Origin of the sequence: Bacillus cereus group sp. BfR-BA-01381 (assembly GCF_022663555.1) — a bacterium.
Classification (GTDB): domain Bacteria; phylum Bacillota; class Bacilli; order Bacillales; family Bacillaceae_G; genus Bacillus_A; species Bacillus_A pacificus.
The window spans coordinates 1-43,850 of record NZ_JAKUFR010000042.1 but is presented as its reverse complement, the minus strand read 5'-3'; the positions used below and the strand labels follow the sequence as shown (position 1 = coordinate 43,850).

Below are 43,850 nucleotides of genomic sequence, written 5' to 3'. Positions count from 1 at the left end.
ATTGACACTCGTACATATAAGTAACTATACTGGTTACACGAGCTTGGTAAACATATCAAATAGTCCCTTATTATAAGTGTATGTCTATAGATTTTTTTCGAAATAATAGTTTAAATTAACTAATTATTATTTACCTGTATTATAGTGAATTTGCCAACCTACTCTATTGTTTAAACTAAGTCATATTACTTATAAGATTCACTATAAATGATAAATTTACTAAGCTGTAATATTATTTTAGGAGTGTTACATTTTGAAATACAAATTAATTGCTACAGGAATTCTTGCTGGAAGTCTACTATCCTATTCTTCTGGTATTTTTGCAGATACTCATAAATTCCCAGATGTTCCTGCATGGGCTGACAAATCCGTTAATTATTTAGTTGATAAACAGGTATTGAATGGTTATCCAGATGGAACTTTTGGTTCTAGCGATACATTAGATAGAGCTTCTGCAGCAACCATTATGACAAAAGTTCTAGGTATACAAGTTGATACAAGTGCAAAACCTTCTTTTACAGATTCTCAAAATCATTGGGCAAGCCCTTATATTGCGGCTGCTGAAAAAGCAGGAATTATAAAAGGTGAAGGGAATGGATTATTTAATCCTTCTGGAAAAGTTACTCGTGCTGCAATGGCAACAATGTTAGTAAATGCATATAAGCTACAAGATAGAACAAATAGTAATGGGCAAAGTAAATTTGATGATTTAAAAGGACATTGGGGTGAAAAATTCGCCAATATTTTAATTGATTTAAAGATTTCTGTTGGTACTGATAATGGTTGGCAACCAAATAAATTCATAACACGTGCAGAAGCTGCACAACTTACTGCCAAAACAGATACCCTTCAATCCAGTCCGAAAAACCCTTTAGAAAGTAAAACAATCATTATTGATCCTGGACATGGTGGTGCAGATCCTGGAAAGCCCACAAAAGGATTGTCAGAAAGTAAAATCGTATTAGATACTTCTTTACGCCTACAACAATTGCTTGAAAAGCATACACCATTTACAGTTTTACTAACACGTGAATCTGATACTAGGCCTGGACATGACCAAAAAAGCTCTTTACAGGAACGTGTTAAATTTGCTAAGCAAAATGAGGGTGATATCTTTATAAGCATTCATGCAAATGCTTTTAATGGTAATGCAAAGGGGACAGAAACATACTACTATAATTCTTCTGAATCCGAAAAAACAAATCCTCATGTAGAAGAAAGCCGTGTTTTAGCGGAAAAAATTCAAACACGTTTAGTAGAGGCTCTTCAAACGCGTGATAGAGGCGTTAAACATGGAGATCTTCATGTTATAAGAGAAAACGATATGCCAGCTGTGTTAACGGAATTGGCTTTTATAGATAATGGTATCGATTACAGTAAACTATCTACAGCAAACGGCAGACAGATTGCAGCAGAAGCTATTTATGAAGGGGTTTTAGATTATTACGAATGGAAAGGAAATAATGTATCTGAATATAGATTATGATAAGCAAAAGAAGATTTAGCAATTCTAGTAATAAGTAATTTATAAATTGCTAAAGTATAGTTTTGTTATTTGTAATGATTTTTAGTTTTATAGTGTATACTGGCGCCGACTTATTAAGAATTATAAATAAGTCGGTGTTTTAGTTAGAGTCCTTCATGAGTCTATAAAAAGTTATGGACAAAAAAAGATGAATAGTTCGACTAACAATAAGTTATTTTGAAAGAAATCTTTTGAAATGGACATAATAGAAATAATAATTAGAAACAAATTTAATAAAAAATGATGAAAGACTTAAGAAGGTGAATATATTGCGTAAACATTCACATGTGCATTTTTATGTATTGATATTGGCTCTAATAGCTTATTTAAGCTTTTGCTTTATATTTTTATTTGTTTTTCCGAATCAGTATTTTGTATCAGATTTTAATATACGATTATCATCTTTAGTTGTTGAAACTATTGTACTTATTTCATTACTCTATTCTATAGTATCCAGAAAAGTTAAGTTAGGAGTGTTTTGGGCTAGTATTACTATTGCAATAGGGTGTTTCTTGATAGGGAATTTTATATCTGCTTTTCAAGTATTTAATGTAGAATTACCAATACAAAATTTTAATATCTCTGATGTATTTTTGTTGTTTTTCTTATTCTTCTTTCTCTTTGCGTTCTTTTATAAAATCATGATGGAATGTAACAAATGGGAGAAAGCGTATTTAATTTGTGATTTATGTATTGTTGTTACTGCTATTTTCACCTTAGAGTGGTACCTATTTAATAAACCTTCTGCAAATATTTTATTCTTATCAATTGGAGATGTTTTTCTTTCATTTATTTTCCCGATTATAGATCTATTGCTTCTTTTACTAGGAGTTAGCCTTATCTTTCGACCAGCAATTTTTAATGCGAAAAGTAAATTATTTATTTTCATCTTAGTATTAACTGGATTGTCTATTACGGACTATTTATATTTCTATTTACAAGATGATTTATCACATCGTTCACTCATATTATTAAGGTGTTTGTATAGAGTTTCTCTATTATTTATTGCCATTGCCGCTACTATCCCAAGGAATGCATCTTCTAGAAGAAATTATTTTATTATTAATCCGACATTTGGAAAGAAACTTCTTGTCATATTTCCTTATCTTGCAGTTGCAATCTTAATTGGTTTTACTTTAAAAGAGCAAACTTCTTCAGCTACACTGATTACGGGCAATTGTATTGCCTTTGTATTTGTACTGATTCGTCATACAATTGTACGAATGCAAAACAAAGATTTAACCGAAACATTAAAAGTGTTTAATAATCAATTAGAGCAAAAAGTATCTCAAAGAACAGCGGATTTAATAAAAAAATCTAATGATTTGGTGAAAAATCAAGAGAGGTTTAAGTCCTTATATGAGTACCACCCAGATCCTATTTTAACGATTGATTCAAATGGTACCATTTTAAATATAAACCAGTCTGGAAGTGTATTATTAGGGAAAGACAGTGCTGCATTAATAGGAAAAGAGTGCTTCTCTATTTTTTTTGATGAAGATAAATCTGAATTGGAATCGGCTATAAAGAAAGGGAAACGATGTAGTTCATCTTCGTTACAGTTACGTGTGAAAAATAACAATGAGAAGGATATACTTTTTTGGTATGTCACTATAGTTCCTATTATGATAGAAGGACAACCCTTTGGGAGCTATGTAATGGTAAAAGACATAACGAGGATGAAACAACAACAGGAAGAGATAAATTATCTTGCATTCCATGATACGGTGACGGAGATTGGAAATCGTATATTCTTTCAACAAGAATTAGATAGATCCATTAAGCGTGCACAAAAAACAATGGATAAGTTTGGCCTCTTGTATATAGATTTAAATCGTTTTAAGACTATTAATGATACACTGGGTCATTCGATTGGTGACAGGGTTTTAAAAGAAGTTGCTAAACGTTTTAGGACATGTCTGTCACCGCCTATTCCTCTAGCAAGAATAGGTGGTGATGAGTTTGCAATCATTGTCCATAACCACACGGAACAGCAGCTATTGGATTTGTGTAAAAATCTATTTCGTATAACTGATGAACCATTTGTAGTAAATTATCATAGTTTTTACTTATCTCTTAGTATAGGAATAGCAGTGTATCCGTTTGGAGGAATAAATACTACTACACTTTTACAACACGCTGATATCGCTATGTATAGTGCAAAGGAAAAAGGTAATAATGCTGTTTGTATGTATGACGAGACATTATCTCAAAAAGTAACTCGTCGATTACGATTAGAACAGGATTTACCAAATGCAATTGAAAATAATGAATTGTTTTTATTGTATCAACCACAAATTGATAGTAAGGAAGGAAAGGTTATTGGTGCAGAGGCTTTAATACGTTGGCAACATCCAGAGCTTGGGCTGATTTCTCCTTTTGAGTTTATACCTATAGCAGAAGAAACGTCGCAGATTATTTCAATTGGGAAGTGGACGTTACAGAAAGCGTGTCAACAACTGAAAGAATGGCATTCTATGGGCTTTTCAAATCTAAAGATGGGGATAAATTTATCAGCTATAGAGTTTGAACAGAAAGATTTTGTTCAAACGATTATTTCTACTATAGAAGAAATAGGAGTACCAGCTAACTTGATTGATTTGGAATTAACAGAGCGAATTGCCATGGTAGATGAGAAAGAAACTTTATCGAAGTTAAAAGCCTTAAAATCATATGGTGTACATTTATCAATTGATGATTTTGGTACAGGATATTCTTCATTAGCGTATCTACCTTTGTATCCAATTGATACTTTGAAAATTCCAAGAGAATTTGTGAATAGAATTGGAACTTCAAATGATGGAGATGAAATTATTCAAACAATTATTTCGTTAGCCCATACTTTAAATATGAAAGTAATAGCAGAAGGGGTAGAAACGAAGGAGCAATTAACAGTGTTACAACAAAATGCATGTTATCTAATTCAAGGTTATTACTACAGTAAGCCTGTAAATGAAGATGAATTTATTAATTTTTTAAATACGACACAAAATATATAAGTCCCAAAAAATATATGAATTAAAGTGAGAAGACGTTCTACTCATATGGAGTAGAACGTTTTTCTTATGTTTACTTTCAGAAGGTATGCAGTTAAGTTTCTGTTTTTGAGAGTAAATTTAGTATCCATATTCTCATTATTAGATTTGTTTTGAACTACACGCTTATTTAAGTGAATAAAAGTTAGAATAGTTAAGGAAAAGGATAATTTTGTTCTCAATTAACATAATTTTCAAAAATAAAATCTGCGGATGTTAAGATTTGTTATATAATATAGTTGTCAAAGTACTACCCCTGTAGTTTCTATGATGAATTGGTAAGATAGTTTGTTTGTCCCATATATTCACGTGATATAAAAAAACTTGTAGAGATTCCTGCAAGTTCTTTTTTTAAGGATTAAATGTGAATCTGAAATAAAGTAACGAGTTTTTGAGGGGAGAAAAGTAAATGTTTATAAAAGCAGAAAGATTACTAATACGAAAATTTGAATTCAAGGATTGGGAAGCTGTTCATGAGTATACATCAGATAGCGATGTTATGAAATACATACCTGAAGGGGTTTTTACTGAAGAAGATACAAGAAATTTTGTAAATAAAAATATGGGGGAAAATGCTAAGAGCTTTCCTGTGATACTAATAGGTGAAAATATCCTGATTGGTCATATTGTTTTTCATAAATATTTTGGTGAACATACTTATGAGATTGGGTGGGTATTCAATCCTAAATATTTCAATAAAGGATATGCTTCTGAAGCAGCACAAGCTACATTGAAATATGGGTTTAAGGAAATGAAATTACATAGAATTATAGCTACATGTCAGCCAGAAAATACCCCATCATATCGAGTGATGGAGAAAATTGGAATGAAGAGAGAAGGCTATTTCAAGAAGTGTATACCCCATGGAAATGAATGGTGGGATGAATATTATTACGCCATTTTAGAAGAAGAGTAGTGTCTCAGAACGTATTATTAAAATCAAAATCATAATTAAAATTGTGCTATCATTTTTTGAGAATTGCTTGGTCTATAAAATAATTAAAATGTGGGTGGTGCTCTATGCCTATCAAGCTAACATTATACAAGTTTAATTTCATGTAAGATTTTTTCTTTTTTCTAAAGATCCAGTGTAAGTTCTTTAAAAATTTGCATACTAAATAAATCCTATCGGGCTTCAATTTTTTTGATTACGCTACCTGATTGTGGGACATAGAAAAATTATATACGATGCCTAAGATATCAATGACTGTTTTCTTCTTATACCTATCGGATTTTCGTCCGTTTTTCTGTAAGAGATTAAACAGATGAAACAATATCTTTGTTAATTCTTGGGTTTCTTTTGTAAAGATTGATAAAGAAGTGAAAAATATTCTTTTATGATATAAATCGCTTTATATTCGCTTAATTTTCGTTTCTTTTTGCTGAAGAGTAATTGGTGCATTTTGAAACATGGTGGAGGAATAAAAAAAGGTGCTAATTAATTGTCCATATAAATGACATTTAAGTCGTCCTTAATTGATGTACACCCCAAATGTTAGACACGAACAACAATTGGAGTGTACTTTTTTATGGTTAAATTTACACGAGAGGAAAAAGTAAAGATAGTAAGAAGGTTAGATAAACATGATGGAGTGAAGAGATTTGTAAAATCTATAAAGGTTCATCCAAGAGTGAATTAAAAGATATAAAGCAGTGCGGTATTTCAAAACAGTTTATTCCGCAAAATACATATGGATTGATGCTGTTATCCATTCCAATCTTTGTAATAATCTGATGTAGACGTTAGCGCAAAAAAGTCCGCAATCTATTATTAGTAATTCATGAAGATGAGAATAATAAAAAAATATTTCTTAATTTTAATATTTAAAACTTATGTATACGTGTTACAATGAAATCCTCCAATTTATTTTATTCTTCTATTTAGAATTTATGGTTTAATATCTGATAAAACAAAAGTGACTGTAGTAAATAGATAAATGAATGAAGTGAAACGGTCAGAGTGGTTTAAAGGCTGTTAAGCATAGTTATTCAAAAAATAAATTCACTTAGTTAAGTTGAAGAAAATTTAGTATGGTAAGGGTTTCATTCAATGTGAATCGTTCTAAATTAAACTTTTGATTCAATTAAAGCTAAAAATTATCTTTTAAATGAAGTCTATGTTTCCTCCAGTTAATTTAGAAGAATTCGTAGTCCTAACATTACTTACTGTGAACTACTCGCCACTTAGCAAAGCTTGAAGTGGGAGCTTCTCAGTTCCACGACGAAAGTAACCTTTCGTCTCCCTGAGCGTTACTTCGGGGTGTTCCACCCCTAGATGTCCAACGCATGGATGCTCTTTTGGTACGGTTGATATTTTACGCAGGAATCGAACGGCTTGGTTTTCGCACTCTATTTTCTTCCTGCAACCTTCTATATTAAGTTATCAAAGAACTTCATATAGCTAGTTCATCAAAAGTTTTTGGCTATGCCAAACCGAAATTCATCTCCCACCTATCGTTGGGCTACGCTCTTCACACGCTTGAGGAAGGAGAATTCTTTCGGGGAATACGATAATAAAATACATATTTGAAAGGGGGATAGATACAACTTCACTTGTAAAAAAACGAATCACTATATGAGAATATGAAGGCAAAGAGATGTAATGGTAATTTCATTTCGAATAATACCATAAATGAATGTAGAAAAAATAAAGGAGCAAACAATTAAATAAACTATATCAGTTGTAAGAATGAAAGGGAGAAGTAGATAGTGTTTAAAATAAAAGAAAGATTGGAACAAATGAAGCTTAAAACGAAGTTGTCTATGGCATTTATTGCAATATTAATTATACCAAGTCTTATCGTAGGAGCATCATCTTATGATAAAGCAAAATCAGATCTTAATGAAACAATTCTACAAACTGCGAAAGATAATGTAAGTATTTTAAATAAGATAGTTGATGATGAATTAGAAAATAAATATGGAGATGTAACTCATTTTGCAAAGATACTTACTCAAGGGGATTATAATGCTGACCAATTGCAAAATGTACAAAGTAAATTTGATCAATACATACAGTTACATCCAGAGATAGAAACAATTTATACTACATCTAGTAATAATCAATTTATTCATGCCCCCGTTGGAAAAGTACCAGAAGGATTTAATCCGTTAGAAAGTAGTTGGTATAAGGATGCAGTAAAAGCTAATGGAGAGATTATTGTTTCGTCTCCCTATAAATCAAAGGCTACAGGAAATATGGTAATAGCAATTGCAAAGCAAAATGCTGATAAAAGTGGTGTCATTGGTGTGGACTTGAATATTGATGATATCGTAAAAACTTCTAAAATGATAAAAATAGGAAAACAAGGCTTTGTATCTATAGTAAGTCAAGATAAGACTATAGTTGTTCATCCTACACTTAAGCCAGGTGAGAAATTAGAGAAATCATTAGCAGATGAACTATACAAGAAAGAAGATGGAGTAATTACTTATACTCTTAATGGCGAGGATCGAAACATAAGCTTTAAGACAAACAAAAAAACAGGTTGGAAAATAGCTGGCGTAATGCCTACGAAAGAAATTGAAGAGGCTACCAATCCTATTTTTTATAAAACGCTCACTATAATAGGGGCTTCATTGTTGTTAGGTGGAATTGTAATTTTCTTCATTCTTAAATCTATTATTAATCCATTAAGACAATTAGTTATTTCAGCTCAAAGAATTAGTCAGGGGGATTTAACTGAGAAAATAGATATTCGTTCAAAGGATGAACTGGGTCAATTAGGTGGTAGTTTCAACACAATGGCAGAGTCGTTACGTAATATAATTTCTCGAATTAATACATCTGCAGGACATGTGGCAGCTTCATCTGAGGAACTAACCGCTAGCGTAGAGCAAGCAAGTGTTGCGACAGAACAAATTACAAAAGAAATGGAAGAAATATCAAATAGTGCAGAAGTTCAAAATAATGAAGTTGCGTCGGGAGCGAAATTAATTGGTGAGGTAACACGAAACATTCAATGCGTGGCAGATAATGCTTCTGAAGTATCGGCCTCATCCTTATACACAAAACAAAAAGCCAATGAGGGTGAACAATTAGTAGAACAAACTGTAACGCAAATGCAGTCTATACATCATTCTGTTTCTCAATCCGATAATGTAATTAAATTATTAGATAAGAAATCGCAGCAAATTGGAAGTATATTAGAAGCAATTCAAACTATTGCAGAACAAACAAATTTATTAGCATTGAATGCAGCAATTGAAGCGGCTAGAGCAGGAGAACAGGGGCGTGGATTTGCAATTGTTGCCGATGAAGTCAGGAAGTTAGCGGAGCAATCATCCGAATCTTCAATGGAAATTGGAAGTTTAATTAATGAAATACAAGCAGATGTACATGAGACTGTAAAAGCTATGAATGAAGTAGGCGTTGAAGTGCAGTCGGGAATTCAAGTTGCGAATGATACAAAACAAAGTTTTTATGAAATTTCAAAATCTGCAAATGATATTGTGTCAAAAGTACATGGTATGGTGGAATTATCAAATAAAATGACAAGTGATGCAATGAAAGTCGATACATCAATTAATCAAATATCTATGGCTGTGAAAGAGAATTCTTCAAGTATGCAAGCGATAGCTGGTTCATCTGAAGAACAACATGCTTCGATGGAAGAGATAAATTCTTCGGCAATACAATTAGCACAGATGGCCGAAGAACTTCAAGAATTAATTGGTGGATTTAAGATTTAAATTCAGATTCTAGGATAGGATCCTAGATAGTGTGTTTAAGGATAGAAGTTAAAAATCTTATAACGATAAAAGGAGCAATTTAATTTGCTCCTTTTTCACTTGAATTCTACATGAAATTTAGTATCAATGATTCCAAAAGCAACTACTGAGGATCTAATCAGAAGAAAAAGAACCCTATTGGGTTCTTTTTCAAGGCATATTAACAGTAAGGAGAATCATGAAATGCTACTTCAAATCTTTATTAGGGGAAAGATTTTGAAAAAGCTCAACATATATCTATTTTTACATAAATGTAATATATAGTAAATTGATAATCTTTATACTTACTATTACTAATATTCAATTAAGATAGTTAACGCTATGTGTATAGTGTTAACTAATGTTTAGTGTAGTATACATTCAGAAATCTAGTATTAGATTACAATTTTCAAAAAAGCTAATGAAAGTAAATAAAATAAACAAAGATCCTGTAAAAAAGTACAGGGTCGATTTCTCTAGTAATAAAATACGAGGCTATTTTTTATTTAGTTTGCTCATTTGTAGAAGAAATTTTACAACAAAAGAATTACAAGCACTTGATATTGGTTACGGTTATACAGCTGATGGGGGTAAAACATTCCCGTTTCGTGGAAAAGGGATTAATCTTATGCCAACACTTGATGAAGTACTTACCCATTTTCCAGACCGTTCTTTTCTTATTCATATTAAAAGTGATGATGAAAATGAAGGAATCCAATTGGCTACTCACCTCAAGAAATTACCAGCGAAGCGCCTTAATCAACTAACTGTATATGGTGGCGATAAACCAATTGCTGCGATAAAAGAGCGCATCCCTAGTTTACGAACAATATCAAAAGCGACCATGAAAAAAGATCTTATTACTTATATGGCATTAGGATGGACTGGCTACATACCTTCAAGCCTGAAGCATGGAGAATTACATATACCAGACAAAGTAGCTCCTTAGCTTTGGGGATGGCCAAATCGTTTTCTTAATCGAATGGATAAAGCAGATACTCGAGTTATCATTGTAGGAGGAAATGGGTCTGGGTTTTCAAGTGGATTTGACTCATCTGAAGATATAAAACGTCTTCCTGAAGATTATACAGGTGGAATTTGGAAAAATTGCATTGATAAAATAGCACCTATATATAAGAAATAAGGGATAATATAACAGTCGAAGTTTTTTCATCTGTTTAACCATTTATATTTTAATAGAAGACTTATTAATAATTTTAAAGGTTTATATACCGATAAACACCCCTAATTTCCTATGAATAATGGAAATCAGGGGTGTTTTTTAGATGAATGGAACTTATTTTATAAGATGGTTATCATTCAATAGCTGACATTACGGCGAAGTTTTCTGTTAATTCTGGAACGATTAAAAGCTTGGAAAAAGGAGAGAAAGATAGATTTGAGCGTAGAGAGAAATTGTAATTAAAGTAAGATAGGAAGAAGACTAGCATTGAGAAATATAAAAGATGGAAGTAACATAGGGGATTTACGCATAAAGTAATATTGACAGTTAAATTAACGAAATTTTCAATTTAATAGATTAAATACATGGTGTTTTTAAATTATAATAATGTTATTACGATGAAAATAAGGCTACTAAATAGTTATTTTAAAAATCAATTTTAGATAGGAAGAGGATAATGAAGACCAGAGATAGTTATAAAATTATTGTAATTGGTGCTGGGACTGCAGGAATATCTTCTACTGCACATTTGTTACGAAATGTACCCCTATTGAAAGAAAGTATAGCAATTATTGAACCATCAAAAAAACATTATTTCCAACCACTATGGAGTTTAGTGGGGGGAGGAATTGTTTCAAAGGAAAGTACGATGCGTAATCAAGAATTGCTTATTCCAAAAGGGGCAACGTGGATTCCTAAAAGTGTCGTTAAGTTGTTTCCGGAAGAAAATAAGCTACTTTTAAATGATGGAATGCTGCTTGAGTATGAAATTCTTATTGTAGCAGCTGGTATACAAATAAATTGGGACGGCATTAAAGGCTTAAAGGAGTCTATTGGGACTAATGGGGTGTGTAGCAATTACTCTTATACATATGTTGATTCTACTTGGAAAGAAATTGAAAAATTTAAAGGAGGAAATGCGGTTTTTACCCACCCCAATACTCCTATTAAATGCGGCGGTGCTCCACAAAAGATTATGTATTTAGCAGAAGAGTATTTTTCTAATAGCGGTGTAAGAAACAAAAGTGAAGTGATGTTTTATACCGCGAACGCAAACATATTTCAGGTTCCACGATATGCTAATACATTAGAACAAGTACTAGAAAGAAAGAAAATTATAACAAATTATAATAAAAACTTAGTAGAAATTATTGCCGAAAAGAGAGAAGCAATTTTTGAAGATACGCAAACGCTGAAAAGAGAAACGGTACCCTACAGTATGATTCATGTTGTTCCACCAATGGGACCACCTAATTTTATTAAAGAGAGTGAAATAAGTGATTCTCAGGGGTGGGTAGATATAAACCCATATACTTTACAACATGTACAGTATAAGAATATTTTCGGACTTGGAGATTGTACCAATTTACCCACCTCTAAAACTGGAGCGGCAATTCGAAAACAAATACCTATCTTAAAACAAAATATTATGGACGTACTTAACGGAAGAGACTTGCAGGCTAAATATGATGGGTATACATCTTGTCCGATTATTACTGGTTATAAAAGTCTGATACTCGCTGAATTTAACTATAAATATGAGCCTCAAGAAACGTTTCCATTTAATCAAGCGAAAGAACGGTATAGTATGTTTTTACTTAAAAGATATATGTTGCCCTATATGTATTGGAATTTTATGTTGAAAGGGATCCTATAAGAGAAAAGAGAAAGTGGTTATAAAAATTAAAATTGAAAAGCAAATTGAAATAACTATTTGGAGGGAATAGCTATGCTTTTAAAATATTTTTATGATGAAAAATTAGCACATGCTTCTTATTTAGTAGGTTGTCAGAAGGAAGGCGTAGCAATTGTAATTGATCCAGGTCGCTATATAGAACAATATATAGAATTTGCTAAGAAAGAGGGGATGGAAGTAGTTGCTGCGGCTGAAACTCACATTCATGCAGATTTTCTTTCTGGGTCTAGGGAACTTGCTAATCTTTATCATGCAAATTTATATGTATCTGATGAAGGAGATTGTGATTGGAAGTATCAATATCTTAACGAAGGTCGATACAATTTGGTTAGAGAGGGCACAGAGTTTAAAGTAGGTCATATAAAATTTAATGTAATTCACACACCAGGGCATACGCCTGAAAGTATTTCTTTTTTAGTAACTGATACAAGTCAAAATAACTATACGAATAATAAGCCAATAGGAATATTCACAGGCGATTGTATATTTGTAGGAGATATAGGAAGACCCGATTTATTAGAAACCGCTATAGGTATGAAAGATACTGCTAAAATAGGAGCGAAACAATTATTTGATTCTATACAAAAAATAAAAATACTCCCTGATTATTTGCAAATATGGCCATCACATGGTGCAGGAAGCGCATGTGGAAAAGCATTAGGAGCAATTCCGACTTCTACATTAGGTTATGAAAAGATGTTCAATTGGGCATTTCAGTGTAATGAAGAAAGTGATTTTGTATCGACTTTATTGACGGGACAGCCAGAGCCTCCAAAATATTTTTCATTAATGAAGGATTTAAATAAGTACGGTCCACCAATTCGTAAGAAGAGAGAAGTTTTTGCTATTAAAACAGTAAAAGAACTTCAAGAAGTTATGAGGAGTGTTCAGCAAATAGTTGATATAAGGGATGTAGAGAGTTTTGCTTCTGGTCACATCGAGAAATCAATTAACATACCGTATAACAATTCCTTTACAACCTGGTGTGGATGGTTACTAGATTATAAAACAGAAACGATAATCATTCTAGATGAGGAAAAAGTTAGAGTTGAGGAGGTTATTAGAGACTTTGAATCTATTGGGTTAGATAATATTATTGCTTTTGCACCCTTACAAGTTATACAAAGACTTGATAGGTTTGAAAGTTACAAAGAAAAAACATCAATTGAATTATATCCACATATAAAAGATGGAAGCGTTAAGGTAATCGACGTGCGTAGTAAAAAAGAGTGGGAGGAAGGACATCTTTATGATGCAATACATATCCCTTTAGGAAATCTATTTAAGCAGCTAGATTGTATACCAAAGGATTGCTCAATCGTTTTACAATGTCGAACCGGATTGCGTTCCGCTATAGCAGCTAGTATTTTACAAAGAGCTGGTATAAAGGAAGTGGTTAATCTAAAGGGAGGATTTCTTGCATGGAAAAAAGAAGAGCTTCCTTATACAACTTGTAATCTCAATGTGTAGGGAAATAATTTTTTTAATTTATCCGATAAGGAAAATTACGGATTACATAGGAGTATATCTATAAATAGGAGAACCACATTAAAATAGGAGAAATAGATAATTTATTCTATAGACCTAAATTTATTCAGAATTATGCTGATGAGCAAATAGATATAGTTTTATCAGGACACGCTCAGGGTGGACAATTTAGTTACTATTTATCAGCAAATTAGTGGCTCCAAATCAAGGTGTTTTACCTAAATATACAGTCGGTTTATATAAAAAACAAAATAAGTCTATGGTAGTGAGTATAGGATTAGGTAATAGTATCATTCCGCAAAGAATTTTTAATAGGCCAGAACTTGTAGTCGTACAGTTAAATTGAACTGTACGACTTTTCTATACAGAAAAAATAGGACATATGCATTTTATACAAGTTAACATTACAATTTTGTTAAAAATTTTCTACGTTACATAAAGTAACAAAATTTGACCCGAAGAGTTTGTTATAGTGTAAATAATCAAAAAAATCAAAAATTAGTCGAGTGAAAATTGTGATAAGTAATTCATGTAAAAAACTTAAAGGGGTGTACACATGCATAAAGAATACGAAATTGAAGAGTATACGGCGATTGAGGAACAAATACATTATTATTGTAAATGTTTATTAGTAACTCATCCTGATCAAATTATAAAGTATTTAGAAAAAAGATTAGAAAAATATGCAGAAACATTACAATATGCACATTTATATCCCGACACAGTTATATTACCGTTACAGCAATTAGTTATCGAATATTCTTTAGATGTTGCTAGAATTAGGAAGTATATGAATTTAAAAACGTAAAGTAAAATTTATAGTTTAAATGAAACAGAGTCGACTTTAGGAAATAAAATTCTAATGTCGACTCTGTTTCATTGTTTAATATCGTCGAGTGAAAATACATACTAATCAATGAAGTTTGACATATAATTACGCAAGAGTAAAATAAAAGTGAGTACTCACTCATTTTAGGGAAGGGGGAAGAATACGTGAAGCAACCTGCCATTATTTTACGGACTGTATCAAAAAGTTTTGGGAAAAAAGAAGTTTTACACAATCTTTCATTACAAGTTGAAAAAGCAGAGATATTTGGTTTAGTTGGCCCTTCAGGTTCTGGGAAAACGACTCTTATTAAATTGATTGCAGGTATTAACGAAGCAACGGAAGGTGAAGTGCTTGTTTACAACACGAACATGCCTAATTTAAATGAAATGAAAAGAATTGGTTATATGGCTCAAGCTGATGCATTATACGAAGAACTATCAGCATATGAAAATGCAGATTTTATGGCAACGATGTACGGATTAAAGGGAAAGCATAAAAAAGAAAGAATTGAAGAAGTTTTTGACCTTGTACAATTATCACAACATATGAAAAAGCAAGTGCAGCATTTTTCAGGCGGGATGAAGAAGCGTTTATCATTAGCAATAGCACTCATTCATGAACCTGAAATATTAATTTTAGATGAGCCAACAGTGGGGATAGATCCACTTCTTAGAAAAACGATTTGGGAAAAATTTTATGATTTGAAAAAGAAAGGTACTACCATTATTGTAACAACACACATTATGGATGAAGCTGAGTTTTGTGAGCGTCTAGGGTTGATTAGAGAAGGAAAGCTAGTTGCGATTGGAGCGCCTGAAGAATTGAAAAAGCTGGTATCATCGGGACGGATTGAAGATGTCTTTTTGTTGAAAGAGGTGGCCCTATCATGAGAGTTACTGGTGTAATTATTCGTATTATTCGCCAATTTTTTCGAGATAAGCGTTCGTTAGCCATGATGTTTGGAGCACCTATGTTATTACTTTGGTTATTATCGCTAGTGTTTACACAAAAAGACTATGTACCGCATATCGCAGTTGTTGATATGCCGGCTCAGGTAGTAAAAGTGATGAAAAATCAGGAAGCGTCAATTTATGAATATAGTAAAGAAAAGGCAATGTCTGAGCTAGAAAATCAAAAGGTAGATGCAGTAATTCGTTTAGAAAATGGAAAAATGAATATTGTATTAGAAGGTAGTGATTCGTCAAAAAATCGTGCTGTACTTCAAATATTACAAAAAAGTACAGAGAAGAACGATGTATCGATAATGAAACCTGAAGTGAACTATTTACATGGCTCTAAAGACTTTACGATGTTTGATGGGCTTGGCCCTGTATTGATCGGTTTCTTTACATTTTTCTTTGTATTTATTTTATCGGGGGTGTCTTTCGTAAGAGAACGTTTAAGCGGTACGTTAGAAAGGGTATTATCGACTCCAATTAAAAGATGGGAAATAGTTGTAGGATATATTATTGGTTTTGGGATCTTTGCATTTATACAATCCATTATAATCGTAAGTTTTTCAGTTTATATTTTAGATTTGTATGTAGCTGGCTCTATATGGCTAACCCTACTTATTACATGTATGCTTTCTTTAACGGCATTAACTTTAGGGACGTTTTTATCAGCATACGCAAATAATGAATTTCAAATGATTCAGTTTATACCGCTTGTCATTGTGCCACAAATATTCTTTTCTGGTTTGTTTCCAATTGAATCGATGAATAAGTGGCTCCAAATGTTAGGGAAATTATTTCCGCTCACATACGGCGCTGACGCAATGAGACAGGTGATGATTCGAAATCAAGGATTTACAGAGATTGCATTAGATTTAACTGTTTTACTATTTTTCTCAGTATTATTTGCAGTAGGGAATGTATTTGCATTAAAGAAACATCGAAAAATATAGTGATGAGATAAAGGGGCATTATAGATGAAGAAGGATTGGCTGGAAGAATTAATTGCCGCAACAAATACAGACAAACGAAACGAACGTCAAATGCGTATATTAGAGGCGGCTGTTGATATGTTTGGAGAAAAAGGCTATGCTTCAACTTCAACAAGTGAAATTGCAAAACGGGCTGGTGTAGCGGAAGGAACAATCTTCCGCTACTATAAAACGAAAAAAGATTTATTGTTAGCAGTTGTCATGCCGACATTAACGAAGTTTGCTGCACCATTTTTCGTACAAGCATTCGCAAAGGAAATATTTAAATCGGAGTATAAATCATATGAGGGGCTTCTAAGAGTTGTTATTCATAATAGATTTGAATTTGCAAAAAAGCATTTTCCAATGATAAAAATATTAATTCAAGAAGTGCCATTTCAGCCGGAACTGAAAAATGAAATACAGCAGTTAGTTGAAACAGAATTACTTTCACATTTTAAAAAATTGATTGAAAAGTTTCAAGAAAAAGAGGAAATTATTGAAATGCCCCCAGCTACTGTTTTACGACTTACTTTATCAGCTGTATTAGGTTTATTATTAACACGATTTTTATTATTGCCAGAAGAAAAATGGAATGATGAAGCGGAAATTGAAAATACGATTCAATTCATATTGTACGGATTAACGCCACGAATTTAATCATAGGCAAAAATGTGTTGCAGTGTGAAGTACATATTTTCCATTTAAAAAAATAATAAATCGCCTTTAAAAAGGCGATTTATATCCATTATATATTTTGGATAAATAAGTACTTGTTTACTAAAAATGTTCTAAATTAACGTGTTTCTTTGTCTCTTCTTCTAAGGCCTAATAATCCTGCTAGTCCTAATAAACCGAGCCAAGCCCAATTATTATTTCTATCACGATTATCATTTATATCATTTGTTGTATTTACATTTCGAGTTCTTACATCATTATTAACTCTGTCTAAGTTATTGTCATTAACTCGAGTTGAAATATCAGTGTTATTAACTCTATTCATATTAGTTCCATCATATTCAGCTTGTGCAGATGTACCTAAAAACATAATAGATAGTGCTAAAACACTTAAAATAGATGATAATTTTTTCTTCATAACGCTCCCTCCTTTCTTACATATTAATTTCTCCAGAGCATGTGTGTATTATTCGTTTCACAGTTTCTGAACCGTCATTATAAAGGACACATTTATAGAAAATAAAGTTGAATGATTGCTAATATTTTATTGGCTATATATTTATCATAAAATTAAATGAATCAGACTTTGCTTAAAATGTTAATCTTAGTACAATTTATATTATACGGACTAGCATGAAGGAGGTAATGAAATGAGACAATTTGCAAAACCTACAATCGTTGTAAGTAAATGTTTAGAGTTTGACGCTTGTCGTTATAATGGGGAGATGATTCCGGATGTAACAATACGAAATTTGCAGCCATTTGTTACATTTATACCTGTTTGCCCAGAAGTCGAGATTGGATTGGGGACTCCTCGTGAAACGATACGCATTGTAGAAGAAAAAGGGGTGAATAAACTTGTGCAACCGTCTACAAGAGAAGACCTCACTGAAAAAATGGAGCAATTTTCAAATGAATTTTTACAAACGATATCAGATGTGGATGGTTTTATTTTAAAAAATCGTTCACCAAGTTGTGGTACGCGTGATGTGAAAATTTATTCTGGTTTTGAAAAAGCACCAGCAAAAGGAAAGGGACCTGGTTTATTTGGCGGAGCAGTAATAAAAAATTTTTCGCATCTTCCAATTGAAGAAGAAGGTAGATTGTCGAATTTTATTATTAGAGAACATTTCTTTACAAGGTTATTTACAATCGCATATTACAAGATGATGAAACGGAATAAAAATATGAAAGACCTCGTATCGTTTCAGTCGGATAATAAATATTTATTTATGGCATATAATCAGGTAAAGCAAAAGGAATTAGGGCGTATTATTGCAAATCACAAAAATGAAAAGATTGAAGTTGTATTTGAAAACTATGAGAAGACTTTATATGAATTATTTATGCGCACACCCCGCTATACATCGAATGTAAATGTATGTGAGCATATTTTTGGATACTTTAAAACAAAGCTGAAAAAACAAGAAAAAGATCATTTTTTAGATCTGATACAAAAATATAAAGAAAAGAAAATTCCGCTTAGTAGCTTACTTGCAATTTTAAAATCATGGGCTCTTCGATTTGATGAAAAGTATTTATTAAGACAAACATATTTCGAACCATATCCTGAAGCTTTAGTAGAGATTTCAGATTCAGGTAAAGGTAGAGATTATTAAACAAAAAATTACATAATTCGACAATGAAACTCCTATGTTGTTGTAGAACAATGTAGGAATTTTTTTGTGCATTAGTACAGAATCTGTTTTAAAATTAAATTATGACAGAATTATAACAATTATCTAACTAATATTCTTGTCTTTTCATTCGTAATGTTTGTAGTAGAAACTCGCACGCTGTCGAAACTCAATATTCGATAAGGGGTGTGTAGCGGAATGGAATTTACTCTAACTCGCGAAAAACAAATGATTAAAGAAATGGTACGTGACTTTGCTGAAAAGGAAATCGCACCGAAAGCTGTATATTATGACAAAACTGCAGAATTTCCATATGAAACATTTCAAAAAATGGGCGAACTAGGATTATTAGGTATCCCATTCCCAGAAGAGTATGGAGGTTCAGGTGGCGATACTGTATCGTACGCGTTAGCAGTTGAAGAAATTGGTCGTGCTTGTGGTGGAACAGGATTAAGTTACGCTGCAACAATTTCATTAGGTGCTTCTCCAATTTATTATTTCGGTACAGAAGAACAAAAACAGAAATATTTAGTTCCAATGGCATCAGGCAAAACGTTAGGTGCTTTCGGACTAACTGAGCCGAATGCTGGATCTGATGCAGGTGGTACACAAACGAAAGCTATATTAGATGGAGACGAGTATGTTATTAGTGGTGAGAAGTGTTGGATTACAAATGCAGAGTATGCAAACACAATTATTGTAACCGCTGTCAACGGTGTTGAAGAGAATGGTAGAAAACGTATTTCTGCATTTATCGTACCGACTACTAGTGAAGGGTTAACGATTTCAAGCCCTTACGATAAGATGGGCGTACGTGCTTCTAATACATGTGAAATCGTACTTGATAGTGTACGTGTACCGAAAGAAAATATACTTGGTGATGTAAATAAAGGGTTTAAACAATTCTTATATACACTTGATGGAGGACGTATTTCAATCGCAGCATTAGCTGTTGGTATTGCGCAATCTGCATTTGAACGTGCACTGCAATATGCGAAAGAACGTCAACAATTTGGAAAGTCAATTTCTAATTTCCAAGCGATTCAATTTAAATTAGCTGATATGGCGACTGAAGTAGAGCTAGCGCGTAATTTAGTACATAAAGCAGCTTGGTTAAAAGATAACGATAGACCTTTCGGTAAAGAAGCGGCTATGGCAAAACTTTTCGCATCTGAGGCTGCTAGTCGTATTGCAAATCAAGCGGTACAAATTCACGGTGGATACGGCTATATGCGTGAATATGAAGTAGAACGACATATTCGTGATGCGAAACTATTAGAAATTGGTGAAGGAACTTCTGAAATTCAACGTCTCGTAATTGCTAGACATTTAGGATGTAGATAAAAAGGAGGAATCACTATGTTTCAAAAAATATTAATTGCTAATCGCGGGGAAATCGCAGTTCGTATTATGAAAACTTGTCAAAAACTTGGTATTCGCACTGTTGCTATTTATTCTGAGGCAGATGAAAATGCCTTGCATGTAAAAATGGCAAATGAAGCTTACTTAGTAGGTGGGCCGCGTGTCCAAGAAAGCTATTTAAACCTTGAAAAAATTATTGAAATAGCTAAGAAGACAAATGCTGAAGCAATCCACCCGGGGTATGGATTATTATCTGAGAATCCATCTTTTCCGGTTCGTTGTAAAGAAGAAGGAATCGTATTTATTGGTCCATCAGAAGAAATCATTACGAAGATGGGAAGTAAAATCGAATCACGTATTGCGATGCAAGCTGCAGATGTCCCAGTAGTTCCAGGTATTACTACAAATATTGAAACTGCTGAAGAAGCAATTGAAATTGCTAAACAAATTGGTTACCCATTAATGTTGAAGGCATCCGCAGGCGGCGGAGGCATTGGAATGCAGTTGATGGAAACTGAGCAAACGCTCACCAAAGCATTTGAAAGCAACAAAACAAGAGCACAAAACTTCTTCGGTAACGGAGAAATGTATTTAGAGCGCTATATTGCAGATGCACATCATATTGAAATTCAGCTTTTAGCAGATACACATGGTAACACAGTGTATTTATGGGAGCGTGAATGTTCAGTACAGCGCCGAAATCAGAAAGTAATTGAAGAAGCACCTTCACCATTTTTAGATGAAGGTACACGAAAAGCGATGGGTGAAGTTGCTGTACAAGCTGCTAAAGCACTTGGTTATACAAATGCAGGTACAGTTGAGTTTCTTGTAGATGATCAGAAAAACTTCTATTTTTTAGAGATGAATACGAGATTACAAGTAGAGCATCCAGTTACAGAAGAAATTACTGGTTTAGATCTTGTAGAACAACAACTTCTAATTGCATATGGTGAAAAATTATCGTTTACACAAGATGATGTAAAACGTAGTGGTCATGCCATCGAGGCACGTATTTATGCAGAGGATCCGAAAACTTTCTTCCCATCACCTGGGAAAATTACAGATTTAACGCTTCCAACAAATGTACGTATCGATCACTTTTTGGAGAATCAAGTAACGATTACACCTTTCTATGATCCAATGATTGCGAAAGTCATTGCTCATGGTGAAACGCGTGAAGAAGTAATTTCCAAATTACACGATGCATTAGAAGAATTAAAAGTAGAAGGTATTAAAACGAACACGCCAATGCTACTTCAAGTATTAGAGGACGAAGTGTTTAAAGAGGGCATTTATACAACAGGTTTTGTAACGAAACAACTTGTTAAAAAATAAGATTTAACAATACTAAGGGGGAAAAAATGATGACGAAAGTATATGCATCGATGGCAGGAAACGTTTGGAAGATTGTTGTAGGAGTAGGGGATACAGTAGAGGAAGAACAGGATGTCGTCATTTTGGAATCTATGAAAATGGAAATTCCAATCGTTTCAGAAGAAGCTGGCACAGTTATGAAAATTAATGTGCAAGAAGGCGATTTTGTAAATGAAGGAGATGTATTACTAGAAATTGAATAGGGAGATATAGGGGGGAAGCGAATTGAAACTACCTAATTTTGCTGTCATTAAAGAAGTCGGGCCACGTGATGGCTTACAAAATGAAAAAAAGATTGTTGGCACAAAAGATAAAGTAAAATGGATTCAACTACTTACAGAGGCTGGATTATCGTACGTTGAAGTTTCCTCATTCGTTCACCCTAAATGGGTCCCTGCATTAGCAGATGCAAATGATGTGTTTTCTGAGCTGAAAAGGGATCCAAATGTTACATATGCAGCGCTTGTTCCAAATCAAAATGGTTTGGAGCGAGCTTTTTTGCAAAATGTAGATGAGGTGAATGTTTTTTTATCAGCAAGTGAATCTCATAATAAAAGCAATATTAATAAATCAATTCAAGAAGCATTAGTTGTAATTGAAGATATAACAAAACAGGCATTATTCGAAGGGAAAAAAGTAAGAGGCTATGTTTCTACTGTATTTGGCTGTCCTTATGAAGGGGATATAAGTCTCGTAGCAGTTGACGAATTATGTGATCAACTATTTTCATACGGCATTTATGAAGTGTCTCTTGGTGACACAATCGGAGTAGCGAATCCGTTACAAGTAGAGCGAGTATTAGAGCATTTATTAAAGAAATATGATGCTTCGCAGTTTGCAATGCACTTCCATAATACGTACGGAATGGCTCTTGCGAATGTAGTAAAGTCTTTAGAATATGGTATTGCAACATTTGATAGTTCTTGTGGTGGTCTTGGCGGCTGTCCATATGCACCAGGAGCATCAGGCAATGTTGCAACTGATGACTTAGTTCATATGCTCCATAAGTTAGGTGTCCAAACGAATATTGATGAAGAGAAGTTATTGAGAGCGAGTCAATTTATTCAAAGTAAATTAAATATCCAATTACCGAGTCATGTGTATAGAGCGCTTCAACATAAAACGATAAGTAGGTGAGAAGATGCTACAATTACAAAACATTTCAGTTGATTATGTAACACCTCATGTTGTAAAGATTTCGTTATGTCGTGAAAGACAAGCCAACTCATTATCTTTAGCGTTATTAGAAGAGTTACAAAACATATTAACTCAAATAAATGAAGAGTCAAATACTCGTGTAGTTATTCTAACAGGTGCTGGTGAAAAAGCGTTTTGTGCTGGTGCTGATTTAAAAGAACGCGCTGGTATGAATGAAGAACAAGTTCGCCATGCTGTTAGTATGATTCGCACTACTATGGAAATGGTTGAACAATTACCACAGCCAGTTATTGCTGCTATAAATGGAATCGCACTTGGTGGTGGTACGGAATTAAGTTTAGCTTGTGATTTTAGAATTGCGGCTGAATCTGCAAGTCTTGGTCTTACTGAAACTACACTTGCAATTATACCAGGAGCGGGTGGTACGCAGCGATTGCCAAGGTTAATTGGTGTTGGTAGAGCGAAAGAATTAATTTATACAGGAAGACGTATTTCGGCACAAGAAGCGAAAGAATATGGTCTAGTAGAATTTGTTGTACCAGCTCATTTACTTGAAGAAAAAGCGATTGAAATAGCAGAGAAAATTGCTAGTAATGGCCCTATTGCTGTTCGATTAGCGAAAGAAGCAATTTCAAACGGTATTCAAGTTGATTTACATACCGGATTACAAATGGAAAAACAAGCGTATGAAGGTGTAATCCATACGAAAGATAGATTAGAAGGATTACAGGCATTCAAGGAAAAACGCACACCAATGTATAAGGGGGAGTAAATATGTTAGATCAAAAACAACAATCGAATACATTTGAAGAACGAGTTGAAACGATTAAACAAGGCGGTGCACCAAAATATCATGAACAAAACAAAGCGAAAGGTAAACTATTCGTTCGAGATCGCTTAGCTCTTTTATTTGATAATGGTGAATATGTAGAAGATGCATTATTTGCAAATTGTGAACAAACAGGGTTACCCGCTGATGGTGTTATAACAGCAACAGGTAAAATACATGGTCGTACAGCATGTGTAATGGCGAATGATTCAACAGTAAAGGCTGGATCATGGGGCGCTCGTACAGTCGAAAAGATTTTACGTATTCAAGAAACGGCAGAAAAATTACGTGTTCCGTTATTTTATTTAGTTGACTCTGCTGGAGCACGTATTACTGATCAAGTTGAAATGTTCCCAGGGCGCCGCGGTGCAGGAAGAATCTTCTATAATCAAGTGAAATTATCAGGTAAAGTTCCTCAAGTATGCTTGTTATTTGGACCTTCTGCAGCTGGTGGTGCTTATATTCCAGCCTTTTGTGACGTTGTAATGATGGTTGAGGGAAATGCATCTATGTATTTAGGGTCTCCTCGTATGGCTGAGATGGTTATCGGTGAGAAGGTAACGTTAGAAGAGATGGGCGGAGCTCGTATGCATTGCTCTGTATCAGGATGCGGAGATGTTTTATGTAAGACAGAAGAAGATGCGATTACACAAGCAAGACAATACATTTCATATTTTCCAAACAACTATTTAGAAAAGACTCCATTAGTTACACCTCAAGAACCGAAACAATTCGATAAAACGTTAGAAGAAATCATTCCAGAAAATCAAAATGCTCCTTTCAATATGAAAGATCTTATTAATAGAGTTATTGATGAAGGTTCTTTCTATGAAGTGAAAAAATTATTTGCTCAAGAACTAATTACAGGTTTAGCACGTATTGATGGTAAGCCAGTTGGTATTATTGCAAATCAACCGCGAATGAAAGGCGGCGTATTATTCCACGATTCAGCTGATAAAGCAGCGAAGTTTATTAATTTATGCGATGCATATCATATTCCGTTACTATTCCTTGCAGATGTACCTGGATTTATGATTGGTACAAAAGTAGAACGTGCTGGTATTATTCGTCATGGTGCAAAAATGATTTCCGCAATGAGTGAAGCTACTGTACCGAAAGTTTCTATCGTTGTTCGTAAAGCATATGGTGCTGGCTTATATGCGATGGCAGGTCCAGCTTTTGAACCAGATTGCTGCCTAGCATTACCAACAGCTTCTATTGCGGTAATGGGTCCAGAAGCCGCGGTCAATGCTGTATATGCAAATAAGATTGCAGCTTTGCCTGAAGAAGAGCGTGATAGCTTCATTGCTGAAAAACGCGAAGAGTATAAGAAAGATATTGATATTTACCATTTAGCATCAGAGATGGTCATTGATGGTATTGTTCATCCGAACAATTTAAGAGAAGAGTTAAAAGGACGATTCGAAATGTATATGAGTAAATATCAAGTGTTTACGGATCGTAAACATCCTGTTTATCCAGTTTAAAAGCCCTATTTAGGGCTTTCTTGCTCAAAAAGTCAAGGAGGGGAAAACATTGAAACAAGCAGTTTGGTTTCCAACAGAAGAGTATAAAGAAAAAACGCGTTTATATGGTTGGATGAAATCATTGGGCTATGAAGATTATGAAACGTTTTATAATAAGTCAATCGAAGAAACGGCTTGGTTTTGGGGAGAAGCTGAGAAAGCAGTTGGCTATCAATGGATGAAACCTTATACAGAAGTGCTAGATTTAGAAAATGGTACGCCATTTGCACAGTGGTATAATGGCGGAACATGTAATGTTGTAGAATCGGTTTTATCACGCTGGCTTGCAGATGATGAAACGAGAACACAACCAGCACTTCAGTATGAAGGGGAAAATGGAACTTCAAAATCATTTACATATGAGGAGCTTGATAGCTGGGTAAGTCGCGTTGCAAACGGTTTGAAACATGCGGGTATTGAAAAAGGTGATCGTGTCACAATTTATATGCCGATGATTCCAGAAACAGTTGTTGCGATGCTAGCGGTTATGAAGATCGGAGCAATTATTTCACCAATATTCTCAGGATTTGCATCTGATGCAGTCATGACACGTGTACAAGCGGCAGGGTCTAAAATGATTATTACTGCAGATGGTTTTTCACGCCGAGGTAAAATTGTTTCATTAAAAGATGAAGTAGATAAAGCTTGTGAGCATTGTCCAACTGTTGAAAAAGTTGTTATCGTGCGTCATGCAGGAAATGATTTTACACCGCATAATTATGATTTCTCATGGAGTACGTTAGAAAAAGAAAAGCCATTTGTACATGCTGAAGAAATGCATAGTGATGATCCATTAATGCTCATTTATACATCAGGTACTACTGGAAAACCGAAAGGGACAGTACACACTCATGCTGGATTTCCTTTAAAAGCAGCTTTTGATGCGGGATTTGGAATGAATATCAAACAAGGTGACCGCGTATTATGGGTAACTGATATGGGATGGATGATGGGGCCATTTTTACTATTTGGCTCTCTCATTAATGGAGCAACGATGGTTATGTATGAAGGTGTTCCGGACTTCCCAGAAGCAGATCGTTTATGGGAGACAGTTGATAAATATGAAATTACACATCTCGGTATATCACCAACATTAATTCGTGCGTTAATGGCAAAAGGTGATGAGTATGTAAATAAACATTCACTTAAGAGTTTAGAAGTATTCGCCTCAACAGGTGAGCCTTGGAATCCAGATCCTTGGATGTGGCTATTTGAAACAGTTGGAAAAAGTAATGTACCAATTTGTAACTATTCAGGCGGGACTGAAATTTCTGGTGGGATTTTCGGGAACGTCCTTATTAAACCAATTGCACCGATTAGCTTTAACGCTTCTTTACCAGGAATGGCAGCGGTTGTGCTCGATGATCAAGGCAATCCGATTCGTGATGAAGTTGGAGAATTATGTTTAGAGAAACCTTGGGTTGGTATGACGAAAAGTTTCTGGGAAGACGATGAGCGTTATGTGAACACATATTGGTCACGTTTTGAAAATAAATGGGTTCATGGTGACTGGGTTGTTTACGATGGTGAGCAATATATTATTACAGGACGCTCGGATGATACGTTAAACATTGCTGGGAAACGTATTGGACCTGCTGAATATGAATCAATTCTTGTAAAGCATAATGATGTCATAGAAGCTGCCGCGATTGGTGTACCAGATGATGTAAAAGGTGAAGTTTGTCATTGTTTTGTAGTATTAAGAGATAATGTAACATTTACTGAAGAATTAAAGAAAGAATTAATGAGTTTAGTAAACTCTCATATTGGAAAAGCATTATGTCCAAAAGATATTCACGTTGTAGAAGATTTACCGAAAACACGTAATTCTAAAGTAATGCGACGCGTCATTAAAGCCGCTTATTTAGGAAAAGAATTAGGCGATTTATCATCACTTGTAAATCCTGAGGTAGTTCCGTTTATTCAGGGATTGCAGTCTAGTAAATTATAAAATTAAAGCATGTATAATGTGAACTGACCTCTAATTGTTAGAGGTCAGTTTTTATATATACAGGATAATTTAGTACATGTGTTTGTTTTTTCCTTTCTATGTTTTTGCCTCGTACACTTTAAAGTTAGTGGACATACTATATTAATAGAAATGATTAGGGGGTGAGATTTTGGGTTCTCGATTTAATAATTGTAAAAAGAAGTGTACATGTAAACAGGATGATTGTTGGGATGTTTTCGAAGAGTGTAAAAAAGAACATGAAGAGCAAAATAAAAAATGTGATTGTTGCTGTGTACAAGGAATTAGAGATGAGCTGAGAAAGTTAGTAAACAGATCAGTGCGCATTACAACAGGAACTAATAATTATGCAGGAACTGTTTCTTCTGTCACTTGTGATGTTGTAAAGCTTGCCAATAGTGCTGGGGTAGTTACAGTAATTATTTCAGTTTGTAAAATTGAAGCAATTGAACCATTGTTAACATAGGAAACATAGCATAACTGAGCTATGTTTTTGTAAAGCCATTCTTATGAATGGCTTTATTTTCATTTCGTATAAAAGGAGAATATATTCTATATATAGAAATAGGTTTGAGGATATATAGAATGGTGTAATGAAAGGAGAATGAAGTTGATTAAACTAAAGCCCTTTAAAAAATCTGATTTCAAGCCATTAATTGATTGGATTGACTCCGAGGATTTTTTAATACAATGGTCGGGAAATGCATTTACATATCCTTTAAATGAACAGCAATTAGAAAAATATATAGAAAGTGCAAATACACTTGCATTCAAAGTGATAGATGAAGACACCAAAGAGGTAGTTGGTCATATTTCACTTGGACAAATAGACAATATAAATAAATCTGCCAGGATTGGGAAAGTACTAGTTGGTGATACGAAAATGAGAGGACGTTCTATAGGGAAGCATATGATGAAAGCAGTACTTCATATTGCATTTGAAGAATTAAAACTACATAGAGTAACTCTTGGTGTCTATGATTTTAATACGTCAGCCATTTCATGTTACGAAAAAATAGGATTTGTAAAAGAAGGGTTATTAAGAGAGTCGAAAAAAGTAGGAGAAACGTATTGGAATTTATGGGAAATGAGTATGTTAGAATATGAATGGAGCGATAAAGAATTATAGTTATTTATAATTATATTATGTTAATTAAAAGGGGGTGGGGGATTATGAATAAGAAAACGAAAATCATTACAATTGCAGCTGTTTCAGGAGGAGGTAAAACTACTGTTACAGAAAGATTAACAAATGAGTTGAAAAATTCAAAAGCTCTTTATTTTGATAGTTATAACTTTGATAATTGTCCTGCAGATATTTGTAAATGGATTGATGATGGAGCAAATTGCAGAACAAAGCGGTCACTATATTCAAAAAGACGAGCCACATTATATTATAGATGCTGCTAAATGGATAATTGAGGTAGGGGAGGGATAATTATGTACACTTTATTTCAATACAATTGGCAAGTAAGAGATGATTGGTTTAAGTGGTGTGAGCAACTTTCAGAGGAAGAATTACTCCGCAAGCGTGTTGGTGGTGTTGGAAGTATTTTAGAAACATTATTTCATATTGTAGATGTTGAGTATAGCTGGATTAATGCGCTTCAAGAAAAAGAAGATGGTGCACCGCAGTTTAAAGAGTATCAATCAATCCAGAAGGTGAAAGCGCTATCTGATTTGTATAAAAGAGAAGTAGAAGAGTTTTTACAAGTATGGTCAGCTAACTTAGAATGTAAGCTATTAAAAGCTTCGTGGACAGATAAAACATATACATATGGTGAGGTCTTAAGGCACGTAATTGTACATGAAATTCATCATATCGGTCAGTTATCTATATGGGCGAGGGAGTTAAATCTCCAGCCTGTTTCAGCGAATTTAATTGGGAGAGGACTATAGATTTAGAAAACGGCTTGCATTGTAAATACAAGCCGTTTTTTTATATATAAGAAGATTTCCTAGTTGAAATCCTCGGATTTTTTCTGACGTATATGTAAGAACATTAAAATTGTTATAATGAAGAAAATCAACAATGTTTGTATAATCAAATTTTTAAACTGAAGCAAAACTGCCCAAGATGTAACCGCATCTTTGAACGCTTGGAGTGCAGAGTAAGAAGAAGGATCAAAGCCGTACTGAAGTAACTTTTTTGTTTCAATAAACGTACTGTTTTCATTTTCGGCGTCTAATATTACTGAAATAAGTCTAGTATCTCCTCGTTTTGCGGTACTGACAAAACTATAATTGCCATTAGTTGAAAAACTAGTTTGTAAGCCATCAACACCTTGGAGTTTAATGTTTTTATTGAGGGAATATATCATTTTATTGGTGTTGAAAACTTTCGTATCTTTGAAGGAGAACTGGTAAGAGGTTAGTTTTGTAACGTTCAGTACATCTGGAAAGTCTGTTACTAATTCTGTTGCTAGTTTAGCAACTTCAATTGCTGTTGTAGTTGAAAGTTTATTTGTATCGTTATTCATTCCAGTAGCGTTTAGAAACGGAGATGGTTGTGATAACTTTAAGCGTTTTGCTTTTTCATTCATTAACTGTGTAAAATTATCTTCGTTTCCAGCGATATGTTCTGCAAGGGCAAGTGCGGAACGATTATTCCCTGTCAATAACAATGCATGTAGTAAATCACGAACCGTCGTTTTATCTTTCGAAGTTACTTGTATAGGACTCGTTTCTGCTTGGAAAACTTCGTTACTTATTTTTACGACTTCATCTAACTGTATATTTCCTTCATTCAGTTGTTCTAGTGCGATATATTCTGTCATTAATTTAGATAAAGTAGCCGATTGTATAGGAGTTTCTTCATTTTTTGTATAAACAACTTCACCTGAATGAGCATCTATTAAAATAGCTGATTTAGCTTGAATAATTGGGCCATTTACATAAAGATAAAAATATAAAACGATAAGTGCAGTAATAACAAAAGATAATAATAAAATTGCGAATTTTTTTAAGAATTGCATAAGCGATCCTCCTATTATGACATCGATAATAATATTGTAAAAAGGAATGCTTAATTAGGAAGAAAGAAAAGGTAAAGAATTTCTAAAGAATTATAAAGGATTATTAAATTTTGGATGTTACTGGAAAATAAAAGGTCCAATTTCTTATATCGTAAGAAATTGGACCTAAAATTAAGCTGTATTAACATTTATATGGTTGTAGTTTTACAGTGAATGTTGTTTTTTTGTCATCACTATACACTTCAATTGTTCCTTTATGCAATTCGACAATACTCTTTGCAATTGCCAACCCGAGTCCAGATCCACCAGTGTTTGTAGAGCGCGATTTCTCAACACGATAAAAACGTTCAAAAATATGGGGTAAATCGGTACTTGGAATAGGTTGGCCGTAATTGGTTATATCGATTGCAATCATATTATTACTTTCATAAGCAGTAATATCAATATAATCACCATCGTTACCGTAAGCGATAGCATTAATAATTAGATTTTCAAATACGCGCACTAATTTGTCTCCATCAGCTAATACCATTAGCTTCTTTGATGGAAAAAAGGGGCGACAATCAATATTAGCCTCTTGAAGCTGTATTCGAAATTGAACTGTTAATTGTCCAAGAAGCTCCACAATATCAATAGGGACAGAATATAAACTTAATTCTTTATTTTGAACACGTGTATATTCAAACAAATCATTCATTAATGCATTAAGACGGGTTACTTTATCGTAAATGACTTGTATATAATGACGTAATTCCACTTCATCTCTATAATTATCATGGTGGATTAAATTCACGTATCCAACTATAGAGGTAAGAGGAGTGCGTAAATCATGTGATACATTTGTAATCAATTCACTTTTTGCTTGTTCTGCCTGTCTTTCTTCATCAATTGAGACTTTCAATTGTTCAACAATTTGATTAACCCCGCTTGCTAACTCTTCTAGATAATTATGGTTTACAATAGAAACTTTATGATTGAAGTTTCCATTTGCAATATAACGAATCTCTTCTATCATTTTTTTAATGCAAGTTTCATAGTAAAGCTTTCTTTCATGACGGTAAAAAATGTATAGGTAAGATGAGAAAATCGAAAATAAAAATAAATAAGAGACGATCATCATCCAAAGAGATTCCTTTATTCCTTTATATTTTTCATAACCAAAAATTCTAATGAATTCTTTGCCGAGTTCGCTTAATGTAAGCGAACTTTCAATTACACTTGTAACAAGACGATATATAATTAATTCAGTAATAGGGGTAAGTGTGATAGCTAACATGAACCAAAAAATTAACTTCCACTTTGGGATATCTTTTAATATATCAAATGCTTCATTTCTCAATTTTATAGCCTACTCCCCAAACGGTATGAATAAACTTCTCTCCATTCATTCCAGTTTCAAGTTTATCTCGTAAATTACTAATGTGAACCATTACAGTTTTATTTGAACCATAACCATCTTCATTCCAAACACGTTCAAATATTTCTTCAGAACTAAATACTCTTCCTGTATTACTCGCAAGTAAATATAAAATATCAAATTCAATAGATGTAAGCTTAATATATTCGCCATTTACTTTAACGGTATGATTATGTTTGTGAATTTCAGCAGAACGAATGCGAATCATACCATCTTCATTTTTGGGAGAAGTAGCATTTTGGAAAGATGATCTTCGTAGTAAAGCTTTCACTCTAGCTACTAATTCTAATGGATTGAATGGTTTAATCATATAATCATCTGCACCAGTCATAAGACCTAATATTTTATCCATATCTTCTGCTTTTGCACTCAACATAAGAATAGGTACAGTATTATTTTCACGAACCTCTTGGCAAACTTCTAATCCGTTTCGTTTTGGCATCATAATATCCAAAATCATAAGGTCAACTTCATATGTAGAAATCATTTGCAATGCTTCATCGCCATCGTATGCTTTATAAATGTTATAGCCTTCATTTCGCAAATAAACAGCAAGTAATTCAACAATTTCTTTATCATCATCAATAATTAATATGTTTTTATTCATTATGTAGTTCCTTTCCTTACAAATCATTAACATTACTATAATATCAAACATTTATGTATTTTGTAGCAATGATTCTCTATAAAATTTCATGTAACGTATAAAAAAGGGATTAAAACATTAATAACGAATACAAATAAAAAGGATATTTAAATACAGCGTTATATTGAAAGTTAGGAAGAAGGGGACATACGATGCTATATAAGGATATATACTCATTTACTCCAACTGGAAAAATTGAAAATGATATAAAAGCTTTTCTATTAAAATACAATAAAGAAGTTACATATAAACATTTAATTCGAGTGGCAAATGAAGCTCGAAAAATTGCGGTTAAGTATCATGTAAATGAAGAAAAGGCAGCAATTGCAGGATATTTACATGATATTAGTGCAATCTTTCCAAATGAAGATCGGATTGTAGTTGCTGAGCAATTCGGAATAGAGATATTACAAGAAGAGCGAGAGTTTCCAATGATTATTCATCAAAAATTGTCGAGAGTAATCGCAGAACAGCTATTTAAAGTAACAGATGAAGAGATTTTAAATGCAATTTGTTGCCATACCACGCTGCGTAAACATGCAACGAAGATGGATTTAGTGTTATTTGTTGCTGATAAAATAGAATGGGATCAAAATGGGACACCACCATACTTAGTAGAAGTAAAAAAGGGGATAGAAAAATCTTTAGAACATGCTGCATTTGCATATATTTCATTTTTGTGGGAAAGAAAAGAAACGTTGAAAGTTATACATCCTTGGCTAAAAGATGCATATAGGCAGTTAAAAGAAATTATAGAGTAGAAAAGGTATACGAATGCAATTAAAAGAATATATGAATCAAACATTTCCTGGGGTTACATTAGTACCACATATATACTTTCAGTGGGAAAATCATTTGCATTTTCATTTTGGGAAAGGGAAAGACCTATTTGTAGAAAGAACTGACGATGTAAATAGGGAATACTTCACTCAGCTTTATACATATAATAAATACTTGTTTGAAGATATATTTTCAAAAGAAGATGAAGTCTTTTTAATAACAAATGTTTATCGATTTAAAAAGGAAAATATGAAAAATTCGCAGAAAATAAATGTATACAATAAATTTATTAAAAAGATGGATTTAAATTTCCAAATAAAACAAGAAACGTTAGCTTTTCTATTTGAAGATGAAGAAGCTGATTTATATTGTACATATCAATTTTCATTAAAATGCTTTACAGAAGATATTAAATATCAATCGCTTATTCAAGCTGCAAATCATGAAGAATTTCCGGATCTTTATCCTCGTTTTGGACGCAAAAAAGAAATTTCTTATCCAGATGTATTTCTTATAAATGTATCGAAAGATATTATCATGTTTATTTACGATGATAGAGGATGTGAAGTAATTGCAAAGAATAAAGAAACAATCCGAAATTTATATGAGAAATATAAAGAGTGGATTCCAGATTATGAACGAGAGAGTATAGATAAAGTATTTACATGATAACAATAGGGGAAGTGAAGCGTGTAATGAAACGTATTGCAATCGTAGCCGCATGGGAACCTGAACTTACGTATTTGCATCAATATTATCCAAGTGAACGCATTGAAAAAAGAGCAGCTTGGGAATTTCATTTTCATACTATAAATGATCTGGAAATTATTTCAGTTATAACTGGAGTTGGGAAAGTAAGCTGTGCAAGTTGTGTACAATTATTAATTAGTGAGTTTCAGCCAGATGAGTTGTTTATGACAGGAATATGTGGAAGTCTATCAAATAAGGTGAAAAATGGACATATTGTAGTAGCTCTTAATGCAATACAACACGATGTTACTGCTGCCGGTTCGGGGGAAGATGTTTTTAATTTATATAATGGTAGGACAGCACCTATTGAAACAACAAAGTCGCTTGTAAGAAGAATAAAAAAGATACGATCATATGATTCGATTCATTATGGTACATTTTTATCTGGAGATCAACGTATTCGTAGTTCAGAAATGAGATATTTACTCCATACTGTATATGGAGCATTAGCGGTTGATCAAGAAGTGGCAGCTTTTGCTTATGTGTGCCAAATCAATAACAAACCTTTTCTATGTTTAAAAGCTGCTTCAGATCAAGCGAATGATAAAACGAAAGAGGAACAAAAAATCTTTAAAACGTTAGCATGTGAACGAGCGTGTGAGCATTTAATTGCTTTTTTACGTGTATATGAGATTAATGTAGTAAATCATAGATAGTGAGAGGGGTTAATATTGGAAAGTACAAATAAAATAGCTATTTTGGGTGCAAACGGAAAAGCGGGGAAATTCCTTGTAAAAGAAGCGCTAGATAAGGGGTATCAAGTAAAAATATTAACAAGAAATTCTAATAATATCAAAATAACAAATGAAAATATAGAGATCATTAATGGAGATGCACGTGATTTTGCTTCAATACGCAAATTACTTAAAGGGTGTGGAGCTGTAATTAATGCAGTAGGTCAACCCAAAAATGAATCTTATATTTTTAGCACAGTAACGAAGCATATTTTAGAAGCAATGAAGGAGTTTGAAATAAAAAGATATATTGTAATTTCCGGAGGCTCTTTAAATGTTACAGGAGATCAAAAGGGAATTGTAAATAAAATAGGAGCTACCTTATTTAAAGTTTTTTTATCAAAAATGATGCAAGATAAATATAAAGAATTACAAATTATCCAAAGTAGTGAAGTAGATTGGACAATTGTTAGATTACCATTTGTTATAGAGGGAAATGGTATTGGACGTATAAACGAGAGTTTAGTAGATATGCCAGGAATCAAAATTCAAAATAGTGATATTGCACCATTTGTTATAAAACAAATTAATAGTGACAGATATGTAGGGAAGTGCCCGTTTATTTCAAATTAAATGGTAGGATTAAAAATTAAAGAATGATGGGTAGAGTGGAGCTAGTACATTTTATGTATTTGAATGTTAAGTTTAACACGAGTAAGTGGGGGGGATTTTATATGATTCAATACAAAAGGTGCAGTGAAGTAAGTATAGATTTAGTATATGAAGCTTTTAGAGATGGCTTTTCAGATTACATTATTAAAATGGAAGTTTCAAAGGAAGATTTTATAAAAAGATTTTTTGGAGCTGAAGGGAATTCACTAAAACATTCATTTGTTGCTTTAGACGGTAATAAATCTGTTGGTGTAATACTTGGCGGGATAAAGGATTATGAAAACATAAAAACAATGCGCTGCGGAACATTAGCAGTTCATCCCAATTACCGTGGTATTGGTGTGAGCCAAAAGTTATTTGAATTACATAAAGAAGAGGCGATTCAAAATGAGTGTAAGCAACTTTTCCTTGAAGTCATTGTAGGCAATGATCGAGCGATTCGTTTTTATAATAAATTAGGCTATGAAAAAGTATATGATCTATCTTATTATAATTTAAAAGATATGACTAAAATAATAACTAAAGACTGTAACGGAATTGAAGTAAAACAATTAGAATTTGCAGCTTTCAAAGTTGAAGTTCAAAAATGGTTATACTTCCATATAAATTGGCAAAATGATATGGATTATATTGAAAAAACAAATAATACATTTTATGGCGCATATGTCGATAATGATTTAAAAGGTTCAATATGTATGAATGAACAAGGTAAAATTAGTTTTTTTTTCGTAGACAAAGACTATAGAAATCGTGGTATTGGATCAAGATTATTACAAGTGGCAAGAGAAAACTTAAATGTGTCAAGTTTATCAATTGGGTTTCCAAACAACAATTTACTAGAAGGTTTTTTAAAGAAAACTGGATTCAAAAAGAATTCGTTAGCACAATATGAAATGTATGTATTACTGTAAAAAGCGAAAGAAGTTATTCTTTCGCTTTTTATTTTTGTACTATATTGATATTTTACTTTGTATAATATTCTTTTTTTATGTAGAATAGATAAGATGGGAGGGGATAAAATGAATAACGGATTAAAGCTTAAGATTGTTGAGTTGCATTGTTTCGTTCAAAAGACTTATTCTGATATGAAAATAGCATGTGATATTGCTATTTATCAAGAAAACACTTCTAAATATTTAGTTTCATTAGGATTTTTAAATAAATCATATATGACTTATATAGAAGCAAGAAGATTTTATCGTGAAAATGAAGAACTTGTAAGTGTAGAATTTGATAATTTTTTTGATACATATGATATATTAGAACAGGAATTAAAACTAGTTATTTCAACTGAAGATAAAAATCCTTCATTGTTACATAGCAGGTTTGATCAGTTTCAGCAGAAAGTTGAAAATATAAATGACCTAATAAAAGTATTGCAAAATGCTCGTTAATGAATGCTTTTTCTGTTTTATATAGAAATTATATATTAAAAACATATTAGGTATATTACATATTGAAGAGGTGACTTTTGTTGAATACAGAGGTCATCTTTTTACATTAGAAATAAATTGTATGAATTTTAGCAGTTTCATATTTTAAAAAATTATACGAGGAAAATAACATGAAAAATAAAAAAGAAATAGCTATAGTTACATTAACAACAGGATTAGCTTTAACAAGCATAGTACCATACGAGATAGGTTATGCGGAGGAAACGGATCAAATGCAAGTTGATATTCAAGAGGATTCGTTCCGTACAGGTGAACTTACAAAACCATCACAAAAAACGCCAGAGAACGTAGTGAAAGATGCACTTAAGGAAAAGACGGAACATGCTTTGTCACCAAAACAAGTGAGTGGAGACAAAGGGGTAGATTACGAAGTTGTTCAAAAACGTGGTTCTTATGATGGGACTACACTTGTTCGTATGCAACAAATATATGAAGGTAAAGAAGTATACGGACACCAATTGACTGCTCATGTAGATAAAAAGGGTATTATTAAAAGTGTTTCAGGGGAAAGTGCACAAAACTTAGAAAAAGAAGATTTAAAGAATCCTATTAATTTATCAAAAGAAGAAGCAAAACAATATATTTATACGAAGTACGGAAATGATATTCAATTTATTTCTGAGGCAGAAGTTAAGGAAGTTATTTTTGTTGATGAAAATCGTGGGCAAGCTACAAATGCATATCAAGTTACATTTGCAGCTGCCACACCAAACTATGTATCTGGAACTTATTTAGTGGATGCTCATAGTGGTGATATGTTGAAAAATATGGTGCAAGAGTCAGATTTAAAAGTAAGTGAAGAGCGTGTTGAAGCTATTCAGGAGAGTAAAAAAAGTAATTTTAAATCATTAACCGGGACTGGAAAAGATGATTTAGGAATAACTCGTACATTTGGTATTTCTGAACAAAGTAACGGGAAGTATGCGCTTGCCGATTACACAAGAGGGCAAGGAATTGAAACGTACGATGTGAATTATAGAGATATTACTTTTGAAGATAAATATTATCCTGGTATATTAGCAACTAGCACATCAACAACATTTAATGACCCAAAAGCGGTAAGTGCTCATTTCTTAGCAACAAACATATATGATTTTTATAAAGACAAATATAAGCGTAATAGTTTTGATAATAAAGGGAAAAAAGTAGTTTCAGTTGTACATGCATGGGATTCTGGAGAAACAAATGATCCTAAAAATTGGGCAAATGCATTTAGCGCTAATATTAACAATGTTAGTATGCTTATATATGGTGATCCAATGGTTAGATCGTTTGACATAGCGGGGCATGAATTTACACATGCGGTTACATCTAGTGAATCTAATCTTGAATTTTTTGGAGAATCTGGGGCAATTAACGAGGCGTTATCTGATATTATGGGAACGGCTATTGAGAAATATATAAATAATGGGGAATTTAATTGGACAATAGGAGAACAAAGTGGATCAGTTCTCCGTAATATGAAAAATCCATCTTCAGTAAAATTCTTTAATGGAGTACCGTATCCAGATGATTATAGCAAATACAATGATTTAAATGGAGAAGATAATGAGGGCGTTCATTTCAACTCAAGTATTATTAATAAAGTTGCGTATTTAATTGCAAAAGGTGGCACTCATAACGATGTAACTGTAAATGGCATTGGTGAAGATAAAATGTTTGATATTTTCTATTATGCAAATACTGATGAATTGAATATGACATCTAATTTCACTGAATTAAGATTAGCGTGTCTTAAAGTTGCAACAAATAAATATGGGGCAAATTCCATTGAGGTTGAAGCCGTTCAAAAAGCATTTGATGCAGCAAAAATTAAAGGAACAGTGAAAGAAAACGAAAAAACTGAGGCAAACCAATTCCCAGAGTTAACAGTACCGCCAACAATTACACTACGTGTCGGTGATAAATTTGACCCAATGAGCAATGTAAAAGCTATTGATAAAGAAGATGGTGATTTAACAAATCGAGTAGAACATAAAGGTGATGTAGATGCTTCTAAACCAGGAAAATACATTGTGGAATACTCTGTCGTTGATTCTCAAGGGGGCAATGCAGCGGCTACGCAGACAGTAATTGTAGAGGGGAATGAAGAAACATTAGATTTAAACCCTACATTAACAGTACCTACTGCAACGACGATACATATAGGCGATTCATTCGAACCTATGGCAAAAGTATTAGCTATTGATAAAGAAGATGGCGATCTTACTTCTAAAGTAAAAGTTAATGGTGAAATAAATACCTCTAAAGCTGGTACTTACGTATTAATGTATACAGTGACAGATTCTAAAGGACATGAAGTAACTGCAAAACAAACTGTAACGGTCAAAGTTAGAGAAGAAGTTAAAAATGAAATACCAATACTAAAAGTACCTGCTACAACTACAATTACTGAGGAAGATCAATTTGATCCAATGGTAGGAGTATTAGCTACTGATAAAGAGGACGGTGACCTTACTTCTAAAGTAGCGTATGAAGGAACTGTAGATACCTCTAAAGCTGGTACTTTTGACATAATATATAGTGTCAAAGATTCTGTAGGTAATGAGGTTCATACAATACAAAAAGTATTAGTGAAAGATAAAGACATTAGCAAAGCTAATAGCCTTACTAATAACAGTAATATCCCGAACAACAGTAATTCCGATAAAAAAGAATCTACATATAAAGAACTTCCAAACACGGGTGCAAGTACAACTAATAGTGCAACAATGGGCATATGGATGGTTATTACAGGTACCGTACTCGCATTGGTTCGCAAATTTAGAAAGATACAAAAATAATAGTAGGAATTATTTCTCACACAATAATTATTAGATGAATTTTTTACTTAATAAGATTTTAGTATTTAAGTGGTGTATTTTGCTTCTATAAAACTTTATGTTTGGACGCTATTTTTCCTACTGACCTACATTACATATAAAGCACGTTACTATTCTCATTCAAATAAAAGAATAGTAACGTGCTTTTTGATTTAAAAATAGCCTAAATTCAAAAGGTCATGAATGTGGAAGTAATTCTAATCTGCCATTGATAAGTTACTAAAAACACTTTGTTTTAATGAAAGTTTAACTCTATATGACAACATGAGATTTTCGGTATTTACCAGGTGTTTCATTAGTGAATTTTTTGAAAATTTTAGTAAAATAACTTTGATCGCTAAAATTAAGCGAAGCGCATATGTCTGATAAGGGATAGGTGGTAAAAGTTAATAATTTCTTTGCTTCTTCGACTCGTTCACGTTGAATGTACTCAATTAATGAAATACCGACCTCTTTTTTAAATAATATAGATAAATAATCTGAATTCACATTAGCAAATTTAGCAAGTTGTTTAACAGATATTGGATTGTAAATATTTTTAAAAATATAGTTTTTGCAAATAGCAATAGTCTGTGAATGTTGCTGTGTTTTTTGTGCCTTTACACGGTCTGCAAAGGTGCAAAAAGCATTTTTTAATAAATCCCAAACAGATTCTTTGTCTTTTAAATCTTCTGTTCTTTGAATATGTAAATCATAAATTTTGTAAGCAATCCCAGATGGAAGTCCCCCTTTTATCGCATATCTAGTTGCGAGCGTGATGGATGAAATACAAATGTTTTTATGACGTCTTAATTGATGGAATGAAGATAAAGATGAAAGAGTCTCTTGTTGGAATTCGTAATAATATTTGAGTACGGTTTCTTTATCCCCGTTTTCTATAGACCCAAGTAGTTGCTGCTCTATATATAAATTATGATAAATGGATTCATCTTTTTGCATTGAAATATATACATCTTCGTTTAAGATTCTGCTATGACTTATATGAAGTGAGTCACTGTTATTTGAAAAGGTACTTACATCTGAATTTTTTTTATAGAGAATGTTATAGAACAATATTGCTATATTTACAAAGAAATTTTGATCTTTAACTGACAATGAAAAATAATGGTCTCTTGTTCTTTTATAATTCGGAATAAAATTAAGGTTACTATCCGCTTTACTTGTAGAAAAATTTACATGTGCCAAGGGCCCAATAATAACAGTACCGTTCACCATATAATCGCTCTTTATGTGAATTAAAATGAAGTGCCCTAGATGTTCGTGAGTTCTGAAGATGGGGGAATTATATGTATCATTTCTCTGAAAAAGCACATGTAACTGTTCTATTTTTGATGTATACAACGAATTCGAATCATTTTTTGATGTGAATTCTAAAAGAATATTTTTGTTACAATCTAAAAAACAAACTGGGATTTCAAAAGATTGGAAAAACATATTGCAAATGTACTCTATCTCAACTAGACTGAGCTTTTTAGTCATATTCTTCCTCCTTACAGTTATGCGTAATAGTTAAATAAGCATATATTCCTTTTTTCATAAGTAGAAACGGAAAACCTTTATTAATAAAAAATATAAATAAAAGTTATAAACTTCTAAGAATAATACCATAATTTAACATAGATAGCACATATTATTTGAATATACAGGTAATAGTTTTAGACAGTAGGGTAAAATATGAATCGTCACACTTATTTGTTGGTTATTACTTATATGTATCAAAAAAGGATTAAGATTGGATTTTAAATAGGGATAGGAAGGGAGAAATGAATGGATTCACAGTAAGTGATTAGTCGAAATTAGCAGTGAAAGCTATTATGTAACAATGTAATGAGTCTTGAAGTAGAGATATAATTTGTAATTCAGAGGAGAAAATTACATATATCATGCGGAGAGACAACGTAATAATAGAAGATAAGAAAAGTGAATAAGTGATTGTAAACAATGGATTGTTGGACGACTATGTTTTATGTTATGCGTTTAAATCTAATACTTGGCACACTATTGCTTGTAAGAAGGTAATAGTAATAAAGAGATTTTTAAAATGATAGAAGTAGTAAAGGGGATAAGAGAAATGAAAAAAATATCTAGTATTCTTTTAGTCTTTTTTTTAGTGTTTTCTACATGGACAAGTGTATTAGTAAAGGCAGACTCACCAACCAAAGGTACTTTAACGATTCATAAGTATGAGCAAGAAAAAGGTGGAGCACAGGGACTAGAAGGTAATGGTTCTGCAAATCAAGAGGTGCCAAAAGATGCGAAACCATTAAAAGGTGTAACGTTTGAAGTGAAAAGGGTTGCTTCGTTTGAAAAAATTTCAAACGATGGGAAAATCGTAAAAGAAGACGTGCAACCTGTAATGGGAGCTACTCCAAATCAAGTAGTAACAGATGATAATGGACAAGCTGTATTAAAAGATCTTCCGCTAGGACGTTATGAGGTGAAAGAAGTGGCAGGACCTCCACATGTTAACCTAAATCCCAATACGTATACAGTGGATATTCCATTAACGAATAAAGAGGGTAAGGTGCTAAACTATGATGTTCATATGTATCCAAAAAATGAGATTAAACGTGGTGCAGTGGATTTAGTAAAAACTGGTGTAAATGAAAAAGCATTAGCAGGTGCAGTATTCTCTTTATTTAAAAAAGATGGTACAGAAGTGAAAAAAGAGTTAGTAACAGATGCTAATGGTCATATTCGCGTGCAAGGATTGGAGTATGGTGAATACTATTTCCAAGAAACAAAAGCTCCGAAAGGGTATGTAATAGATCCGACTAAACGCGAGTTTTTTATAAAGACCTCCGGAACTATTAACGAAGATGGAACAATTACTTCTGGTACAGTAGTTATAGTAAAAGTGCAAAACTATGAAGAACCAAATATTGATAAAAAGATTAACGGTTTTTTGGAAGCGTTACCAATTAATCCGTTAACTAATTACAATTATGATATCAAAACATTAATTCCAGAAGACATTAAAGAATACAAAAAATATGTAGTAACAGATACTTTGGACAATCGTTTAATGATTCAAGGAAAACCAGTCGTGAAAATTGATGGAGCGGAAGTAAATGCAAGCATTGTAGAGGTAGCTGTAGAAGGGCAAAAAGTAACAGCTACAGTAAAAGATTTCGCAAAGTTAGATAGTAAAAAAGAATTTCATTTACAAATTAAATCACAAGTAAAAGAAGGAGTACTATCTGGCTCGGAAATTTTAAATACAGCAAAAATTGATTTTATAAATAAAAATGATGTAATTGGAGAAAAGGAATCTAAACCTGTAGTTATTGTTCCGACAACTGGAATTATTGAGTTAACAAAAGTTGATGGTGCTGATAAGAAGAAATTAAAAGGTGCAGAGTTTGTACTTAAAGATAAAAATGGAAAAATAGTTGTTGTGGCAGGTAAAGAAGTCACAGGTGTATCAGATGAAAATGGTGTTATTAAATGGACTAACATTCCGTATGGGGACTATCAAATTTTTGAAACGAAAGCACCAACTTATACAAAAGAAGATGGTACAACAGCTTCATATCAATTATTAAAGGACCCTATTGATGTAAAGATTAGTGAAAATAATCAAACGGTTAAATTATCGATAGAAAATAATAAAAGTGGATGGATTCTTCCAGTAACGGGTGGTATCGGAACGACTCTTTTTACTGTACTAGGCCTTGCGTTAATGGTTACAGCGGCATTTGTTTTCTTTAGAAAAAAGTTTGCTAATAATTAAGGTTTTAGGAACATGTAACCAAGTGATGTGAAAAGGGGAGAAGCAAAATGCTTTCCTCTTTTCAATATTTTAGTATATACAGAGGTGGAAATATGAAACGAAATCTTGTTTTGGGGGGTATTTTTTTATTTGGATTAGGTATTTTTTTATATCCTACTATTAGTAATTGGTTGGCGACCCGTGCACATTATTCTGAGATTAGCTCTTACGATAAGAAGATTAAAGCATTACAAAAGAAAGAAGTCGAACGTAGGGAAAAAGAAGCCGCCGAATATAATAAACAAGTTCAAACTTCTGCGAAAACATTTACAGATCCATTTTCTGAAAAAAAAAGTAATCATCAAGCGTATGCTGATGCGTTAAATTTAGGAGATGTAATAGGGTATATTGAAATATCGAAAATTAATATAAAACTGCCAATCTATCAAGGGACCTCTGAGGAAGTATTGAGCCGCGGGATAGGTCATTTAGATTTTTCTTCGCTCCCGGTAGGTGGAGAAAATACCCACCCTATTTTAACAGGGCATCGTGGTTTACCATCAGCAAAATTATTTACAGATTTAGATAAGTTGAGTGAAGGAGATCTTTTTTATATTCATTCTTTAGACAAAGTTCTTGCTTATAAAGTAGATCAAATTAAAGTAGTGTTACCACATGAAACGGACGATCTACAAATTGTAGAAAATAAAGATTATACAACTTTAATTACGTGTACGCCTTATGGAGTAAACACCAATAGATTGCTAGTTCGAGGTGAGCGCGTGGAGTTAAACGAGAAAGAAAAACAAAAAGTGAGTACAGAGATATTTATATTTAATAAGTGGACTGTAATAGTTACAATCCTATTGTTATGTGTGCTTCTAGTCGTAATTTATAAGAAAAAGTTAATTCGATAGAATGTATTTATCCTGCATTAATGGGAAGTGGGATCGGAAATTCAAAGATAAGTAAAGACGGTATATAGGGGATGAAGTAAATCATCATTAATAAAAATTCATTTTATT

The 43,850-nt window shown here is 32.9% G+C and carries 35 protein-coding genes and 5 pseudogenes; 34 read left to right on the top strand and 6 right to left on the bottom strand.

Translation table 11 applies throughout. The annotated features are described in order from the left end of the window. The first annotated feature begins 253 nt into the window (after positions 1–253). The 3 genes from MR079_RS15900 to MR079_RS15890 all read left to right on the top strand — a co-directional run bounded on the left by MR079_RS15900 (position 254) and on the right by MR079_RS15890 (position 5,476). The gene (locus MR079_RS15900; RefSeq protein ID WP_087996941.1) at positions 254–1,486 is read left to right on the top strand and encodes an N-acetylmuramoyl-L-alanine amidase; all 1,233 of its coding nucleotides are present in this window, start codon (positions 254–256) and stop codon (positions 1,484–1,486) included. 308 nt (positions 1,487–1,794) lie between these two features. Beyond that, positions 1,795–4,524 carry an EAL domain-containing protein gene (locus tag MR079_RS15895; RefSeq protein WP_242294263.1) on the top strand — a complete coding sequence of 910 codons (2,730 nt, stop codon included), beginning with the start codon at positions 1,795–1,797 and terminating at the stop codon, positions 4,522–4,524. A 445-nt stretch (positions 4,525–4,969) separates the two neighbouring features. Next, positions 4,970–5,476, top strand: coding sequence for a GNAT family N-acetyltransferase (locus tag MR079_RS15890; RefSeq protein WP_070806058.1), 507 nt, complete (start codon positions 4,970–4,972; stop codon positions 5,474–5,476). A gap of 232 nt (positions 5,477–5,708) precedes the next feature. Here the strand turns inward: MR079_RS15890 and MR079_RS15885 are convergent. Next, positions 5,709–6,029 (bottom strand): annotated as a pseudogene (locus MR079_RS15885) (IS4 family transposase); the annotation flags it as partial. Positions 6,030–7,269: 1,240 nt separating this feature from the next. Between MR079_RS15885 and MR079_RS15880 the strand changes: the two are divergent. The 9 genes and pseudogenes from MR079_RS15880 to MR079_RS15840 all read left to right on the top strand — a co-directional run bounded on the left by MR079_RS15880 (position 7,270) and on the right by MR079_RS15840 (position 17,050). Further along, on the top strand, positions 7,270–9,252 hold the full coding sequence (locus tag MR079_RS15880; protein WP_242294262.1) for a methyl-accepting chemotaxis protein: 1,983 nt from the start codon (positions 7,270–7,272) through the stop codon (positions 9,250–9,252). 544 nt (positions 9,253–9,796) lie between these two features. After that, positions 9,797–10,414 (top strand): annotated as a pseudogene (locus MR079_RS15875) (PI-PLC domain-containing protein); the annotation flags it as partial. A gap of 496 nt (positions 10,415–10,910) precedes the next feature. Continuing rightward, positions 10,911–12,110, top strand: coding sequence for an FAD/NAD(P)-binding oxidoreductase (locus tag MR079_RS15870; RefSeq protein WP_242294261.1), 1,200 nt, complete (start codon positions 10,911–10,913; stop codon positions 12,108–12,110). A 72-nt stretch (positions 12,111–12,182) separates the two neighbouring features. After that, entirely contained in the window at positions 12,183–13,619 is a 1,437-nt protein-coding gene (locus MR079_RS15865; RefSeq protein ID WP_139869087.1) for an MBL fold metallo-hydrolase, read from the top strand. 101 nt (positions 13,620–13,720) lie between these two features. Then, positions 13,721–13,983, top strand: a pseudogene (locus tag MR079_RS15860) (metallophosphoesterase); the annotation flags it as partial. Between the two features lie 210 nt (positions 13,984–14,193). Beyond that, on the top strand, positions 14,194–14,445 hold the full coding sequence (locus MR079_RS15855) for a hypothetical protein (protein ID WP_000548624.1): 252 nt from the start codon (positions 14,194–14,196) through the stop codon (positions 14,443–14,445). Positions 14,446–14,630: 185 nt separating this feature from the next. Further along, on the top strand, positions 14,631–15,356 hold the full coding sequence (locus tag MR079_RS15850; RefSeq protein ID WP_242294260.1) for an ABC transporter ATP-binding protein: 726 nt from the start codon (positions 14,631–14,633) through the stop codon (positions 15,354–15,356). After that, entirely contained in the window at positions 15,353–16,372 is a 1,020-nt protein-coding gene (locus MR079_RS15845) for an ABC transporter permease (RefSeq protein ID WP_242294259.1), read from the top strand. The genes MR079_RS15850 and MR079_RS15845 overlap by 4 nt, the downstream gene beginning before the upstream one ends. 24 nt (positions 16,373–16,396) lie before the next feature. Beyond that, the gene (locus MR079_RS15840; RefSeq protein ID WP_242294258.1) at positions 16,397–17,050 is read left to right on the top strand and encodes a TetR/AcrR family transcriptional regulator; all 654 of its coding nucleotides are present in this window, start codon (positions 16,397–16,399) and stop codon (positions 17,048–17,050) included. Between the two features lie 136 nt (positions 17,051–17,186). On the opposite strand, the gene MR079_RS15835 is transcribed toward MR079_RS15840, so the two are convergent. Then, complete coding sequence (locus MR079_RS15835; protein ID WP_242294257.1) at positions 17,187–17,486, bottom strand: WGxxGxxG family protein; 300 nt, start codon at positions 17,484–17,486, stop codon at positions 17,187–17,189. Positions 17,487–17,718: 232 nt separating this feature from the next. Between MR079_RS15835 and MR079_RS15830 the strand changes: the two genes are divergently transcribed. The 13 genes and pseudogenes from MR079_RS15830 (at position 17,719) to MR079_RS15775 (ending at position 28,822) form a co-directional block, all read left to right on the top strand. Next, positions 17,719–18,687, top strand: a complete 969-nt coding sequence (locus tag MR079_RS15830) for a YbgA family protein (RefSeq protein ID WP_016717529.1) — start codon at positions 17,719–17,721, stop codon at positions 18,685–18,687. Between the two features lie 216 nt (positions 18,688–18,903). Then, positions 18,904–20,049 (top strand): acyl-CoA dehydrogenase, encoded by a 1,146-nt coding sequence (locus MR079_RS15825; RefSeq protein WP_242294256.1) that lies wholly within the window; start codon positions 18,904–18,906, stop codon positions 20,047–20,049. Between the two features lie 15 nt (positions 20,050–20,064). Next, on the top strand, positions 20,065–21,402 hold the full coding sequence (locus MR079_RS15820; RefSeq protein ID WP_242294255.1) for an acetyl-CoA carboxylase biotin carboxylase subunit: 1,338 nt from the start codon (positions 20,065–20,067) through the stop codon (positions 21,400–21,402). 26 nt (positions 21,403–21,428) lie between these two features. Beyond that, on the top strand, positions 21,429–21,644 hold the full coding sequence (locus MR079_RS15815) for an acetyl-CoA carboxylase biotin carboxyl carrier protein subunit (protein WP_001985297.1): 216 nt from the start codon (positions 21,429–21,431) through the stop codon (positions 21,642–21,644). A 22-nt stretch (positions 21,645–21,666) separates the two neighbouring features. Further along, positions 21,667–22,578 (top strand): hydroxymethylglutaryl-CoA lyase, encoded by a 912-nt coding sequence (gene mvaB / locus MR079_RS15810; RefSeq protein ID WP_242294254.1) that lies wholly within the window; start codon positions 21,667–21,669, stop codon positions 22,576–22,578. Positions 22,579–22,582: 4 nt separating this feature from the next. After that, entirely contained in the window at positions 22,583–23,371 is a 789-nt protein-coding gene (locus MR079_RS15805; protein ID WP_139869082.1) for an enoyl-CoA hydratase, read from the top strand. Positions 23,372–23,373: 2 nt separating this feature from the next. After that, complete coding sequence (locus MR079_RS15800; RefSeq protein WP_139869081.1) at positions 23,374–24,915, top strand: acyl-CoA carboxylase subunit beta; 1,542 nt, start codon at positions 23,374–23,376, stop codon at positions 24,913–24,915. Positions 24,916–24,964: 49 nt separating this feature from the next. Further along, entirely contained in the window at positions 24,965–26,905 is a 1,941-nt protein-coding gene (locus MR079_RS15795) for an AMP-binding protein (RefSeq protein ID WP_242294253.1), read from the top strand. A 169-nt stretch (positions 26,906–27,074) separates the two neighbouring features. After that, on the top strand, positions 27,075–27,389 hold the full coding sequence (exsK, locus tag MR079_RS15790; protein ID WP_000535567.1) for an exosporium protein ExsK: 315 nt from the start codon (positions 27,075–27,077) through the stop codon (positions 27,387–27,389). A 138-nt stretch (positions 27,390–27,527) separates the two neighbouring features. Further along, positions 27,528–28,052 (top strand): GNAT family N-acetyltransferase, encoded by a 525-nt coding sequence (locus MR079_RS15785; RefSeq protein ID WP_139869079.1) that lies wholly within the window; start codon positions 27,528–27,530, stop codon positions 28,050–28,052. Positions 28,053–28,096: 44 nt separating this feature from the next. Further along, positions 28,097–28,270: pseudogene (locus tag MR079_RS29570) on the top strand (nucleoside/nucleotide kinase family protein); the annotation flags it as partial. Then, positions 28,269–28,361: pseudogene (locus MR079_RS15780) on the top strand (alpha/beta hydrolase); the annotation flags it as partial. The pseudogenes MR079_RS29570 and MR079_RS15780, both read left to right, overlap by 2 nt. 2 nt (positions 28,362–28,363) lie before the next feature. Next, positions 28,364–28,822: a DinB family protein gene (locus MR079_RS15775; RefSeq protein WP_242294252.1), complete on the top strand. Its 459-nt coding sequence runs from the start codon at positions 28,364–28,366 to the stop codon at positions 28,820–28,822. 59 nt (positions 28,823–28,881) lie between these two features. Here the strand turns inward: MR079_RS15775 and MR079_RS15770 are convergent, their stop codons facing one another. The 3 genes from MR079_RS15770 to MR079_RS15760 form a co-directional block, all read right to left on the bottom strand. Further along, positions 28,882–29,898, bottom strand: coding sequence for a D-alanyl-D-alanine carboxypeptidase family protein (locus MR079_RS15770; RefSeq protein WP_139869078.1), 1,017 nt, complete (start codon positions 29,896–29,898; stop codon positions 28,882–28,884). Between the two features lie 181 nt (positions 29,899–30,079). Continuing rightward, positions 30,080–31,237 carry a sensor histidine kinase gene (locus MR079_RS15765; protein WP_001243288.1) on the bottom strand — a complete coding sequence of 386 codons (1,158 nt, stop codon included), beginning with the start codon at positions 31,235–31,237 and terminating at the stop codon, positions 30,080–30,082. Continuing rightward, the gene (locus MR079_RS15760) at positions 31,227–31,922 is read right to left on the bottom strand and encodes a response regulator transcription factor (RefSeq protein WP_062822442.1); all 696 of its coding nucleotides are present in this window, start codon (positions 31,920–31,922) and stop codon (positions 31,227–31,229) included. Before MR079_RS15760 ends, MR079_RS15765 begins: the two co-directional genes overlap by 11 nt. A gap of 191 nt (positions 31,923–32,113) precedes the next feature. Between MR079_RS15760 and yqeK the strand changes: the two genes are divergently transcribed. The 7 genes from yqeK (at position 32,114) to MR079_RS15725 (ending at position 39,074) form a co-directional block, all read left to right on the top strand. After that, positions 32,114–32,722, top strand: a complete 609-nt coding sequence (gene yqeK, locus MR079_RS15755; RefSeq protein ID WP_242294251.1) for a bis(5'-nucleosyl)-tetraphosphatase (symmetrical) YqeK — start codon at positions 32,114–32,116, stop codon at positions 32,720–32,722. A 13-nt stretch (positions 32,723–32,735) separates the two neighbouring features. Next, positions 32,736–33,410, top strand: a complete 675-nt coding sequence (locus MR079_RS15750; RefSeq protein ID WP_242294250.1) for a DUF3885 domain-containing protein — start codon at positions 32,736–32,738, stop codon at positions 33,408–33,410. Beyond that, a complete protein-coding gene (gene mtnN / locus MR079_RS15745; RefSeq protein WP_242294264.1) occupies positions 33,410–34,147 on the top strand; it encodes a 5'-methylthioadenosine/S-adenosylhomocysteine nucleosidase in 738 nt (245 codons plus the stop codon). The genes MR079_RS15750 and mtnN overlap by 1 nt, the downstream gene beginning before the upstream one ends. A 15-nt stretch (positions 34,148–34,162) precedes the next feature. Beyond that, positions 34,163–34,798 carry an SDR family oxidoreductase gene (locus MR079_RS15740; protein ID WP_098922383.1) on the top strand — a complete coding sequence of 212 codons (636 nt, stop codon included), beginning with the start codon at positions 34,163–34,165 and terminating at the stop codon, positions 34,796–34,798. A gap of 101 nt (positions 34,799–34,899) precedes the next feature. Next, positions 34,900–35,748 carry a GNAT family N-acetyltransferase gene (locus MR079_RS15735; protein WP_242294249.1) on the top strand — a complete coding sequence of 283 codons (849 nt, stop codon included), beginning with the start codon at positions 34,900–34,902 and terminating at the stop codon, positions 35,746–35,748. Between the two features lie 108 nt (positions 35,749–35,856). Continuing rightward, positions 35,857–36,231 (top strand): hypothetical protein, encoded by a 375-nt coding sequence (locus MR079_RS15730; RefSeq protein WP_049114040.1) that lies wholly within the window; start codon positions 35,857–35,859, stop codon positions 36,229–36,231. 170 nt (positions 36,232–36,401) lie between these two features. Beyond that, a complete protein-coding gene (locus MR079_RS15725) occupies positions 36,402–39,074 on the top strand; it encodes a M4 family metallopeptidase (protein WP_242294248.1) in 2,673 nt (890 codons plus the stop codon). Positions 39,075–39,365: 291 nt separating this feature from the next. On the opposite strand, the gene MR079_RS15720 is transcribed toward MR079_RS15725, so the two are convergent. Then, positions 39,366–40,592, bottom strand: a complete 1,227-nt coding sequence (locus MR079_RS15720) for an AraC family transcriptional regulator (RefSeq protein ID WP_139869073.1) — start codon at positions 40,590–40,592, stop codon at positions 39,366–39,368. A gap of 592 nt (positions 40,593–41,184) precedes the next feature. Between MR079_RS15720 and MR079_RS15715 the strand changes: the two genes are divergently transcribed. Then, positions 41,185–42,846, top strand: a complete 1,662-nt coding sequence (locus MR079_RS15715; RefSeq protein ID WP_242294247.1) for a SpaA isopeptide-forming pilin-related protein — start codon at positions 41,185–41,187, stop codon at positions 42,844–42,846. Between the two features lie 92 nt (positions 42,847–42,938). Continuing rightward, the gene (locus MR079_RS15710; protein WP_242294246.1) at positions 42,939–43,742 is read left to right on the top strand and encodes a class C sortase; all 804 of its coding nucleotides are present in this window, start codon (positions 42,939–42,941) and stop codon (positions 43,740–43,742) included. The last annotated feature ends 108 nt before the right edge of the window (positions 43,743–43,850 follow it).

Excerpts from the sequence above, each read along its gene's own strand:
- MR079_RS15825 (WP_242294256.1), top strand. The coding sequence starts at position 18,904 with ATGGAATTTACTCTAACTCGCGAAAAACAAATGATTAAAGAAATGGTA.
- MR079_RS15870 (WP_242294261.1), top strand. The coding sequence starts at position 10,911 with ATGAAGACCAGAGATAGTTATAAAATTATTGTAATTGGTGCTGGGACT.
- MR079_RS15785 (WP_139869079.1), top strand. The coding sequence starts at position 27,528 with ATGAAGTTGATTAAACTAAAGCCCTTTAAAAAATCTGATTTCAAGCCA.
- MR079_RS15730 (WP_049114040.1), top strand. The coding sequence starts at position 35,857 with ATGAATAACGGATTAAAGCTTAAGATTGTTGAGTTGCATTGTTTCGTT.
- MR079_RS15770 (WP_139869078.1), bottom strand. The coding sequence starts at position 29,898 with ATGCAATTCTTAAAAAAATTCGCAATTTTATTATTATCTTTTGTTATT.
- MR079_RS15865 (WP_139869087.1), top strand. The coding sequence starts at position 12,183 with ATGCTTTTAAAATATTTTTATGATGAAAAATTAGCACATGCTTCTTAT.
- MR079_RS15840 (WP_242294258.1), top strand. The coding sequence starts at position 16,397 with ATGAAGAAGGATTGGCTGGAAGAATTAATTGCCGCAACAAATACAGAC.
- MR079_RS15805 (WP_139869082.1), top strand. The coding sequence starts at position 22,583 with ATGCTACAATTACAAAACATTTCAGTTGATTATGTAACACCTCATGTT.
- MR079_RS15725 (WP_242294248.1), top strand. The coding sequence starts at position 36,402 with ATGAAAAATAAAAAAGAAATAGCTATAGTTACATTAACAACAGGATTA.
- MR079_RS15890 (WP_070806058.1), top strand. The coding sequence starts at position 4,970 with ATGTTTATAAAAGCAGAAAGATTACTAATACGAAAATTTGAATTCAAG.
- MR079_RS15800 (WP_139869081.1), top strand. The coding sequence starts at position 23,374 with ATGTTAGATCAAAAACAACAATCGAATACATTTGAAGAACGAGTTGAA.
- MR079_RS15855 (WP_000548624.1), top strand. The coding sequence starts at position 14,194 with ATGCATAAAGAATACGAAATTGAAGAGTATACGGCGATTGAGGAACAA.
- MR079_RS15815 (WP_001985297.1), top strand. The coding sequence starts at position 21,429 with ATGATGACGAAAGTATATGCATCGATGGCAGGAAACGTTTGGAAGATT.
- MR079_RS15835 (WP_242294257.1), bottom strand. The coding sequence starts at position 17,486 with ATGAAGAAAAAATTATCATCTATTTTAAGTGTTTTAGCACTATCTATT.
- MR079_RS15830 (WP_016717529.1), top strand. The coding sequence starts at position 17,719 with ATGAGACAATTTGCAAAACCTACAATCGTTGTAAGTAAATGTTTAGAG.
- MR079_RS15715 (WP_242294247.1), top strand. The coding sequence starts at position 41,185 with ATGAAAAAAATATCTAGTATTCTTTTAGTCTTTTTTTTAGTGTTTTCT.
- MR079_RS15820 (WP_242294255.1), top strand. The coding sequence starts at position 20,065 with ATGTTTCAAAAAATATTAATTGCTAATCGCGGGGAAATCGCAGTTCGT.
- MR079_RS15735 (WP_242294249.1), top strand. The coding sequence starts at position 34,900 with ATGATTCAATACAAAAGGTGCAGTGAAGTAAGTATAGATTTAGTATAT.
- MR079_RS15760 (WP_062822442.1), bottom strand. The coding sequence starts at position 31,922 with ATGAATAAAAACATATTAATTATTGATGATGATAAAGAAATTGTTGAA.
- MR079_RS15750 (WP_242294250.1), top strand. The coding sequence starts at position 32,736 with ATGCAATTAAAAGAATATATGAATCAAACATTTCCTGGGGTTACATTA.
- MR079_RS15775 (WP_242294252.1), top strand. The coding sequence starts at position 28,364 with ATGTACACTTTATTTCAATACAATTGGCAAGTAAGAGATGATTGGTTT.
- MR079_RS15845 (WP_242294259.1), top strand. The coding sequence starts at position 15,353 with ATGAGAGTTACTGGTGTAATTATTCGTATTATTCGCCAATTTTTTCGA.
- yqeK (WP_242294251.1), top strand. The coding sequence starts at position 32,114 with ATGCTATATAAGGATATATACTCATTTACTCCAACTGGAAAAATTGAA.
- MR079_RS15710 (WP_242294246.1), top strand. The coding sequence starts at position 42,939 with ATGAAACGAAATCTTGTTTTGGGGGGTATTTTTTTATTTGGATTAGGT.
- MR079_RS15720 (WP_139869073.1), bottom strand. The coding sequence starts at position 40,592 with ATGACTAAAAAGCTCAGTCTAGTTGAGATAGAGTACATTTGCAATATG.